The organism is Natronomonas sp. EA1, assembly GCF_051195035.1.
GTDB lineage: Archaea > Halobacteriota > Halobacteria > Halobacteriales > Haloarculaceae > JBNTJV01.
The window spans coordinates 158,887-212,870 of sequence record NZ_JBNTJV010000004.1; the positions used below are offsets into that span (position 1 = coordinate 158,887).

Sequence of the window (53,984 nt, forward strand, 5' to 3'; positions counted from 1 at the left end):
TAGCGCACATCGGAGGTGGGATGTGGGGGGGTGAGAAGGTTTCGGACCGGTGTGACGCGGTGACGTGATCGGCTCGTGGGCGTGGGCCAGTCCGGGCCGGCTCCCCCTCCCCGGCTCCCCATACCGGCATTCCCGGAACTGTCGGGATACCCGACAGAACCACCAGAACCACCGGAACCACGCGTTCGACGCGGAAACACTGCTGATTCGCCGCGAGAATCGGGCGAATCTTTAAATAACGTCACGACAGAGTGTCGCACATGGCCGCATACGGCCGGCCGGCACTTCGGGACCTGTTCGATGACTCCCCAACCCCCCACATCGCGCACCCGCCACGGACGCACCACCGTGATTTCTACGTCGCGACGGACGGCTCCTATCGAGACTCCGGAGCCGGGGGCTTAGGCGTCGTCATCGAGACACGCGACGGTGAGACCGTGGCACGGCTCTCCGTTCCGGACACCGCGCCCGACAACAACGTCGCGGAGTATCGGGCGCTCCATCTGGGGCTGGACGTGCTCGCCGCGCGAGCGCCGCCGACGGCCCGCGTGGGCGTGCTCGTCGACCACGACGTGCTCGCGGGGAACGTCAACCGCGCCTATCTGGCGACGCGCGGCCCCACGGCCCACACCGCCGACGCGTACACCGTCCCGGCGACCGCCGCCCGCCACTGGCGGGGGATCCGTGCCCGCATCGCGGGGTTCGCGGAGCTCCGGGCCGCACGGCTCGACTCACGCGAGAACCCGGCCCACCCGCTCGCGAACGCGCCGGGCGAGTACGCACACGTGAACCGCGAGCCGCAGCGCTGTGTGATTCCACAGGCAGCACCGACCACGGCGGACGAACAGATCCCGCCGCCGTCGCGCGCCGACCGGCACGCGGATTAACATCAGTCGGGAAAATCAGTCGTCGTCGGCCGCCAGCTGTTCTAACACCGCCGCGGGCATCTGGCCCTTCACGGCGTCGGGGATCTCGTCGACGGAGGCGTCCTCCAGATTGGGGGGCGCCCCGGATTTCGGGTCGAACAGCCGGATCGCCGTGTGAATCGTCGTCCAGTCGTCCTCCTCGGCGGCGTCACGGAGGCTCTGGGTCGGGGAGGCGAGCAGCTGTGAGACGAGCGCGTCGGCCATCGACTCCACGATGGCGCGCTGTTCGTCGGTCACGTCGCCCGCGCTCTCCAGTTTCGAGAGGGCCTTCTCCAGCTCGCGAGCCTTCATCCGCTCTGCACCCTCGTACATCCCGGCGATGACCTGGTCGGCCCGCTTGCGTTTGTACTGGGCCATCAGGTGCTCGAACTCGTCGTCGAGCATCGCTTCGACCTCCGCGGCGGCGGCCTCGCGCTGGGCGCGCGTCTCGTCGGTGACGGCCTGTAAGTCGTCGAGGTCGTGGGCGATGACACCGCGGAGGCCGCTCACGTCGGGGGCCACGTCGCGCGGCTGGCCCAGGTCGACGATATGCGTCTCGCCCGCGCCCGCGAGGACCTCGCGGTCGAGCACGTGCCCCTCGGCGCCGGTCGCGGTGACTACCACGTCGGCCTCCTCGACGGCGATGGGGAGGGCGTCGAGGCCGACCGCGGTGGCGTCGCCGTCGAGGTTCGTGGCGACGTGGTCCGCGGTCGAGCGCGTCCGGTTGGCGACGATGACCCGGGTGACGGCGGGGTCGAGGGCCTTCGCCGCGAGGGTCCCCATCTCGCCCGCGCCGACGACGAGCGCGGTGGCGTCATCGAGGTCGCGCTCGGTTTCGAGGAGCGCCACGGCAGCACTCCCGAGCGAGACGACGCCTTCGTTGATGGCGGTCTCCGCGCGGGCGCGCTCGCCGACGTGGAGCGCCTTCAGGATGGCGTCGTCGAGGACGGGGCCGAGCGCGCCGGCTTCCCGTGCGGCCTCGTAGGCGCGTCGGACCTGCCCGATGATCTGATCCTCGCCGAGGACGAGCGACTCCAGCCCCGCGGTGACCCGCATGAGATGGCGGAGGCTCCCCTCGTGGTCGAACCGTTCCGTCGTCTCGTCGGGCGCGGACTCCGCGTACGTCGCGAGCGCCTCGCGCCCGGTGCGTTCCGTCTCGGTGACGACGTACGCCTCCGCACGGTTGCACGTCTGGAGGACGAACGCCTCCGTGACACCCGGGGTGTCGAGCAGGCGTTCGACGGCGGTTGCGGCGTCCGTCCGACAGACCGCCTCGATGGTATCGACGGAGGCGCGCCTGTGGGAGACGCTGATGCCGGAGATGATTCCTGTTCCTGTCGTCACGTGTGTTCACCCAACGTCTCGAGGACGACCGCGTCGGCTACTCGACGGGTGTTAGCCCTTCCGCTACCTAAAAGCTTCCAAACCCGGTCACTTTCGACGACGGCCCGGATCGCGGCACGGCGACGGGCCGGCTCGATCTCCTCCCGCTGGAGCTGGTCGCGGATGTCGGCCGTCACCGCGGCGAGCTCGCCGACTCCCTCGATATCCTCCTCGAGGCGTTCTCTGAGCACTTTCGTCAGCGCCGGCGACCCCGTCGAGATGGAGACCACCACGTCCCCGTCGCGCACGGTCGCGGGGACGACGACGCTCCCCGGCTCCCGCTCCCCGTGGATATCCGTGCGGTTGACGAGCACCCCACGCTCGCGGGCGGCCGTCTCGATGGCCGCGTTCAGCGCCTCCACGTCCGTCGCGGCGACGACGAGCGCGGGCTCGAACCGGTCGAGCCACTCGCCGACCTCGTCGGGGGCGGGCGCGGCTCGGACCTGCTCGCAGCCCGGGAACTCACCGTCGAACGCGGGGGAGACGACGACTACGCGCGCCTCCTGGGCGAACCGTCGGGCCTTGCGTGCCCCGACGGCCCCGCCGCCGAAGACGAGCACCGTCGTGCCGGTGAAGTCGTGGACGAGCGGTATCATCGACTCACGCGGTGTTGGCGTCCGCGCGTTCGGCGAGGCGGATACCCGTCTTCTTCAGGATGCGGGTCGAAAACAGCGTGTCCCAGTCGTCGTCGCCGACGTCCCAGTACTCCTCCATCAGCGCCTTCACCTGCTTTACGCGCTCGTCCGACTCCTCCTTGGAGCGACCGTGGGTCATCGCGAAGAAGTTGTACGGCCAGACGCCCTCGTGGCGCGGGCGCTCGTAGCAGTGGGTGACGAACGGGAGTGCGGCGACGGCCGGGCCCACCTCCTCGAGCAGCTCGTCGGGGACGTTCCAGACCGTCATCCCGTTCTCCGAATACCCCAGCGCGTAGTGGTTCGGGATGACGCCCACTCTCCTGATCTTCCCCTCCGCGGTGAACCGCTTGATGGTCTCGATCACCCAGTCGACGGGCTGGTCGATGGCCGCGGCCACGTCCGCGTAGGGGGTCGGGGTGAGCGGGAGCCCACCCTGGATCTCGAGCACCAGATCGCGCTCCTCGGGGGAGAGGGTCGTCCGGTCCGTGGCCTCGATGGCGGGCCCGAGCGCCGAGAGGTCCACGTCCCCCTCCCCGATGGGTCCGTCGAGGAGGAACTTCGCCTCCACGCGGAACTCCTGCTGTTTGGGGAGGTTGTACGTCGGCTGGCCCGTCGTCTCCTCGATCTCGCGCAGGACGCGCTCCACGTCGTCGGGGTCCGCCACGGAGACAACGAACCACATGTTGAGATGGGGATGCTCGCGCTCGTAGTTGTGCGCCACCTCGCGGAAGGAGTTGACCTGCTCTGCGACCTCGTCGAACCGCTCCGGTGGGGCGTGCATCGCGACGAGGGTCGCGGCCCCGCCGATGGCCTCGGCGTTGACGAGCGCGCCGAACCGGGAGAGGACGCCGGCGTCGTCCATGCGCTTGATGCGCTCTAACAGCTCCACGGCGGTGATGTCGATTCCCCGCTCGCGGAGCGCGGCCGCGGCGGGTTCGAAGGGGTGATCGACGACCGGGAACCCACCTTGAAAGGCGTTGATGATGGCGGTGTCCACCCGGTCGAGCTCGTAATCGACGTCCCCTCTTGGCATATCCAGTACTCGGGTTCGCCTGGGTATAAGGGCCTCGGAGGAGGTCGGATTACAGAGTTTCGAGTCGAAAGCCCACGACTTAAGTCGTGGGATGAAGCCGACAACCGGCGAACCGTTGATTGTGTCGCCGTTCGTCGGTTGTGGTGCCGAGTCCGAGGTAAGGATACGCACGCCACCGTGGCGGTAGATGAAGCCCGCTATCTCGGTCGGGGGCCGTACTGGCACGGCCCACAACCCCACCATCGGTGAGTGGGGAACCTCTCCGTCGTGGGTACGGTCTGTGACCGTGGAACCCCACGACTTCAGTCGTGGGAGGATGTCAGCCTTCGACGCTGACGACGCGGAGGTCGAAGTCCATGGCCTCGACGGCCGCGACGATGCCGTCCTGGTCCGCGTGCGCCTCGTAGTAGAACACCACGTCGTAGCTGCCGTCGCGGAGGAGCTGCTGGCACTCCCAGACGAACTCGTCGCCGTCGATGGTGAGCCCCTGATGCTGGTTCACGCCGAAGCGGTCGTCGTCGTTGCCGGAGTAGACGTAGGTGTCCGTCGGCGCGACGCCCGCGTGTTCGGCGATGATGTCGCCGATCTCGACCGTCGCGGCGTGGAGCTGAGCTTCCGAATCCGTCCCCATGTCGGTGTGGACGATGATGCCGTTGAGCTCGATCTCGCCGGGCTCGAGAAGCGCCTTCGCCCGCTGGTACAGGTCCTCGTCGATGACGTCGCTCATACTCGAGCGGAGGTACAGGGGGGATAAACGGATGGCGATTCACGGAGCGTTCGCTCTCCGTGCGTACCGACGACCGTAGAAACCACCGCCGTCGAAGTTATGACCGATTCCTCAGTGTCTCGGGTGCCTTACAGGCGCTCGAGGTTCTTTGCGCGCGGGCCCTTGTCGGCCTGCACGATCTCGAACTCGACTTCCTGCCCTTCCTCTAAGTCCGGGCCACCGACGTCCTCCATGTGGAAGAACACGTCCTCGTCGGAGTCGTCAGTTTTGATGAAGCCGTAGCCGCCTGTATCGTTGAAGAAATCAACAACGCCTTTCGCCATTGCGTGTGAGTAGATGCCACCACGACGTAAAAAGCCACCGCCCGTTCCTCCCGGGCAGCCACAAAGGTCTTTTCTTCCGGGGGACTGGTCACGGACAGATGCGTCGACGCCTCCGTCGTGTGGCACTGCGGCTCTACGAGCGCCTCTTGGAGCGGGAGCTCTCCGGCGCGCCCGCCCACGTCGCCGTCATCCAGGACGGCAACCGACGGTACGCCGAATCGAAGGGGAGACCCCGCACGGACGGCCACGAGGCGGGCGCGGAGACCACCGAGGCCATGCTCCGGTGGTGTCGCGACCTGGGGGTCGAGGAGCTCACCCTCTACGCCTTCTCCACGGAGAACTTCGACCGGCCCGCCGACGAGCGTGAGGCGCTGTTCGACCTCATCGAGGAGAAGCTCTACGCGTTCGCCGATAGAGACGAAATCCACGACCACGAGGTCCGTATCCGCGCCATCGGCGAGGTGGAACGGCTCCCCGAGCGCGTGCGCGAGGCCGTCGCCTACGCCGAGTCGCGGACACGGGGGTACGACTCGCTGCACCTGAACATCGCGCTCGCGTACGGCGGCCGCGCGGAGCTCCTGAACGTGGCCCGCGAGGCCGCACGGGACGTCCGCGAAGGGGAGCTCGCGCCCGCGGAGATCACCCCGGAGGAGCTCGACGGGCGGCTCACCGAGCAGGCGACCCGCGACGTGGACCTCATCATCCGCACCGGAGGGGACGAGCGCACCTCGAACTTCCTCCCGTGGCACGCCAACGGGAACGAGGCCGCGGTGTTCTTCTGCTCGCCCTACTGGCCCGAGTTCCGTCGCGTCGATTTCCTCCGCGCCATCCGCACCTACGAGTCGAGACAGGCCTCGTGGCGACGCACCCGCGCCGAGCGGGCCCGCGCGCTCGTCGGCACGCTCACGGACGTGGACCTCCCCGAAGCGAGGGCAGTGCTCGGGCGGTTCCGGGAGTCGCTCCCCGAGGACGCCGACGGGGAGTACGAGCCGGCGGACTGAGCGCTTCTGCGGCTACGCTGTCGCCGACCCGTGAGCGACCGCGTTCTTCGGCCTGCTTGCTGTGGTTCGACCGGCGGCTCTCGCCAGGGGCAACACTCGGTTGTACTACCAAGTGGTAACACTTATCTGGTTGCCTCGAAGAACGTGAGAGTATGCCAGAGACGGAGCGGTCAGTCGACGTATCGGCGGTGTGGGATGGGAACTGGCGAGGGTATCTCCCGGAGATGGGACCCTCGTGGGTCGCGGGGGCCATCGCGGCCGGCCCGGCGACGATGGCGAGTCTCGTCACCGCGGGGGCGACCTTCGGCTACGCGCTGCTGTGGGTCGTGGTGCTCTCGGCGGTCCTCGGCGCGACCGCGCAGTACCTCTCGATGCGGCTCGGGCTGCTCACCGAGGCGGGGCTCGTCACCGTCGTCGAGCGACACCTGGGCGAGTCGTGGGCGTGGGTCCTCGTCGTCGACGCCGTGTTAGCCGCCGGGCTCGCACAGCTCGTCATCATGAAGGGCGTCGCGGACATCAGCGCGACCGTCACCGGTATCGACGCCCGGCTCTGGGGCGTCGCCTGGGCCGTCGTGCTCGCCGTCGGGCTGGCCGGGCGAGGCTATCGGTTCCTCGAACGGCTCGCCAAACTCCTCGTCTTCGGCGTGGTCGTCGCTTTCCTCCTCTCGCTGATCGTCGTCCCGATCGACCCGGCCGCCGCCGCGTCGGGGCTCGTCCCCCGGGTCCCCGCGGGCGTCGACGGCGCGCTCGTCGCGGCCGGCATCCTCGGCGGCGCGGTCCACATCACGCTCATCACGATGCACTCCTACACGATGCGCGCCCGGGGGTGGACGACCCGCGAGTACGGCCTCGCGACGTTCGACGTGGGGGCCTCGATGCTCGTCGCCTTCGGGCTCTACAGCCTCGCCATCTTCTTCGTCGCCGCGGGGGTGCTCCACTCGCCGAGCGTCACCGCGAGCGACCTTACGGCGGTGTCGGCTGCACAGGCACTCGGCCCCCTCGTCGGGGCCAACGCGAAGTGGCTCTTCCTGCTCGGGCTGTGGGGCGCCGCCGTCTCCACCCTCGGGGGGAACACCATCGTCCCGCCGTATCTCCTCGCCGACAAACTCGGGTGGGAGACGGACGTCTCCGACACCCGCTACCGGCTGCTGGTCGCCGCCGTCGCCCTGCTCTCCGGAGCGGGCGCCTTCGTCGGCGGTGCGTTCTTCCCATTGCTGGTGCTCGTGTTGGCGTTCGGACTCGTCGGCACTCCCTTCGCCATCGCCATCGTGCTCTATCTCCTCAACGGCGACGCGGTGAGCGAACCCACCTCCCCCCTCGCGAACTTCGGCGGCGGCGTCCTCTTCGTCGTCACGACGGTCCTCGCCGTGAACTTCGTCCGGACCCGGGTCGTCGGCTCCATCGGCGACCCGCTGCCCACGTTCGTTTTGCTGTTCGCCGTGGCGCTCGGACTCGTCACTCTGGGGCTGTTCGGCAAGGGGGTCTACGAGGCCGTGGGGTCCGGGTCGGCGGGGTGAGACGCTCCTGAGGCAGGATTCGGGCTAGCGCCCGAACTTCTGTGTGACTCACGCGGTTCGTCACACAGCGTTTGGCCTAGCGGCCAAACCAATTCCTGACTCGCGGTGCTCGTCAGGCAGGGTTCGGGCTATCGCCCGAACCGACGCTGCCGCTCCTGAAAATCCCGCAACGCCCTGAGATAATCGCGCTTTCTGAAATCCCGCCAGTTCACGTCGGTGAAGTAGAGCTCTGAGTAGACGGACTGCCAGATCATGAAATCCGAGAGGCGTTCGGCCCCCGTTTTGATGACGAGGTCGGGCGCTTCCCGAAAGACGAGACTCTCCTCGACGTGTGACTCGTCGATCTCCTCGGGATCGAGCTCGCCCGCATCCACGCGTTCGGCGATGTCGCGGACGGCGTCGGCGAACTCCGCGCGCCCCCCGAGCCCGATGGCGACGTTGATGGGGGCGTCCGCCGGCTCGCTGTCGTCGGGGCCGCGGACGGCCATCTCGCGGGGGGCGTCGAGGTCCTCCATCGCACGCTGGAGGGTGGGGATCGCACCGGGGTCGAGGACGCTGACGGCGGCCGTGACTCGGTCGGCGCCGTACTCGAACGCCCAGCCGAAGAAGGACTGGAGGGTGTCGTAGGCGCCCGGCTCCAGGAGGTCGCGCTCGGTGATGACGAGGGCGACGTGGGTCGGGAGGCTCGCCTCGGAGAGACGGAGGCGAGCGGCGAGATACCGGTCGTAGAGTGCCACGGCGTGCATCTCGCCTGCAGGGGTGGTAAGCCCGGCGTTTTCCGCACCGGGACGGTTAAGTGCGTCTCGGCGGAACCACCGGGCGTGACTGGGAACGTACGGCGGGCGAGCGTCTTCGCGGTCGTCGGGCTGCTGGCGCTCGTCTCGCCCGCGGTGGTCGGCCGGCTCGCGACGCTGCCGGCGACCGCGGTCGCCAGTCTCCCCTTCGTCGCCGTCGCCGCCGCCGCGCTCTACGGGGTCTCCGAGGGCCGCGTCTTCGAACTGCTCGCGCGCCCCGGCGACTACGAGGACGGCAAGCTCTACGGGCTCGCGGGGTTCGCGCTCGCGGCCGCGGCACTCGCCATCCTCGCCGGCGGGTTCGGCCTCCCGACGAGCGCCTACGTCGGCGCGGTGTTCGTCCTCGGGGGCGGGAACCTCGCCAGCGAGCTCGCGAAGACCCGCTGGACGGACGACGTGGTCGCCACCTCGGCGTTCGCGGTCGGGGGTGCCCTCGCGGGTATCGCGGGACAGGCCGCCGCCCTCACGCTGCTCTCGCAGCCGCTCGCGCTCGCACCGCTCACCTTCCTCGCGACGGTCGGCGCGCTCACCGGCGGGCTCCTCCGGGCCGTCCTCTACGAGCGGGACGACCCGCTCGTGATGATCTCCATCGCGCTCTTGCTCTGGCTGTTCGTCTCGCTGGAGGTCACCCCGAGCCCCACGCGGATGGCCGTCGGGCTCGCCGTCACGGTCCTCTTGGGCTACGTCGCCTACGCCCTCGGGACGGCCTCCGTCGCGGGGATGGTCACCGGGGTGCTGCTGGCGCTGCTCGCCATCGTGCTCGGAGGATACGGCTGGTTCGCCCTCCTCATCACCTTCTTCGGGCTCGGGGGGCTCGCCTCGAAGTTCCGCTACGAGGAGAAGGAGACCCGAGGGATCGCCGAGGCGAACGAGGGGGCTCGCGGGAGCGGGAACGTCCTCGCGAACAGCGCCGTCGCGCTGTTCGCCGTCATCGGCTTCGCCGCCTCGGACCACGTCGGCCTCCCGGGGGCGGTGTTCCGGTTCGCCTTCGCGGGCGCGGTCGCCACCGCCCTCGCGGACACCTTCTCCTCGGAGTTCGGCGGCCTCTACGACAATCCGCGGCTCATCACGACGTTCGAGCGCGTCTCCCCCGGCACGGACGGCGCGGTGACGTGGCAGGGCGAACTCGCCGGGCTCGTCGGCGCGGGGCTCATCGCCGGTATCGCCGCGGTGTTCTTCGCGCTCACGGCCGTCGAGACGGCCGCGGTCCTCGCCGGCGGCTTCGTCGGCATGACCGCCGACAGCCTGCTCGGGGCGACGGTTGAGGGGGACCTCGTGGACAATCAGGGCGTCAACTTCCTCGCCACGCTCGCGGGTGCGCTCGCGTGTGCGGCGGTCGTCCTCCTGTGAGTTCCATGATCCGGCCCGCGACCGACTCGGACCGGCCACGCATCAGAACGCTCCAGCAGCTGCTGCGCTCGCCCGCCCCGGACCTGCTCGAACTCGCGCTGGACGGGGCGGGGACGGTCCTCGTCGCGGAGGACGAGGGGGAGGTCATCGCCTACGCGCTGGCGATGCCCGGCGACGGCGACTCCGAGCCGAGCGTCGTCTACCTCGCGGAGATCGTCGTCGCCCCCGGCGTCCGTCGCGAGGGCCACGGCTCGCGGCTACTCGACGCTCTCTGTGACCGGTTCCCGGCGTACGACCAGCTCCGGCTCACTGCCCGGGCGGACGACGCGGATGCCCTCTCCTTCTACCGGGGCGTGGGGTTCTGGGTGCTCTCGGAGCTGCCGGACCACTACGCGGACGGCGACGGCGTCCTGCTCGGAAAAGAGCTACAGGCTTAGCTGGTCGCGCGTCCGGACGCGGACGCTCGTCGGGCGCTTCACGAACTCGCCTTCGGACGCGGCGACGATCTGCTCGACGCCGCGCTGGGCGGCCACGTCGAGGACGCGCTGGCTGAGCTCCCCGTCGAGGACGACGGCCGCCGGCGTCTCCTCGGCGTCGCGCAGGAGGTCGAACGCCTCCTCGGCGTCGCCCGTCGCGAGGGTCGCGTACTCTTCCGAGAGCAGGCGCACGGTTCCGCTCCCGAAGACGGCCTTCGCGTGGCCGCGGACGGTCTCCGGGTCGCTGGTCCCTTCGCCGGCCTCTTTGCCGGTCTCCTCGCCGGCCTCTTTGCCGGTCTCCTCGCCGACTTCGTCTCCGGGGTCCTGCTCCGCCGCCGCGGAACTCGGCTCCGCGGTCGAGCCGTCGTCCGTCGTCGTGTCGTCGGCCTCCTCCGGCTCCGCGACCGGCTCGACGGCCGGCTCCGCGACGGTCGTTTCGGGCGCCTCCGTGCTCGTGATCGCCTGTGCGGTGCGTTCGGTCTCGGGGGCGGGCGCGGCGCTCCCGTCCGTCGCCGCGACGACCGACTGGGGCGTGTTCGCGTCGGCGACGAGGTCGTACGGCACCTTATCGCGCAGCGCGGCCATCACCTCGTGGCGGTCGAGGTCCTCCACCGAGCGGTCGGGCGGGGCGAAGGCGACGTAGTCGACCTCGCCGACCTGCGCGAGCTCCTTCAGGATGAGGTCGCCCCCTCTATCCCCGTCGAGGAACGCGGTGACGGTGCGCTCGCGGGTGAGTTCGGCGACCGAGTCGGGGACGTTCGTCCCCTCGACGGCGACGGCGTTCTTGATGCCGTACTGGAGCAGCCGCAGGACGTCGGCACGCCCCTCGACGACGATGATGGCGTCGGAGTCCTCGACGCGCGGCCCGGCGGGGAACCCCTCGTAGTCGGTGATGTCCTCGACGCGGATCGATCTCCGGACCTCGTCGATGAGCTCCTGTGAGGAGAGGAACTCCCCGTCGAACGACTCCGAGAGGAGCCGTTTCGCCCGGTCGACGACGGCGCGGCGCTTCGCGGCCCGGACGTCTTCGATCTTCGAGACCTCCAGCGAGGAGCGACAGGGGCCGACCCGGTCGATGGTCTCGAGTGCGGCGGCGAGGATGGCCGTCTCGACCTTGTCGAGCGAGGTGGCGATGGTGACGGTGCCGAACGATTGGCCGTTCTCCGAGTCGATATCGACGTCGATACGCCCCACTTTCGAGGCGTCCTGCAGGTCGCGGAGGTCGAGGTCGTCGCCGAGGAGGCCCTCGGTCTGCCCGAAGATGGCCCCCACGACGTCGCTGCGCTCGACCACCCCGTCGGCAGTGATGTTCGCGTGGATGAGGTATTTTGCGGTGTCGTGCATGAGTGGTGAAAGTGCCCGAATGGGCGGTGATTCGTGATAGCTGCGGCGCGGCCGCAGATCCAATTTAAATAGACACGCTTGGCTCTTTAAAACGTACCGGCCGGACGAGTACCTGCCGACTTCTCAGTCTCTCGAACGGTACGTCGGCGCGCGGCAACGCTTTTGCGCCCCCGAAGCGACGCCCGGCCATGGGAATCGAGGAAGACGACATCGACCCGGCACGCTTTTTCGACGACGTGGAGATGCGCATCGGCACCATCACCTCGGTGGAGCCGTTCCCGGAGGCCCGCAAGGACGTGTACAAACTCCGGGTGGACTTCGGGAGCGAGGAGCGGCAGTCCGCGGCGGGGCTCACGAGATACGACAAGGAGGAGCTCCTGGGACGGCAGGTCGTCGCCGTCGTGAACCTCGGAACGGTGAACATCGCGGGGTTCGAATCGAACTGTCTCGTCACCGGTGTCGACGCGAAAGACGGTGACGGCGTCGTCTTCCTCACCCCCGAGGACGACGCGGAGAACGGCACCCGCGTGTACTGAAGAACTTTTTTCTTCGATACTCCACCTTGTTGAGCGAACAGCAATCTTTAGGTGTGTATGAACAGTAGTGAGTGCAACGATGGTCTCATCGACTGAAAAAATCCTGTGGATCGTGGTGTTGTTCGCCGTGGTCGCACTCGCCGTGCCGTGGTTCCTCTGGCGCTCGGCCGAGGTCGCATACGGATTGCCCGTCTGGCTCTGGTGGCACATCGGCTGGATGGCGCTCGCCAGCATCGTCTTCTACGCCTTCGCGGACCGCGCGTGGGGGATCGGCATCGAGGAGGGGGTCTGAATGCTCGCGGTCCAGCTGGGCATCATCGGTGCCTACCTAGTCGTCGCGCTCGCCATCGGCCTCGTCGCGTATCGGGTCGCCGACCGGGGTGCGGAGGACTACTACCTCGCGGGTCGCACCCTCGGGACGGTCGTGCTGCTCTTTACGACCTTCGCTACCCTGCTGTCGGCGTACACGTTCTTCGGCGGGCCCGACACCGCGTTCGCGCTCGGCCCCGAGTGGATCCTCGTGATGGGCCTGATGGACGGGGTGGTCTTCGCCGTCCTCTGGTACGTCGTCGGCTACAAACAGTGGCTCGTCGGGCGGAAGGAGGGGTACGTCACCCTCGGTGAGATGCTCGGGGACCGCTTCGGCTCGTCGGGGCTCAGAGTGCTCGTCGCCACCGTCTCGGTCTTCTGGCTGTTCCCGTACGTGATGCTCCAGCAGCGCGGCGCGGGGCTCGCCGTCTCGGGGCTCACCGACGGCGCGGTTCCGCTGTGGGTCGGCGCGGGGGGTATCACCCTGTTCATGATCGCCTACGTCGTCATCAGCGGGATGCGCGGCGTCGCGTGGACGGACACGCTGCAGGGCATCTTCATGCTCGGGCTCGTCTGGGCCGCCTTCGCGTGGATCCTCTCCGCAGTTGGCGGTGTCGGCGCGGCCACCAGCGCCCTCGCGGAGGCCGACCCCGAATTCCTCGCGCTCGGCGGCGGCGCCTACTCCATGCAGTTCGTGCTGGGCACCGCCCTCTACATCGCCTTCGGCGTCACGATGTTCCCCCAGATCAACCAGCGCTTCTTCGCCGCGCGGTCGAAAGCCGTCCTGAAGAAGACGTTCTCGCTGTGGCCGATTCTCGTCCTGCTGCTGTTCGTCCCCGCCTTCCTGCTGGGCGCGTGGGCGAAAGGGCTCGGCGTGGTCGTCGCGGAGGGCGAGAGCGTCCTCCCCGTCCTCCTTCGAGAATATACGCCCGCGTGGTTCGCCGCGCTCGTCATCGCCGGCGCGCTCGCCGCGATGATGTCCTCCTCCGACTCGATGCTGCTGTCGGGGTCGTCGTATCTCACCCGCGACATCTACCGCCCGATCCGCGCGATGCGCGGTGCGGTCGGTGAGGGGAGAGAGGCGCTCGTCGCCCGCGTCGGCGTCGCCGTGTTCGCCATCCTCTCCTTCGGCGCGTCGCTCGTCGCGGAGGGCACCCTCGTCACCATCGGCAACACCGCGTTCGGCGGGTTCGCCCAGCTCGCGCTGCCCGTGCTCGTCGCGCTCTATTGGCCCCGCACGACGAAGTGGGGAATGTACGCCGGGGTCGGGATTACCCAAGGATTCTACGTCGCCTCGGTGTTCCTCGCCCAGGTGCCCGGCACGTATCTCGGCTGGCCCGCCGCCGTCGTCGGGATGGTGCTCGGGCTGGTGCTCACCGTGGGTGTCTCGGCCGTGACGACTGCTTCCCCCGACGAGGATACGGCGGTGTACTTCGAGGGAATTCGGGCGGACTGACTACTGACGAACTGAACCCTTTTCCCGCACTCGGTCGAATCCCGGGTATGCAGACCCACATCGTCCCGGTCGGGTTCGATTACGACCGGCTCATCGCCCCCCTGGTCCGGGACCGGCTCACCGTCGATCGGGTGGTCCTCCTCGAAGGCGCGGTGGGGAGCGAGGCGAACGTCGAGTACTCCCGGAATCTGGGTGCGAAACTGGAGAAGGACTTCCAGAACCTGCTGGGAGCCGAGACGGAGCGGTTCACCCTCCCCGACGTCTACGACTACGACGCGGCGTTCGAGCAGGCGTACGACCTCATCAACGCCGAATTAGATTCGGGAAACGAGGTCTGGGTGAACGTCTCCTCGATGCCCCGGCCCGTCTCCTTCGCCTTCGCCACGGCGGCCCACTCCATCGGCGTGGAGCGCGAGGCCGACCGGGAGGCCATCCACACCTACTACACGGCCCCGGAGAAGTACCTGGAGACCGAACTCGCGGAGGAGTTGCGGGCCGGCACGGACCTCATGGCCGACCTCCTCGCGGAGACGGACGACGACCGCGCGCGCGAGTGGCTCGATTCGGCGGAGAGCCTGCTCGCGGAGTTCGACGAGCGCGGGACCACCATCGGCGCGAAGGAGATCGGCGAGGGCCACATCGTCGAACTCCCCGTGGCCTCGTTCTCCAACGTGAAGCCCTTCGAGGAGCTGATTCTCTTCACCCTCGGCGAGCACGGCGTCTTCGAGTCCGTCTCCGAGTTGGCGCAGACGCTCGCCCGCGAACTCGGAGAGGAGTACACCGACGCGTTCCGGTCGAAGGTCATCTACAACGTGGATCGATTAGGACCGGGCGGGAAGGGCTACATCGAGCAGGAGGAACACGGGAAGTCCTACCGGACGCGCCTCTCGCGAATCGGGGAGCTGTGGGTGCGGTCGCATGCAGAGGACGAGGAGTGACCGACCGCGAGGAGTAATCCCTAAACCCTCCGCGCCCGCCCGTGTAGATATGAACGACCGCAGCGGCCCGCTGGCCCTCCCGACCGGGAGCGTCAGCCCCGTCACGTCGGTCGTATCGGTGTTCGTAGGCCCCTCCTAGGGCCCACTTCATTCTCCACTCCGTTCCGAACCGCCTAAGCGACCACCCCAACACCAACACAGCAATGAGCAACCACCAGCGACCAGAGGGGGAGTACGACCCCGATGCAGTCGAACCCAAGTGGCAGGACCACTGGGTCGATGAGGAAACGTACGCCTACCAGGGCGAGAACCCCGACACCGCCTTCAGCATCGACACCCCACCGCCGACGGTCTCGGGCGACCTGCACATGGGCCACCTCTATGGATTTACGCTGCAGGACCTCGTCGCCCGGTTCCGCCGGATGCGTGAGGGGGACGTCTTCTTCCCCTTCGGGTACGACGACAACGGCATCGCCAGCGAACGCCTGACGGAGTCCGAACTCGGTGTGCGGCATCAGGACTACAGCCGCCGGGAGTTCCAGGAGCTCTGCCGTGAGGTCTGTGCCGAGTACGAGGCGCAGTTCACGGAGAACGTCCAGTCGCTCGCCATCTCCGTCGACTGGAACCACACCTACAAGACGATCGAACCCCGCGTCCAGCGGCTCTCACAGCTCTCGTTCATCGACCTCTACGAGCAGGGTCGGGAGTACCGCCAGCGCGGCCCGGCCATCTGGTGTCCGGAGTGTGAGACGGCCATCTCGCAGGTCGAGACGGAGGACGCCGAGCGCGACTCGCACTTCAACGACATCACGTTCGAGTTGGTGGACCACCCGGAGCGCGAGGACGTGACCATCGCCACCACGCGTCCCGAACTCCTCCCCGCCTGCGTCGCGATGTTCGTCCACCCGGACGACGAGCGTACGGACGACCTGCCGGGCTCCACCGCGAAGGTCCCCCTCTTCGGCCACGAGGTCCCGGTCTACGAGGACGAGCGCGTGGACATGGAGAAGGGAACTGGTGTCGTCATGTGCTGTACCTTCGGTGACCAGACGGACATCGAGTGGTACCAGGCCCACGACCTTCCACTCCGCGTGGCCATCGACGAATCGGGGACGATGACCGAGGAGGCCGGTGAGTACGCGGGACTCTCGACGGAGGAGGCCCGCGCGGCAATCATCGAGGACCTCGACGCCGAGGGCCACCTCGTCGAACAGCGCCCCATCGAGCACGTCGTGCAGGTCCACGAGCGGTGTGAGACGGACATCGAGTTCCGCGTCACCGACCAGTGGTTCGTGAAAGTGCTCGACAAGCGCGAGGAGTACCTGGAGGCGGGCCGCGAGATGGACTGGTACCCCGAGAAGATGTTCACCCGGTACAAACACTGGGTGGAGGGGCTCGAATGGGACTGGTGTATCTCCCGGCAGCGCGACTCGGGGATCCCGTTCCCGGTCTGGTACTGCGAAGCGTGTAACGAGCCGATTCTCGCCCGGAAGGAGGACCTGCCGGTCGACCCGCTCTCGGACGACCCGCCGGTCGACGCCTGCCCCGAGTGTGGTCACGACGCGTTCGAGGCCGAGGAGGACGTCTTCGACACCTGGGCCACCTCCAGCCTCACCCCGCTCATCAACGCCGGCTGGGACTGGGACGGCGACGGGTTCTCCTTCGAGCATCCCGAGCTCTACCAGTTCGACCTCCGGCCGCAGGGCCACGACATCATCTCCTTCTGGCTCTTTCATACCGTCATCAAGTGCTACGAGCACACCGGCGAGGTGCCGTTCGACTCCGTGATGATCAACGGCCACGTCCTCGACGAAAATCGAAAGAAGATGTCCAAGTCGAAGGGGAACGTCGTCGCGCCCGCCGAAGTCCTCGAAGACTTCCCCGTGGACGCCGCGCGCTACTGGGCCGCCGGCGCCGCCGTGGGCGACGACTTCCCGTTCAAGGAGAACGACCTCGTCACCGGCGAGAAGCTGCTCCAGAAGCTCTGGAACGCCTCCAAGCTGGTGTTCTCGCTCGCCGAGGACGCCGACGACCCCGACGAACTCGACCCCATCGACGAGTGGCTGCTCGCCGAGTTGGACGACGTGGTCGCGGACGTGACGGAGCACTTCGAGGCCTACGAGTTCCTCAAAGCGCGCGACCGGCTCCGGTCGTTCTTCTGGCACACGTTCTGTGATGACTACCTCGAGATCGCCAAGCAGCTGGAGACGGACTCCTCCGCCTACGCGCTCGCGCAGGCCCACGAGACGTTCCTGAAGCTGTTCGCCCCGTTCCTCCCGCACATCACGGAGGAGCTGTGGGAGATGCGCCACGAGGGGAGCGTCCACCTCCAGGACTGGCCCGAGCCGCAGGGGTACGACGCCGACCGGGAGGCGGGTGAGACCGCCCTGGAGATCATCGGCGCGCTCCGCGGCTACAAGACCGACAACGGGCTGGCGATGAACGCCCCGCTCTCGAAAGTCTCTATCTACGGCCCCGTCGCGGGGTTCGAGGAGGCCATCGCCGGGGCGATGCATGTCGACGAGGTGGAGACGCTCGAGGAGCCGCCCGAGACGACCACCGAAATCACCGACATCTCGCTGGATTACGCCACCGTCGGCCCGCAGTTCGGCTCGAAGGTCGGCGAGATCGACGCCGCGCTCGATGCGGGTGAGTACGACATCGAGGACGGCGAGCTCCACGTCGCGGGCGAGGTCCTCGGCGCAGAGCTGTTCGAGGTGACCGAGGAGCGGACCTACACGGGCGACGGGGAGCTCCGGCAGACGGAGCGCGCCGTGCTCATCATCGAGTAGGCCCGCTCAGTCCCGAAGACCGTCGGGTTGATGTCATTCGGGTTTGATGAGAAACTATGGACGGCGATTCGACCACCGACCGGCTACAGACTGCGGGCATCACCGCGTGGCGCGCGGGCGTCCTCGGAATCGCGGCGGTCTTCGTCCTCGTTCTTTATTTAGGAATGGCGTATCTCGTCTCCCGCGGCCAGGTCTCCGATGGGCCACTCATTCTCTTTACTGGCGTCATCCTCGGCTACGTTCTTCGGTCCGTCCGCGGGCTGGTGTAGCCCGCGTTCTCGAACGCTCGTCGAACCCCACGTCGCGGGCGAAGTCCTCGGCGAAGAGCTGTTCGAGGTGACCGAGGAACGCACCTACTCGGGGGAGGGCGAGCTTCGGGGGACGGAGGGTGCCGTGTTGATTATCGAGTAGCGACGATATCCAACGTCGCACCCGTATGTTTATAAATATTTGAGCATCAGCAACAGGAGATCACAATAGCTTTTCGTTATCTTATAATCGACAAACCGCAGGTATCTCTCCGTCGTGCCACTCAATCTCCAACTCCGAATCGAGTTTCTCTGCATTTGCAGACGTTATTGTGATACTTTTTTGGTTCCAATCTATTTCTTTGAAAGTCTCTTTCGAGAGCGAATGTTCATACCTAACATTTGGCTCCATAGCTGGTTTCCTGGATGGTGTTTCAACCCGAACTGGGTTTGAAAACAGCTGACCCTTCTCTTCTACTTCTTCCTTTGATAAATTTGAACCAAACCGTATCTGCGTGTGCGTATTCGGTCCTACCGTCTCTGTAGTCACTGTGAACAGTGGGAGTCTCACCCGTTCATGTCGATTTATATCAATTCGCCTGCTTGGCTCACTATCCATCCATTCTGGAACTATTTCAATTTTATAACGTTCTGTAACATCGACTTCAACATCTTCGAATCCATCTTCGGTCATGAATGGTTCTTTTATCGATGTATCGTGGGTTCCTTCAAACAGGATTTGCGGCTTACAGTTCATCGCTACAGAACGACCGTGATTCTCAATTTGAACATTGAAATCTGCTGTCGCGGCCGGTTCGTCAGCTGGTGACGAGGCCCGTTTATTGACATTCGCAGCAAATTTTAGTTTCGGTCGTTTAAATCGTTGAACAAGAATTGTTCCCGTCGTTGTTGCCAAAATTCCACCAACTGCTCCCGAGATTATTGACGCGATTACTGTACCAAAAGTTTCCATTCACTCTGTATAATATTTGCCAGTATTATTAAATATCCCCTCGCAGGGGTGTGAATATCAACAAAACAGCTATCCCAACTCCTGACTAAATCATCTGCCAGTTCCGTTTGTTATTACTCCTCGCCGAGGCCCCACTTCCGCTGTTCGGTGGGGCGTTCGGAGAGCGCCAGCACGTCGAGCGGTTCGTCCTTCGTCTCGATGGCCTCCAGCGCGGCGCGGGCGGACGGCACCGTCGAGAAGTAGGTGATCTCCTCCTCGACGGCGACCTCGAGCAGGTCACGGTTGCGCGAGCAGATGAGGTCGATGTCGCCGGAGCGGACCGCACCGATGAGGTCGTCGAACTCGTCGGGGGTCTTCACGTCGAAGTGGCGGTGGAGTCCCGCCTCGATGTCGGAGAGGTCCTCGTTGCGCTCCGAGAGCCCGCGGAGGGTCTCGAGGTCCATGACGGCCGTCCCCTCGGTGGGGATGGCCTTTCCGGTCGCGGACTGGGCCTTGAGGTAGGCCTTCCCGAAGGAGCGGGCCGTCCCCATGACCTCACCCGTGGACTTCATCTCCGGGCCGAGCCGCGGGTCCGAGCCGGGGAGGCGGTCGAACGGGAGGACGACCTCCTTCACGCTGATGTGCTCGGGCACCTGCTCGTCCGCGTGGAGCGACTCCAGCGAGGCCCCGGCCATCACCTTCGCCGCGAGCTTCGCGATGGGGACGCCGGTCGCCTTCGAGACGAACGGGACGGTGCGCGAGGAGCGCGGGTTCGCCTCGAGCACGTACACCTCGCCGTCCTTCACGGCGAGCTGGACGTTCAGCAGCCCCACCGTATCCAGCGCGCGGGCGATGTCGAGGGTGACCTCACGCACCCGTTCGAGGGTCTCCTTCGAGAGCGAGCGCGGCGGGATGAGACACGCCGAGTCGCCGGAGTGGACACCCGCGCTCTCGACGTGCTCCATGATGCCGCCGATGAGGACGTCCTCGCCATCGGAGACGGCGTCCACGTCCAGCTCCACCGCGTCCGCGAGGAACTGGTCCACGAGGATGGGCTTGTCGGGGGAGACCCGGACGGCCTCCTCGATGTACGTCTCCAGCTCCTTGTCGGAGTGGACCACGTCCATCGCGCGGCCGCCGAGCACGTACGAGGGACGCACGAGCACCGGGTAGCCGAGTTCGCGGGCGAGTGCGAGGGCTTCCTGCTTCGACGTTGCCGTGCCGCCCTCCGGCTGCGAGATGCCCATCTCGTCCATGAGGACGTTGAAGCGGTCGCGGTCCTCCGCGAGGTCCATCGCCTCGACGGAGGTGCCCATGATCTCACAGTCGAGTCCGCGGCGCGCGAGCTCGTCCTCGAGCGGTTCGCCGATGTTCACCGACGTTTGGCCACCGAACTGGACCATCACGCCGTCCGCACCGGTCTCCTCGACCACGTCCGCGACCTCCTCGGCCGTGATGGGCTCGAAGAACAGCCCGTCTGAGGTGTCGTAGTCGGTGGAGACGGTCTCCGGGTTGTTGTTCACGACGTGGGCCTCGATACCCGACTCGCGGAGCGCGCGGACGGCGTGGACCGCACAGTAGTCGAACTCCACGCCCTGCCCGATGCGGATGGGGCCGCCGCCGACCACCACGACCGACTCCTTCTCGCGGTCGACCTGTACCTCGTTGCGGGAGATATCCGAGAAGCGCTCGCGGGCGGAGTAGTAGTACGGCGTCGTCGCCTCGAACTCGCCGGCGCAGGTGTCCACCTGCTTGAACCGCCGGGGGACGGAGTCCTCCTCGATGGTCTCGACGGGCTCGTCGGCGATCTCCGCGACGTCGCTGTTCGTGTATCCCAACTCGGTGGCGCCGGTGAAATCGCCCTCGCTCGCGGCTGCCGCGGCGTCCGCGATGCGCTTGAACCGCTCGACGTACCACTCCTTGATGCCGGTGAGGTCGATGATCTCCTCGACCGAGTAGCCGCGGTGGAACGCCTCGAAGATGGCGTACGGACGGTCCGGGGTCGGAGCCTCGAGATAGCTCGCCTCCAACTCCTCGTCGTCCACGTCGGCCCAGTCGACGGCGGGGTCGTACTCCGAGGAGCGCAACGCCTTCAGCATCGACTCCTCGAAGGTGCGGCCGATGGCCATCGCCTCGCCGGTGGACTTCATCGCCGTCCCGAGCGTGAAGTCCACGTCGCCGAACTTGTCCTTCGGCCAGCGCGGCACCTTCGTCACGACGTAGTCGATGGCCGGCTCGAAGGCGGCGGTGGTCTCGCCCGTGATCTCGTTGGTGATCTCGTGGAGGCGCTTGCCGAGTGCCACCTTCGCGGTGACGCGGGCGATGGGGTAGCCCGTCGCCTTCGAGGCCAGCGCGGAGGAGCGCGAGACGCGCGGGTTCACCTCCACCACCCGATATTCCCCACCCGGCGTGCCATCGTCGCGCCAGGCGTGCTGGATGTTACACCCACCCTGGATGCCGAGCTCGCGGATGACCTTCAGCGCGGAGTCGCGCATCGCCTGGTGCCCCTCGTCGGGGATGACCTGCGAGGGCGTGACGACCGTGGACTCGCCCGTGTGGATCCCCATCGGGTCGATGTTCTCCATGTTGCAGATGATGATACACGAGTCGTCGGCGTCGCGCATCACCTCGTACTCCAGCTCGACCCACCCGGAGATGGACTCCGTGATGAGCACCTCGGAGTTCCGCGAGAGGCGAAGCCCCTTGCGGACGCGCTCGACGAGCTCGTCCATCTCCTCCACGACCCCCGACCCGCTCCCCCCGAGGGTGTAGGTCGTCCGGGAGATGACGGGGAGCCCCCCGACCTCCTCGACGGCGTCCTCGACTTTCCGTCTAAACGACTCCTCGTCGAAGTCCGTCACGGACTCCCCCTCGTCGAGCGAGATGGTGGTGGAGGCCGGGACGGGCTCGTTGATCTTCTCCATCCGCTGGCGGAACAGGTCGCGGTCCTCCGTGGCGTAGATGGTGTCCAGCGGCGTGCCCATGATCTCCACGTCGAACTCGTCTAAGACGCCCTCCTCCGCGAGCTCCGCGGTGACGTTCAGCCCGGTCTGGCCCCCCAGCCCGGCGATGACGCCGTCCGGGCGCTCCTTCTCGATGATCTCCGAGATGGCGTCGACGGTGATGGGCTCGACGTACACCTTGTCGGCCATCTCCGGGTCGGTCATGATCGTCGCGGGGTTCGAGTTGACGAGGACCACTCGGGCCCCCTCCTCCTGCAGTGCCCGGCACGCCTGCGCGCCGGAGTAGTCGAACTCGGCGGCCTGCCCGATCTGGATCGGGCCGGAGCCGATGAGCAGAATGGTGCGGTTCTCGGGGTTGGTCCGAGCCGTCGGCGAGGTTGCCTCGTCGCTCATTACAACGGGCTGGTTCGCACATCGTAATAAGTTCGGCGAAAGATTACGAGATGCGAAACGAGATTTCGAATATCGAATCCGGCAGCGTTTGCGAGACGTGTGATACACTCACGTGCGCCCGCGGACGACTACGACCGGAGGGCAGCAGCCGGGATGCGGCCGCTCGGGCGCATCCGCTACTCGAACAGTCGCTGTAGAAACGCGCCGTCGTGGCTGGGCCCGTCTCAGTTCCGGTCGCCGAGGCGATAGCGATACGGCTGGTCCTGGATGACCTCCACGTCGCCGCTCTCGGCCCGCCGGCCGAGGACGGTCGCGACGCGGTGGGCGCTGTCGAACTCCTCACCGTGCTCCTCGAGAACGGTGAGGATCTCGCGCGCCGTCAGCGGTTCGTCCAGCTCCGCCTCGGAGAGGACTGCGCGGATCCGCTCGAACTCACCCCGGCGTAAGCGCATGTGCATACACACCACCCCGAACATCATAATCACCCGTCAGACAGCCGTCGGACGGCGTTTCGGCCGAAATCACCGGACGACGTTCGGATGGGGGTGTCAGACAGCAACAGGGAGTCGGGAGACGGGCGTGTCTCCCGGGGCGCGGTGCGGCTCAGACGGGCGTGGAGTACTCGTCGTCGAAGTCGCGTTTCGCGCGGTACTCCTCGACGAAGGCGTCGATGTCGAACTCCAGCATCTGCTCCTCGAACTGACCCATCGCGCCGTCGTCGCTCGCGTGGCTGATGGCGTGTTCCATGAGCTCGACGATGAGTTCGACCGCGATGGCGTGGAGCCGGCGGGTATCGAAATCCGTCAGCCAGAGCATCGAGTAGCCGACGTGGCCGTTCTCGCTCACGTCCTTCGAGACGACCTGCTCCGGGAACTCCTCTAAGACGATGCCCATCAGATGCGGCATCGAGAACTCCCCGAAGTCGTCCGCGGTGTCGACGGTCTCACGGAGGACCTCGACGAGGAACTCCGGGACGAACCGGGAGAGGGGATGCACGTCGGTGACGACGGCGTGGCTCGCCCCGCAGTCGCACTCGTACGTTCGCATCCCGAGGTCGATGTCGTGGACGTGGACCGACTCGCCACAGGGGAGCTCCAGCCGGCCATCGTCCGTGCCCGGCACGCGCGGCTCTACCATTGGCGGTCCTTGTGAGCGCGAACGTAAAACGTCGTCTGATTCGGGCTCAGGGCTCCGGCAGGTCGTCGGCCCCGAGCGGCTGGTTCCAGTAGTCCTCCTCGTCCTCGTCGTCCTCGTCGGTTTCCTCCGCCGGCTCCTCGGGCGCCACGGGCGCGTCGCGCAGCGCGACGTACGCCCGGGCGACGACGCCAGACGAGAGGAGCAGGACCGGCGCCCGCACCACGGCCGCCACGAGGAGGCCGGTCTCCTGTGTGGGGAGGAAGCTCCCCACGACCTGCGGGACCAGGTACAGAGAGAGCAGCAGGGCGACCACGCCGAGCACCGAGAGCCGGTGGCCCTCCGTCAGCCGATAGGAGCCGCGCAGGGCGGCGAAGACGTTCTCGTCCTCGATGGCGACGCGGGCGTGGGCGAACAGGAAGACGATGGCGAAGAAGATCCCCGGAATCACGAAGGCGACCAGCCCGGCGACGACGAGCCCCCTGACCATGATGCCGACGAGGAACCCGGAGGAGGTCGCGCCGATGACCCGGCGGCGCGCCGCGTCGCCGAGCGACTCGCCGGCGTACACCCGGAGGGTGACGACGGTGAGGTACTCCGAGACGAGCGCGAGCGCGAACGCCCCGAGTACGGCGACGGAGTAGCCCACGGGGAGCGCCAGTGGGATCGGGCGCAGCTCCTCCGGCGGGACCGGGAGGGTGGCCGGGTCCCCGCCCGCGGCGAGGAACTGCGTGAGGGAGGCGTCGAGGAGGGTCTGGCGGGCCACCGCGGTCGCGAGGCTGACGAGCAGAAATCCCACCAGCAGGGGGAGGACCTGTCGGTCACGCAGCCGCGAGCCGGCCTCGCGGAGGACGGTGGTCGTATCCATCTACGGCCAGTCGTCGCGCTCCTCGGCGGCTCGTTCCTTCGCCGCAGCCTCGGGGTCGCCGAGCTCCCACTCCGCCGCTTCGGCGGCCTGCTCGACGGGGAGGAACTCCCAGCCCACTTCCTGTGCTACCGCTTCATCGGCCTCGCCCGTCCCGATGAAGACGTGGCGGTCGGTGTCGAACTGCCGTTTCACGTTCTCCAGCGACTCCGCTTTTCCGCGGGGGCCGGAGAAGAAGTCCTGCCGGATGCGGTTCTTGCGCGTGAAGTTCGTCACGACGTAGGTGGGCTTGTCGCTCACCACGCCGACGTACTTGCTCCACGAGCGGGCGTCCGTGAACACCTCACCCGGCCGTGCGAGCCGCTTCAATGCCTCCAACTCGAAAGCCAGCGTCATATCGCTGGAGCCGCCGCCGTTCATGTACAGAAAAGAAACGCCGTGAGAGAAAATCCTTTGGAAGCTTACGCGTCGATGAAGTCGTCGATCTCGATGGTCTCCTTCAGGAGGAGGTCCTCCTTGCCGGAGATGTCGATCTGCTCACGCGCGAGCTTCTTCAACTTCGACTGCGGGGCCAGATCGCCGATGAGGACGCCCCCGACGACCTTTCCGTCCTTGATCGCGACGCGGCGCCACTCCGTGTCGGAGTACTTCTTCTCCACGTCGCCGTTGCCGAGCGTCGGGTGGCCAAAGGAGAGGAACGGGAAGTCGAAGTGCGTGATCGAATAGGAGGAGACCCAGCGGAACTCCTCCGTCTCCTCGCCGGAGACCATGTTCGCACCGGCGATGGAGCCCTGTTCCTTCGCGGAGCCCCACGCCCCGTTCTGGGCCATCTCGCCGAGGATGAGGTCGTGGAACCGGGTGATGTCCCCCGCGGCGTACACGTCCTCGAGGTTGGTCTGCATGTACTCGTCCGTGACGATGCCGTCGTCGAGTTCGAGCCCGGTGTCGCGGAGGAACTCCGTGTTGAAGTTCAGGCCGATGGCGACGCCGGCGAAGTCGGCCTCGAAGCGCTCGCCGTTCGGGTCGACGGCAGCGACGACCTCGCCGTCCTCGTCCGTCTCGAAGTGGTCGACACCCGAGCCGAAGACCGGGGTGACGTTGCGCTCGCGGAGCGCGTCGTGGATGATCTCGGCCCCCTCCACGGAGAGCGCGTAGCGCCACCACGCGTCACCGCGCATGAGGTAGTTCCCCTCGATACCCTGCGCCGCGCAGATGGCCGCGAGGTCGATGCCGAGCAGCCCCGCCCCGACGACGACGCCCTTCTCGGCCTGCTCGGCGTGCTCCTTGATGTTGCGCGCGTCCTGGAACGTCCAGAAGTGGTGGACGCCCTCGGCGTCGGAGCCCTCGACGGGGAGCTGGGTCGGCGTCCCGCCCGTCGCGATGAGCAGTTTGTCGTAGTCGATGGTCTCGCCCTCGTGGGTGTACACCTCGTGGGCGTCGGCGTCGAAGCCCGTGACGTGCGTGTTCAGCTTGAGGTCGATATCGCGCTCCTCGTACCAGCCCTCGTCGTGGATGGAGATGGGCGCCTCGGGGAGCTTCCCCTTGGCGAACTCCTTGATGAGGATCCGGTTATAGAGCGCCTCCCCCTCGTCTGTGATGACGGTCACGGAGGCGTCCGGGTCCGCTTCCCGGATGGTCTCCGCGGCGGACGAGCCCGCGATCCCGTCGCCGATGATGACGTGCGACGTAGCCATGACGCGGGGTAGGAAACGGGGATTAATGTGAATTGCTATGTCCGGATCTCGTTCGAAACCACCGGCTCCGGGACGTTGAAGGTCCTCGCGGCCCCAACTCGGGTATGAAGATCCGCCAGAACGTCCGCCACTGGGCCGCGAAGCAGGCGCTCACCGCGCCCGTCATCGGCGACATCGCCACGGAGAAGCTGGTCGACATGCACACGAAGATCTTCCTCAAGAAGGCCGACGAGGGGCGCCGGGCGGAACGGCGGGCGCATCTCGACGACTTCTTCGACGCGACGATGGACACGTACGTCGCCGCACTCGAGGCGGGCTACACGGAGGCCGAGGCCCGGGAGATCACCCACATCCAGGCCAACTTCGACTTCTTCAACCACGGCTGGGCCGAGATGATGGAGTTCCCCGGCGACGAACTCGACACCCACTACGACCGCTACGTCGAGTTCTTCCGCGCCCACGACATCACCATCGACGACCCGCTCGGCGACTTCCGACCCGCGGGCGGGATCGCCGACGCGCCGGCGACCCCCGAGAAGATGGCGGACGGCGAGTTCGAGAACGCCGTCGCCGGCTTCGCGGACGACGTGTACGTGGAGACCCCGGAGGGAATGCAGAAGGGCGGTGACGCCGAGGAGCCGGGGGACGTGGACGTCTCGGCCGCGCCCGGCCTCGACGACGAGGACGCGAACGCCTAAGATATCCGCTCGGCGGCCTCGAACCCCGCGACGATGGCCCCGTTCAGCGAGCGTTCGGGGTACTGCGCCCGCGAGGCCATCCCTGCGTAGTAGAGCCCCTCCGTGACCTCGCTCAGCTCGTAGGGGACTACCTTCTCCAGATAGCCGCGCTCGTAGACCGGGGCCGTTCTGGGGTTGCGCGCGATCTTCATCCAGTTCACCGACTCACGAGAGAAGTCGGGGAACATGTCCTCGATACCGGAGAGCCAGTGTTCTTCGACCTCCGCGTCGCTCATCTTCCAGAGCGCTTCATCGAGGTCCTGGACGTACGACGCACAGTAAAGCAGGTGTTCCCCGCCGTAGCGCTCCGGCGGGACGAAGTTCGTGTGCTCGATGAGTGCGCCGAAGGGGGCGTCGTCGGCGATGTTGAGCCAGTACGTGTCGGTGAGGGAGTCCTCCAGTCCGACGACGGCACAGACGGAGCCCTGAAAGTCGATATCGCAGGCGTAGCCCGTCCACTCCTCTAAGAGATTGGGCATCGTGGTGACGACGACCGACTCGACCGCGTGTTCCTCGACACTCCCGTCGTGTTCGACGGTGAGCGAGTTCACTTCGTCGTCGAACCCGATGTCCTGTACGCGCGCGTCCGTGGTGATGTGCTCACGGCCGACGCCCTCCACGAGCGCGTCGAGGAACACCCCGAACCCGCCGTCGAAGTAGCCCAGGATCTCCCCGCGCATGAGGTCGCGCTCCCCTCTGAACTTGATGCGCCCGAGGAGCCACGCCGCGCTCACGTCCTCCTTCCGGGAGCCGAACTTCGCGTCGAGCAGCGGCTCGAAAAAGTAGTCGTAGACGCCCCGCGTGGTGTGCTCCACGAGGAACTCCTTGATGGGGACGTCCTCGAACGCCTCCAGCGAGTCGTAGGTGTCGAAGGGGGGGACCCCACCACGCACATCGATCTCGAGGGTTAACATCCCCAGTCTGAATTTGTCGTACACGGAGAGATACGGGTAGGCGAGGATCTCCCACGGGGTGTCGAGCGGGTGGACCGTCCCCTCCACGTAGTAGGCGTTCTTGCCGAGTCGCCATTCGACCTTCTCGCCGACGCCGAGCTCCTCGGCGAGTTCGACGATGGTCTCCTCGGATTTCGAGAGGTGGTGGTAGTACGCCTCGATGCGGTCGCCGGCGGTCTCGTAGGTGGCGGCGAGCCCGCCCACCTGGTCCGACGCCTCGAACACCCGGACCTCGTGGCCGGCCTGCTGCAGTCGGTAGGCGGCCGCGAGCCCCGCGACTCCACCGCCGACGACGCCGATCATACCGGAGGCTACCCGCGCCGCTGTAAGGGCGTTTCGGAACCCGCGTCGGAACTGCCGATGAGGTCCCACCCCCCGACGAGTCGGGTCGCAACCGCGTGCCCGACGACCGGACTCGTCCTGTGCTAGCGTGGCACACGGTATGAGTCTATGGGTTGCTGGGGTCGCCGGCCGTTCGGGTAGCTTTATCCGGCCGGTCGAAATAGGAGACGGTATGCTGACCGTCCGGGCCCCGGCGACGAGCGCGAACCTCGGCAGTGGCTTCGACGTGTTCGGGGTCGCCCTGGAGCGGCCGGCCGATATCGTCCGCGTGGAGAAGGCCGACCGGACCACCATCGAGGTGACGGGTGCGGGGAGCCAGTTCATCCCCGAGGACCCGAAGAAGAACACCGTCGGTGCCGTCGCCGAGGCGCTCGACGCCCCCGCGCACATCCACATCGACAAGGGGATTCGCCCCGCGTCGGGACTGGGCTCCTCGGCCGCGAGCGCCGCGGCCGCCGCCGTCGCGCTCAATCTGCTGTACGACCGGGGGTACACCCGCGAGGAACTCGTCCCCATCGCCGCGAAGGGTGAGGCCGTCGTCTCGGGTGAGGCTCACTCGGACAACGTCGCCCCCGCCATCCTCGGGGGGTTCACCATCGCCCGCGACGACGGCGTCACGCGACTGAACGCCGACGTGCCGCTCGTCGCCTGTCTCCCCGAGATCGTCGTCTCGACGCGCGACGCCCGCCGCGTGGTCCCCGACGGCGCGTCGATGAGTCAGGTCGTGGAGACGGTGCGCAACGCCTCCACGCTCACCGCGGGGATGGCCCGCGGCGACCCCGAACTCGTCGGGCGAGGGATGGACGACCCCGTCGTCACCCCCGCCCGTGCGAAGCTCATCGAGGGGTACGATGACGTGCGGGAGGCCGCCTTCGACGCCGGTGCCACCGGCGTCACCATCTCGGGGGCCGGCCCCGCCATCCTCGCGGCTTGCTACGAGGACGACCGTCACGAGATCGCCTCGGCGATGCTCGACGCGTTCGACGACAACGGCGTCACCTCCCGCGCGTTCAAGACGCGCGTGGGGCGTGGAGCCGAACGCCTCTAGAACTCGTAGTCGGTCTCGATACCGTGGGAGGTCTCGGTCATCGCCACCGCCGCCTGCGAGTACTGGAGCACCTTCTGCATGTCCCCCTCGATGTCGAAAACGCCGGACATCATCCCGTCGACGGCGCCGACCTCGCCCTCGTTCAGACGGATCCAGTCGCTGTAGTCGCCCCGGATGGTGAAGCCGGCGTCCACCTCGTCGGGTGACTCGATCTCACGGCAGTCGTACACGTCGCCGTCCTCGAGCCCGAGGAAGAAGAAGCGGTCCTCCGGGAGCCGGTCGTCCGCCTGCACGTGGAAGATGAAATCGCCGTTGAAGCCGACGCCCCAGCCGTCGGCGGCCTCCTGGTAGGTCTCGTTCTCGTTTAGCCGGGTCTGGTACTCCTTTATCCACGCATCGGATGGGAACGGAATCGCCATGCCAGTACTACTGGCGAGAACGATAAAACTGTTTGTCGTTTAGACCCCGCGGCCCTGGAGCTTCTCCTCCTCGGGCATCGTCTCGTTCGCCTGCCCTTTCATCCCCTTGCCGAGGTTGGAGGCGATCTCGACGAGCTTGTCGGGGTTGTCCCAGTTGTTGACGGCCTCGACGATGGCCTCGCCCATCGCGGTCGGGTCCTCGGCGCCGAAGATGCCGGAGCCGACGAAGATGCCGTCGCAGCCGAGCTGCATCATCAGCGCGGCGTCCGCGGGCGTGGCGATGCCGCCGGCCGCGAAGTTGACGACCGGGAGCCGGCCCATGTCGGCCGTCTCGTGGACCAGCTCGGCGGGCGCTTCGTTTTTCCGAGCCCACTCCTCGCGCTCCTCGTAGTTCATCCCGGAGAGCTTGCGAATCGAGCGCTGGATGGCGCGCTGGTGCTTGACGGCCTGGTTCACGTCACCCGTGCCGGCCTCGCCCTTCGTGCGGATCATCGCCGCGCCCTCGTTGATGCGCCGGAGCGCCTCGCCGAGGTTGCGCGCGCCACAGACGAACGGGGCGGTGAACTCGCGTTTGTCGATGTGGTACTCGTCGTCCGCGGTGGTGAGGACCTCGCTTTCGTCGATCATGTCCGCGCCCGCGGCCTCGAGGATCTGGGCCTCGGCGGTGTGGCCGATACGGGCCTTCCCCATCACCGGGATGGAGACCTCGTCGATGATTCCTTCGAGGAGGCTCGGGTCCGCCATGCGGGCGACGCCGCCGCGCTTGCGGATGTCCGCGGGAACCGCTTCCAGCGACATGACCGCGACGGCGCCGGCGTCCTCGGCGACGCGGGCCTGCTCGCGCGTGACGACGTCCATGATGACGCCACCCTTCTGCATCTTCGCAAAGCCGCGCTTGACGAGCTCCGTACCGCGTCGGAGCTCCTCGATATCCGTTGCTTCAGGCATGTCTCCGGGTTGGGACGGCGGACACTTAACGCGTGTCCTTTGGGAAACGTGAGCGTAGCGAGCGTTTCCGAACAGTGAGCGGGGAACGGAGTGACCCGCGAGCAGGGCGATGTACACGAGGCCGAGCTACGCGAGGCCGAGTGTCCATCGCCAACATGCGAGCGGTGACCGCAGGGAGGGCGTTGGCCGTGAGTGGGACAACATGAACGAGAACCGACCACCGCCTCCGGGGTGTTTTTACCCTTTCACTCCGTTCCACAGCGCATGGCATCCGGGTACGCGGCGCGGTTCGGTGCGTGGCTGAACGCGCTCGTCGCGCCGTACACCGACGCGCCGCCCGAGCGCGCCGACCTCCCGTGGTACGTCGCCCCCCTCCCCGACTGGCTGGAGGAGTTCGGCCTGCGGGTCGCGTGGGCGGTCGTGCTCATCAACCTCGCCGGGACGGCGTTCGGGTTCTACTACTATGGATTCCAGTTCTCCGTCACGGACCCCGTGATGTGGCCGTTCGTCCCCGACTCGCCCGTCGCGACCCTGTTCATCGCGGGGTCGCTCGCGCTGTGGAAACTGGACAGACACTCCGAGGTCCTGTCGGCACTCGCCTTCTTCGGCTGTCTCAAACTCGGGGCGTGGACGCCGTACGTCCTCCTCGTCATCGAGGGGCAGGGCGACACGTTCTGGGCGATGTACCAGTTCCTCGTCTGGAGCCACGCCGCGATGGTGGTCCAGGCGTTCCTCATCTACCGCTACACGGAGTTCCGGGTGGGGGCCGTCGCCGTCGCGCTCGCGTGGTACGCGCTCAACGACGTGGTGGACTACTTCATCCCCATCGTGGGCGACCCCCACCACACGGTCCTCGTCGCGGAGCTCGTGGACGGTGAGTTCGTCCACACCGTCCCCGCCCACGACATGGCCGCCGCGGGGGCGGTGGTCCTGACGATGCTGGCGACGTTCCTCGCGCTCGCGACGCGGGTAGCGACGCTGAAGCGGCGAGCTGTGGGTAACGAGGGAACCGGCAGGTAACTTGATAATACAACATGAATGATTATTAATGTGCTCTCCTCAGCTACTGTGGTATGTCATCTACTGACACAGGGGAACCATCGGACGCGGAACCACTCTTCGAGCGACTCGGCGGCGTCTACGGCATCGCGGGCGCGGTCGACGTCCTCACCGACCGGCTGTTCCACAACGACACGGCGAACAAGAACCCCGTCACGGCGGAGTTCCACGAGACGCACGACCCGGCGGGGTTCAAGTACCTCGTAACGGCGTGGACCGTCACTCACGCGGGCGGTCCGGACGTCTACCCCGGGCGGGGGATGGAGGAGGCTCACGAGGAGCTCGAGGTCACCGAACTGGAGTTCGACCTCGTGCGCACGGAGATCAAAGCCACCCTGTATCACGTGGGCGTCCCGGAACCCGAGATCCGGGAGCTGATGTCCATCATCGACAGCTTCCGCGACGAGGTGGTCGCCGACAAACACCGCGACGAGGACTGGACCGCCCCGTAACAGGGCGTCGCCTGATTGATACGGCACCGCGGCGAACGCCACCCAGATGCATCTCACGGACCACTTCCCCGCCATCGAGACCATCGAGGACCCCACCCTCAGAACCCAGGTCACCGAGGCCTGGGCGACCGCCTGTGCCGACTTCGGCATCGACGACCTCTCCTCCGTCCCGTGGTTCCCGCCCGCACAGCGGGAACACGACATCGACGGCGAGACGCTCGTCGGCCACGTGAACGACGTGCACGCCTGTGCGCTCGGACTGGCGGACGCGCTCGACCGCTCGCGGGGGACCGACCTCGACCGGGACCTGCTCACCGCGGGCGTCCTCGTGCACGACCTCTCGAAGCTCGCGGAGTTCGACGGGATGACTGACACGAAGGTCGGTGACCTGCTCGGCCACCCGTTCTACGGCGTCCACCTCGTCGCCCGGGTGGGGCTCCCCGTCGAGTACGCCCACATCGTGCTCTCGCACACCTCGCGCACGCCCGTGGCCCCGGCGTTCCTCGAGGCCGCGCTCATCAAACGTGCCGACGAGGCCGCGGCGACGGCCATCCGGGCCACCGTCCTCGACGACCTGCGCGAGGCGTAGACGCGAAAGGGCTAACCCCGCGTCGGTTCTGGTCGGGCTATGGCAGACGAGACGCCCGCGGAACCGACCGAGGACGCGGAGGCAGCCCGACAGAAACGACAGCTCCGGCTGCTCGGTGGCGGCTTCGTCGCCTCCGGCGCCATCACCCTCCTGCTCGCCAACGGTGAGGACCCGGCAGGGACGCTCGTCTTCCTCCTCGGGTTCGTCGGCTTCGCGGGCATCGTCCTCGAACGGCTCCAGGGGGTCACCCCCGGCTTCTCCTTCGGGCTCGTCACCGGCGGTATCGCCGTCTGGGCGTGGCCGTTCCTCTCGCCGACCACGGCGACGGACTACGCGTATCTGGGGTCGTTGATGGTCGGCGTCGGGCTCGTGAACGTCGTGCTCGCCCCCATCGGGCTGTGGTTCCGGCGGCTCGGCGAGCGGCTCGGCGAGAAAACGAAGTAGGCTCTCAGTCCGCGGGCTGGACGGCCTCGTCCGCGAGGCCGAGCACGTCGTCGAAGAACCCGAGCGTGTCGTGCGGCCCGGGGTTGGCCTCGGGGTGGTACTGGCGCGTGATGATGTCGAGTTCCTCGCTCTCGAGCCCCTCGGGGGTGTCGTCGTTGACGTTGATCTGGGTGACCTCCAGGGGACCGGGCTCCGAGACGGTGTAGCCGTGGTTCTGCGTCGTCATCACGACCTTGTTCGTCCGGAGGTCCTTCACGGGCTGGTTGACGCCGCGGTGGCCGAACGTCATCTTCTCCGTGGCGCCGCCGAGCGCGTTGGCGATGACCTGCTGGCCGAGACAGATGCCCGCGAGGGGCATCTCCCCGACGAACTCCTCTACCAGGACGGCGGCCTGCTCGAAGTTCTTCGGGTCGCCGGGACCGTTGGAGACGAACAGGATGTCCGGGTCGACGGCCTCCACGTCCGCGACGGAGGCGTCGTAGGGCACCTGCTCCACGACGGCGTCGCGGGCGACGAGCGAGTCGGCGATAGAGCCCTTCGCCCCGCAGTCGACGAGCGCGACGGTAGGGCCCGAGCCATCGGTGTTGAACGTTTTCTGCTCCGAGATGGACACCTGCTTGCCGATGTCCGTGTGCTCGGACATCCCCTTACACTGGGCGAGCTCCTCCTTCGCGGCCTCGGGGGTGGCGTCGGGGCCGGCGGCGATGCCGCATTTCATCGCCCCCTCCTCACGCACGCTGACGACGAGGTCACGGGTGTCGAGGTGGTCGACGGCGGGGACGCCCTCCGCCGCGAGCCACTCGGCGACGTCCTCCGTGAGCTCCCGGGCGACGGCGGCCCGCGGGTGGACGCGGTCGGACTCGAAGCGCTCGGGTCGGACCCCGTAGTTCCCGATGAGGGGGTAGGAGAAGGTGAGCACCTGCTCCTCGTAGCTGGGGTCGGTGAGCGACTCCTCGTAGCCGGTGTACGCGGTCGTGAACACCAGTTCACCGCGCGTGCGACCCGGAGCACGGGAACGGGCTTCGACCACGCGGCCGTCTTCGAGCGCGAGGTACGCCTCTGTCATTACGTGATTCGTATGGACACCCCGTGCTTAATCGTTGTGTTCGAAGCCAGATTACGAATTTCGTAATCGTCAAGTGCCCCCCGAGGGTAGCGTCTCACCTCGATGGACGACCTGGACCACCGGATCCTCGGCATCCTCCGCCGTGACTCCCGAACCCCCTACACCGAAATCGCCGAACAGGTCGGGACCTCCGAGGGCACCGTCCGCAACCGCGTCGAGCGGCTCGTCGAGGACGGCGTCATCGAACGGTTCACCGTCGCCACCCGCACGGGGAACGTGAAGGCGATGGTCGAGGTGAGCGTCGCCGTCGACGTCGACACCTTCGCCGTGACCAACGAGATGGCCGACTGGCCGGACGTCGACTTCGTCTGGCAGGTCTCCGGTGAGGAGGACATCGTCATGGTCGTCGACGCGGCCGACACCACCGCGCTGAACGACCTCATCACCAGGGCGCGCGAGCTGGACGAGGTCGTCTCCACGAAGACGCGACTGATCCTGAACGAGGAGCTGGGTCGCTGAAGCGGCCCTCTCTCCCTACCGGGTCGACACCGTGTCCCGGCCCCGTGATGTCGATGGCCGGCCCGCGCTCCCGCTGGATAACGTCTGCGTCGAGCAACTGGTTCCCGTCGAGGTCGACGGCCGCGCGCGGGCCACCGGGGCCGGCGCTCACCTGATGTGGAGGCGGAAGCCCACGACTTAGTCGTGGGTAACTGACAGCGACCCCCGGACGGCCGCCAGCAACGTTTCGGGCCCGTCCTCGTGGTAGACGTTCGCGGCGGGGAGGTCGTAGCCGACGCTCGCGGGGTCGTCGGCCCACGTCGAGATGGCCGTGACGGTCGCCTCTGAGAGGGCCTCCACGAGTCGTCGCTCCTTCTCGACCCCGTCGACCGTGAAGCGGTCGAAATCCTCCCGCATCCGACGAGCGGGCTCGTCGACGAGCACCACCGAATCGGGCCACGCGCCGTGGAGCAGCGAGAGGGTCACCCCGGAGTACGCGCGGTGAGTGAGCGCGGCCTGCCCCTCGACGAAGACGATTTCGTGGGCCTCGGCCACGTCACAGACCATCTCCTCCACGACGCCCGCGGTGAAGTCCGCGGGGACGCGGTCGATGACGGTTCCCCGGTGGGCCCCGACCATGACGCCGGTCTGCCCGGTGGCGACCCAGCCGGCGTCGAGGCCGGCCTCCCTCGCGGCGCGGTAGAGCTCGAAGGTGGTGGTGCGCTTGCCGACCGCACAGTCCGTCCCGAGGGTGAGCACCACGTCGGCGTCGAGGTCGTCCACGCGCCCGTCGCCGACGCGGAGCCGGTCCGCGGCGGGGGGCTTTCGCACGTCGAACAGGCGCGCGCCGTGCGCCTCGGCCAGCGCCTGCCACTCGTCGTCCTCCGAGAGGAAGGTGTGGAGCCCCGAGACCACGTCGAGCCCGTTCTCGATCGCGGTCTCGATGTCGGCGACCCACGACTCGGGGAGCTGGCCGCCCGCGGGGGCGACGCCGATGACGAGGGCCGCGGCCTCCGGTGCCACCTCCAGCGCGCGGGCGGTGGACTCCACGACGGAAATCTCGGGTACGTCCGGGCGCTCGAGACAGTCGCTCGCGGTCCGGCCGGCCGTGGTCGAGTCGACGACGGCGCGGGCGTCGAACAGTTCGCTGTGCAGCACGACGCCGTTCGCCGTCTTGCCGTGCGGGGTGCCGAACTCCCCCTCGGCGAGGACGATGGCGGGTGCCGGTACGTCGAAGGCGCTACGGAGGTCCATGCGGCCCGTTCGCACACCGGCCCCGAAAGCCCCGTCCCTCTCATAGAAGGGGATGACTTTTGGTAACACATCTCGAAACCTCGGTATGGGCACACGAGGGCGCGGGGGACAGCGAACCGGGAACGGCGTCCGCGTCACACTCGACATCTGGCATCCCGACTGCTGGACGCTGGAGGTGACGGCGGAGACGGACGGGGGACTGCTCGGTCACGGTGTCCACACCGTCGACGGGCAGGCGACCGGGCGATTCACCGCCTACGGCCGGAGCCACGCCGTCGTCGACGACCTCATCGGGGCCATCGACGACTCCCCGCTGACCGACTCCGTCTGGGAGACGGACGGTCACGGTAGCACGCCGGAGCTCGCGGACGGGCACGCGACCCGCGGTATCGTGGTCGAGTACGACATCGAGAACAGCATCAACGACGCGCTCGTCTCCCGTGGCTTCATTCCGGACGAGCCGGTGCGGATGTACGACGGCCGGGAGTACTGGACCGTCCTCGTCAACGAGACACGCCGCACCGTCTACGAACGGGTCGAGGAGATCCGGGAGGAGATGGACGCCGAGATCCGGGTCGAACTCATCACCGCACCCTCCGCCGGCACGGGGCTGTTCAACACCGACGACCTCTCCGAACGCCAGCACGAGGCGTACGAACTCGCCCGGACGGAGGGGTACTACAGCTGGCCCCGCGAGACGAGCGCCGACGACCTCGCGGCCGAACTCGACATCTCGAAGGCCACGCTGCTCGAACATCTGCGGAAGGCCGAGGCGAAGCTCCTGGGCGAGTAGCGGGATCGCGGCCGTCCCGAACGGTCCCCTCTCATCCTAGGCAGGGGTCCTATGTGATAGAGAAACACACAAATGGGTATGTCTTCCACAGCACAGCGAGACAGCAACAGTCTCTCGCGGGACATCGGGCTGTTAGGCGCGATGAGCACCGTCGTCGCGGGGACGCTCGGGGCCGGGCTGTTCGTCACGCTCGGAACGGCGTCGTCGACCACCGGGCCGTCGGTCATCCTCGTCGTCGTGCTCTCCGGCATCCTCGCGATGAGCATCGCCGTGAACTACTCCTGGATGGCGACCATCTTCCCCGCGGCCGCGGGGTCGTACGCCTACATCTCCCGGACGTTCGGGAGTCGGCTCCCCGGGTTCATCGTCACGTGGTCGAAGTGGCTCGGATACATGGCCGCGGACGCCGTCCTCGCCATCGGCTTCGGGTCGTACCTGCAGGTGTTCTACCCGAGCGTGGACGCGAAGCTCGCCGGGTTCGGCCTGCTCACGGTCCTGTTCCTCGTGAACCTCATCGGTACCCGTGGGTACAGCGTCTCGCAGAACGCCATCTTCGGCATGCTGATGGCGGCGATCCTCGTGCTCGTCATCCCCGGGTCGTTCAGCATCGACCCCGCGAACTACCAGCCGTTCTTCACGGGCGGGTTCGACGGCTTCCTCGCCGCGGCCGTCCCGCTGTTCTACGCGTACATCGGCATCGCCGTCGCGGGACAGATGGGCGCGGAAGTGAAGAACCCCTCACGGAACCTCCCGCTGGCGATGGCCGGGGGGACCGCCATCCTCGTCGCGTTGTACGTGTGGACTTCCATCGTCATCTACGGCGTCGTCGGGGACTACACCGTGCTGGCGAACTCCGCCCGCCCGCTCGCCACCGCGGCCGAGGCGTTCCTCGGTGACATCGGGACGGCCATCGTCGCGTTCGGCGGCCTGCTCGCCACGGCATCGAGCGTCCACGCGGTGATGGCCGCGGGCATCAAGATGCCCTACTCGTGGGCGTGGGACGAGGTGTTCCCGAAGCAGTTCGTGAGCGTCAGCGAGCGGTTCGGGACGCCCCACTTCTCGCTTTTCACCCTCTATGCCGTCGCGGCGGCCCTCACCTTCTGGAGCACGGGGCTGAGCCAGGCGCTCGCCATCGCGACGTTCAGCTATCTCATCGCCTACCTCACCGTCTCCGCGACGGTGCTGTACGTCCTGTTCACCGATTCGGAACTGAGCGAGCGTGCCGGCTTCGACCTCGGACTCGGGCTCTACGCGACCGGGCTCGTCGCCGTCCTCGGCTCCGGGGCGCTGCTCACACAGGCGTATCAAGGGTCGCTCCAGGTGTACGTGCCGTGGATGGTCGTCGGCCTCGCCGTCTTCGGGCTCTACTGGTATCGCGGCCAGCAGCGCGAGAAGGACATCGAGGCCATCCTCGACACGCTGCCGGGCGTCCACTCGGACGACCACGACCCGAACGTGGGGCTGTTGAACGATGACTGAGGGCGTCGACCCGGAGGCGACCATCGGCCTCTTGCAGGAGCTCGTGCGCATCCCGAGCCCGTACTTCGAGGAACACGAATGCGCCGCGTTCGTCTACGACTGGCTCGACGCGCGGGGGCTCGACCCCGAGTACCACCACGTCTCCGAGCCGGACATCACCGCGTACGAGGGCGACAACGTCGTCGCGCGGCTGGAGGGGTCGGACCCGGACGCGCCGACGCTCCTGTTGAACGCCCACATGGACACCGTGAAGCTCGTCGAGGACTGGGAGGAGGACCCCTGCTCCGGCCGCATCGAGGACGGGAGACTGTACGGCCAGGGGGCCTGCGACATGAAAGGCGGGCTCGCGGCCGCGATGGTCGCGTTCGCGGCGCTCGCCGAGCGTGACCTGCGGGGCGACGTGCTGCTCACCGCGGTCGTCGACGAGGAGGGTCCCTACGGGCTGGGCACCGACCGACTCATCCGCGACGGTTACACCGACGACGTGGACATGGCCGTCGTCACGGAGCCGGGCCCCATCCTCGCACAGGAGGACCTCGAGAACCCCGCGCTCCTGCTCGGCGCGCGCGGCCGCTACCTCTACGATATCACGGTCAAGGGGGAGGCTGCCCACGGCTCACAGCCGTACAAGGGAACGAACGCCGTCGTCGACGCCGGCCGGCTCGCCGAAGCGCTCGACGGCATGGACGTGGGCTCGCACCCGAAACTGGGCGACGGCTCGGTCTGTCCGCTGTTGCTCGACGGGGGGAGCCAGACGCTCTCGGTCCCGGAACGCGCCCGGCTGATGGTGGACCGCCACGTCGTCATCGGCGAGACGGAAGAGGACGTCCGAAGCCAGGCGGAGACCATCATCGAGGAGCTGGCCCTCGACAGCGAGGTCGAGCTGGGTTTCCGCGAGGCTCCCGACCCCGGCATCAAATACGGGCCGTACGTCACCGACGAGGACCACCCGCTCGTGGGGGCGCTCCAGCGCGCCTCGGAGACCGTCACCGGTGAGTCGCCCGACCTCGGCTACTTCGCCAGCGTCGGCGACTTCAACTACCTCGGCGACCGGGCGGACCTCCCGACGGTCATCGTCGGCCCGGACGGCGAGAACATCCACGGGGCCGGCGAGTTCGTCTACACCGACGAGGTCGTCGAGGTCGCAGAACTGCTCGTCGCGGCGGGCGAGGACCTGCTCACGTAGCGCCCGTCCCTCCTCTTTTCAGCGGTGCCCACGCACCCGATGCACGACGTCGTAGAGCCGGTGCATCGTTCGCGCGCCCCGGCCGTCGTCGACGACTGCCCGCACCCGGCCCTCCCGCACTGCGTCGACCACGGCCTCGGCGGTCAGCTCCTCCGCTTCGATCTCCGTGTAGCCTCGTCCGACCTCGAAGGGGAAGTGGGCGTCCGACCCCCCGACCGTGGGACAGCCAAGTCGGTTCGCGAGCGCCCGGGCTCGCCCGTGGGTCTCCGGGTGTTTCCCGTTGCACTCCACCGCGTCGAACGGCGCGTCCGACCGGCGGACCGTGGAGTGACGGAACGGGTGGGGGATGATGGCGACGCAGTCGCGGTCGTGCGCGAGCGCGACGGCGTCCTCGGGGGTGAGCTCGCCCGGGGTCGTCCGTCTGGGTGGGTCGGGGCCGACGACGAGCAGGTGCCCGCGCGTGGTCGAGATCTCGATGCCCGGAATCACGAGTACTCCTTCCAGAAAGAACGGCTCGTAGTAGTCGTGGTTCGTGAGCGCGACGGCATCGAGCCCCCGTCTGCGGGCGTAGCGGGCCAGCAGACGGGCACCCACGGGGTCGAACGGCGTCGGCTCGCCGGCTCGCGCGTGGAAAAAGCGCGTGTGGCAGTGGAGGTCGACGGCGTACACACCGTCCCCTCTCGGGGGCAGGGCTTTGGTCTTGCCCCGTCTCTCTCCCCTATGCGCGTCATGGTGCGGAACCCCAACAGCGGGGACCGCGAGAAATCGAAACGGGCGAAGGCGATCGCCGAGCGCAAGGGGATCGAGGTGTGGGAGTCCACGAAGCGCGGCGAGACGCTCACGCTCGCGCGGGAGGCCGGCGAGGCCGGCGCCGAACTCGTCTACTCCTGTGGCGGCGACGGCACGCTCAACGAGGTGGGCCGGGGGCTCGACGAGGCCGACGCCCTCCCCGCGACCGACATCGCCGTCGTCCCCGCCGGGACGGGCAACAACTTCGCCGACAACATCGGCATCAAGGGCATCGACCACGCCTTTCGCATCGTGAACGAGACGGCCCCGCGACGGCTCGACCTGGGCACCGTCAAGGACAACGGGCACCGCGTGTTCATCAACTCCTGTGTCGGTGGGCTCACCGCCGAGTCCTCCGCGAAGACCACGCCCGCGATGAAGAAACGCCTCGGCGTCATGGCGTACGTCCTCCAGACGCTCGCCGAGACTCGGCGGTTCGACGGCCTGAAACTCGACGTCCGCGCGGGAGAGAAGGGTGAGCGAGTGTGGACGGGCGAGGCCATCATGTTGCTGGTCGGGAACGGCCGCCGGTTCCCCGGCGAGCGGATGAAGCAGGCGAACATGGAGGACGGCCTCATGAACGTCGTCATCATCGAACAGCGCCCCGCCCTCGACTACCTGTCGCGCGGGGCCGCGGACAAGCTCCTCCGGCGCGGCGCGTCACACCTCACCCGCGTGAAGGTGCCGCGCCTCGACGTGACCCACGACGGCGAGCCAGTCACCTTCTCGCTCGACGGCGAGCTCGTCGAGCGGAACACGCTCACGGCCCGCTCGCGGAAGGGGGCGATGTCCGTCTACGTCGGCGAGCGCTACGACCCCGAACCGGAGGAGTGGGGCAAGTCGAAGGCTCCTTAAGCCGGGTCGTCATTCTCCGAGCCATGAGCAGCGACGTTGACCCGGAGGGGGCCGTCGGCACGGCCGAACAGGACCACAAAAACGCCCTGCAGGACGTCATCGCCGTCGACAGCGACGACAACCCGCAGGGGACCGTGAACCGACTGGACGCCCACACCGGCGACGGCATCCTCCACCGCGCGTTCACCGCGCTCGTCTTCGACGAGGACGACAACATCCTGCTGGCCCAGCGCGCGTTCGACAAACGCCTGTGGGACACCTACTGGGACGGCACCGTCGCCTCCCACCCCGTCGAGGGCCAGACCCAGCAGGAGGCCACCCGCGAGCGTCTGGAGGAGGAGCTCGGTATCACCCCCGACCAGTACAGCGACCTGCGAGTCACGGACAAGTTCGAGTACAAGCGCTACTACGAGAACGAGGGGCTGGAGTGGGAGGTCTGCTCCGTCCTCAAGTGCACTCTCGAGGACACCTCCCTCGACCCCGACCCCGAGGAGGTCGCGGGCCTGCTGTGGGTCCCCTACGAGTACCTCCACGAGAACCCGAAGTTCTACCGGCAGCTGCGGCTCTGCCCGTGGTTCGAGATCGCGATGCGGCGCGACTTCGACTGACGCCGCCCCTTCGGTTCTCTTCCAGCGACCCACCGCCCGAACTTCAAATACCAGCACGCGACCAGCGACGGCCATGTCCTGACGCACGGGGCGGCCGGGTCACGGCGGGTGTGTGACTCGCCCGGTCGTCACCCTCGGAGTCCCACGAGTCGCCTGTTCGATTCCACCTCGCGTGTGCGTGCAGGTGTGTGGCCGGGCCCCACACAGCCGCGCGAGGACTCTGACGCGCTTTTGTGTCTCCTCTCCCAGAGGCGAGTATGGACGTTCCACTCCACGACGACCTCGGCGGGCAGGTCGCGCTCGTGACGGGCGCGAACCGCGGTATCGGTCGCGAGATCGCGACGAACCTCCGTGACCTCGGCGCGACGGTCTACGCGGGCGTGCGCTCGATGTCGAACGACGTGCCCGAGGGGACGGAACAGGTGTTCGTCGACGTGACGCAGGAGGGTGAGGTCTCCACCGCCATCGACGGCATCTACTCCGAAGTTGGCCGACTCGACATCCTCGTCAACAACGCCGGCGTCGGGGAGTTCGGCGACGATATCGTGAAAGAACCGGTCGAGCGCATCGACCGGACGCTCGCGACGAACCTCCGCGGGCCGATGCTCGTCTGTAAACACGCCGTTCCCCTGCTCATTCAGGATGGAGGGAGAGTCGTCAACGTCTCCTCGGGGATGGGCGCGCTCTCCGAGATGGGCGACGGCTCGCCGGCGTATCGCGTCTCCAAGGCGGGGCTCAACGGCCTGACGACCTACCTCGACGCGCAGTACGGCGAGAAGGGGCTCATCGCCAACTCGGTCTGCCCGGGGTGGGTTCGCACCGATATGGGTAGCGTGGAGCGAAGCTCCACGGACCGTGCGAGCGGGCGAAGCCCGCGAGCAGATGGTGAGGAGGCCGACCGCCCGGTCGAGAAGGGAGCCGAAACCCCGACGTGGCTCGCGCGGTTCGCCGAGGGCGCCCCCGCAGGAAAGTTCTGGCGCGACAAGGAGATCATCGACTGGTAGCGTCGTCAGGAGTAGCGCTCTTCCTCCCACGGGTTCGCGCTGGTCGAGTAGCCGCGGCGCTCCCAGTAGCCGCGTTCGGACTCGGTGAGGAACTCGACGCCCGTGACCCACTTCGCACCCTTGTAGGCGTAGCGGTGGGGCGTGACGACCCGCAGCGGTCCCCCGTGGTCGGCAGGCAGGGGTTCGCCGTCCAGCTCCCAGGTGAACAGCACCTCCTCGCGCATGCACTCGGAGAGGGGGAGGTCCGTGGTGTAGCCGTCCTGCGCGTGGAACATCACGTGCGTCGCGTCGTCGGTGACGCCGGCGTGTTCCGCGAGCGTGGGGAACGTGACGCCCGTCCACTCACAGTCGAACCGGGACCAGCCGGTGACGCAGTGGAAGTCCTGTCTCTGGGTCTCGTGGGGGAGCGCCTGGAACGCCTCGAAGGAGAGCGCCAGCTGCTCGTCGACGGCGCCCCACACCTCGAACGTCCAGTCGTCGGGGAACGAGGGGGTCCCGCCCTTCGAGAGCACCGGGAACCGCGTCGTCTCGCGCTGTCCCGGCGGGAGTCGGTCCTCGCCGAACTCCTGATAGAGGTCGGTGACATCCTTCATACCTCTCCTGTGGGCCCGCGGTAGGAGAGTGTAACGCCTCCGGGTTGGGTGAGTCGGAACTCCGCGGTCGGAACCGGAAACACGGGTTTCGAGAGTGCGAAACGATATTGTACGAAGCGCAAACCTCGACACCAGAATTAAATACTCGACTTGCGAACTTTCGAACAATCCGATGCCCAAAGTAGAGATCAACGTCCCGGATCACCTCGACGTGCAGATCGCGCAGCTGGTAGAGCAGGGGGAGTTCCTCAACCGTGAGGAGGCCATCGAGGAACTGCTCTCGACCGGTATCCGGGCGTACAAGACGAGCGGGCCGATGGACGAGGAGGAACCGGGCTACGAGGAGGACGGGATGATGGGCCACGAGGACGAGTACGTCTTCTGAGGTGTGTAACGGGGTTCCACGCAACCCTTATTGCGAACTGAACGTATCCACGAGTATGCACAAAGACGAGCTGCTCGAGCTTCACGGCCACATGGTAGAGATCATGGAGACGTTCCGCGAGATGGAGGACGTCGACTCTTCCGCCTTCGAGCCGTACGGGCAGCTCGACGTCTCCCCCGACGACGTCCACAAATCGAAGAGCGAGCACAAACACGCGGTGTTCGTGCTCGGCAACGCGCTCGCGGTCGTCATGAGCGACGACGAGTTCTCCGATGCGGGCCGGATCGGCAAGCGGATGGAGGAGCTCGCGAAGGACGCCGAGTCCAAACTGTAACCTGACCGCTCCGCTCGAACCTTCCCGCGATTTTCTCCCCCGGCCGCGCCCCCGTGAATCCCGTGGCCGGAACTTATTTCCTCTCGCTCCGGTTTCTCCGGGTATGGAGCGTTGGGTCGACGAGATCGAAGACTGGGACTCCCGTCGTGCGAGCGATGGCTATGCGGGCTTACACGCGCTCGCGGACGAGGGGTTCTCCGGTGCGGCCTCCGCCGGTGGGACGTGGGCGTTCCTCGTGAACGGCCGTGTCGTCGGCGTGTATCAGCACCGGCAGACCGCCGCCGGCAGCGAGATTTCTCCCGCCGATATCGAGCGGTTCGAGGACGCCGCCATCACCGCGTACGAAGCCCCCCACCCCGCCCTCCCGTTGCTCATCGCCATGCAGGCGAGCGACGGTGAGACGCGAGGGCGATACTACACCGGGAACACCCCGCTCTCGGAGGTCCACGAGACCCTCTCGGGTGGGTTCACTGGCTACGTCGAGCTCTCGGAGAACGTCCTCTCGGGGGACTACTACACCGTCTATCAGGGTGGGCGGGCGTCACACCTCGCGTTCATCGGGAACGCAAAGCGGCTGCTCACCGACGAGGAGGCACAGGAACGCGCCGAGGACGAGGTCGGCATCTACGAGGTCGTCGCGGTGGACATCGAGGTCACGGAGCTCCCCGAGGTCGATGACGAGGAGTCGGACACCGCGGCCGTCGTCGGTGGCGGTATCGACGAGTCGACTGAGGACCCGACCGAGGATGACCCCGAGGAGTCGACGACGGCGGAGCCGGAAGATACCGAGGAGAGCGACGAGGCCGCCGTCTCGGGGGAACCGGCCACTGAGGACGAACGTGAGGGTCGGAGCACCCCTGAAGAAGCGGCTGAGGAACTGACGGAGCCCGAGTCAGAGCCCGAGCCCGAGTCAGAGGACGCTGCGGACGACGAGCCCGCCCCCGAGCCGGCCACGGAGCCTGCCGCGGCCGACGACACCGACGCGACGGACGAGCCGCGGGACGAACAGCCGGAGCCGGAGTCGGCGGTCACGGCCGTCGAGGAGTCCGACTCGCAGGCGGCGACGGGAGACTCCCACACGGCGACGGCTGCGTCGTCCCCGGTGGACGCGGCGACGGCCGCCAGCGCCCTCGCGACGCACACCATCCCCTCCCTCGACCCCGAACGGAGCGGGACCGGTGATGGGGGGTCGGCGTCGGCCGCCACGGCAAGCCGGACGGTCGACGGCCGTTCATCGTCTCCGGATTCGAGCAGCGGGACGGAGGAGCCGGCGGCCAGCGCGGAGCTGGAGGAGCTCCGGAACGAGCTCGAACGAACGCGGTCGGAGGCGGAGTCGGCCCAGGCCGCGCTGTCGGAGGCCGAGGCTGACCTCGAATCCACGCGCGAGGAGCTGCAGCAGGTGCGGGCCGAGCGTGACGAACTGGCCCAGCGCGTCGAGGAGCTGGAGACGCAGCTGGCGCGACTGGAGGAGGCCGGGGCGGCCATCGCGACCGAGGGCCCCGCACTCTCGCGAGCCGAGGCGCTCGCCGGCACGAACCTCTTCATCCGCTACGAGTCGAAGGGGAAGGCGACGCTTGAGAAGGCCCACGACGGCGAATCGGATGCGGAGGCGCTCGCGGAGAACCTCTCGCTCGAACACCACACGCAGTTCGAGGACGAGGGGGCGACCGTCGAGGGGCGGCCGTTCGACGAGTGGCTGGCCGAGAGCCAGGAGTTCCAGTTCGCCCGCTGGCTCGTCACGAAGCTCCTGTTCGAGATCCGGGAGACGCGCTCCGTCGAGGGGATGCGTGGCCTCTACGACGCGCTTCCCCGCATCGACCGCATCCAGTTCGCGGGGAGCGTCACCTTCCGCGACGAGGAGGAGGGGGAACGCGAAGTGCGCTACGACTGCGTCGCCCGCGACAAGATGGGCGAGCCGCTCGTCGTCGCGAACCTGGAGGCGGGTCGCGACCCCGTCACCGAGTCGGCGATGGCGTCGCTCGTCACGGACACGGAGGCAGTCGTGACGGCCGAACCGACCGTCGCCTCGGGGATGCTCGTCACGGCGTCGTTCTTCGACCCGGCGGCGCTGGAGACGGCCCAGCAGGCGACGAGCGGGAGTCTCCTGAGTCGAGACAAACGGCGGAGTTTCGTGAAGCTCTCGAGAAAACGCGGCTTCCATCTCTGTCTCGTCGAATCACGCGACGAGACGTTCCATCTCTCGATTCCGGATCTCTAGTTAGCCTTCGACTTCCGCGATGGAGTCGATCTTCATGCCGTCGAGCTTCTCGACGATGTCGTCGATCTTGTCGTCGAGGTCGTCGACGAACTCGTGGGTGGTCTCCGTCGTGATGGCACCCTGACTGGAGGGCTCGATGAGGTTCTCCTCTTCGAGGACACGAAGCGAGTAGCGGACCTTGTGGTGTGGGTAGCCCGTCTCGTTGGACATCTTCACGATGCCGATGGGCTCGTTCTCGATGACCATCTTCAGGACCTGCAGATGGCGTTCAAGCATATCGACTTCCTTCTCAAGGCGGTCTATCATGGCATTTGTTAACTTGTGTTTAGTGCTTTTAAAGGTTGCCCTCCAGGACGGTGGTTTCGCCGGAAAATCGCCGCCACACTGTGACGCTCTGAACGTTTCCCACACGGCATAATATGTCTTGTGACTTTGCGAACCGTCCCCAAGGATCGTTCGTGTGGGTCCACCTCTCCCGGGCGCTGTGGCAATCGAAATCTCCTTACCGCGGCCTCCGAAACACTCGGCGTAAAAATGACTGTCACCATCGTCGGTTCGCAACTCGGCGACGAGGGGAAAGGCGGCATCGTCGACGTCTACGGCGAGGCTGCCGACGTCGTCGTGCGGTACCAGGGCGGCGACAACGCCGGCCACACCGTCGTCCACGAAGGCGAGAAGTACAAGCTCTCTCTGGTCCCCTCGGGGGCCGTCCGCGGGAAGGTGGGGGTGCTCGGCAACGGCTGTGTCGTCAACCCCGAGACGCTGTTCTCGGAACTCGACACGCTCCGCGAGCAGGGGCTCACCCCCGACGTGCGCGTCGCGGAACGCGCCCACGCCATCCTCCCGTACCACCGCGTGCTGGACGGGATCGAGGAGGCGGAGAAGGAGGACCTCGCCGCGGGGACCACGGGTCGCGGTATCGGCCCCACCTACGAGGACAAGGCCGGCCGCCGTGGCGTCCGTATCGGCGACCTGCTCGACCCCGAGGTGCTGCGCGAACGCCTGGAGTACGTCGTCCCGCAGAAGCGCGCGCTCGTCGAGAACGTCTTCGGCCACGACCCCGACGACGAGCAGTTCGAGGGCGCGTTCGACATCGACGCCCTCTACGAGCAGTACCGCGAGTACGGCGAGCGACTCGCCGACAACGGGATGGCCGTCAACGCCAGCGCCTTCCTCGCGGCCCAGCGCGAGGCGGGGAAGAACGTCATGTTCGAGGGTGCCCAGGGCACCTCGCTCGACATCGACCACGGGAGCTACCCGTACGTCACCTCCTCGAACCCGACCGCTGGCGGCGCGGCCGTCGGTGGCGGCGTCGGTCCTACCGTCGTCGGACAGGGGGAGATCGTCGGCATCGTGAAGGGCTACCTTTCGAGAGTCGGCACGGGCCCGATGCCCACCGAACTCGGCTTCGTCGAGGGGCAGACCCCCGAGGACGGTGGTGACACCTCCGACGAGGCGGAGGAGCTGGCGAAATTCATCCGCGACGAGGGTGGCGAGTACGGCACCGTCACCGGCCGCCCCCGCCGCGTCGGGTGGCTCGACATGCCGATGCTCCGTCACGCCGCGAACGTCAACGGTTTTACTGGGCTTGCGGTGAACCATCTCGACGTGCTCGCGGGGCTCGACGAGGTGCAGGTCGGTCACTCCTACACGCTCGACACCACCGAGCAAAGCTCGGCGAGCAATCAGAACGCGACGCGTTCTGATGATGGAGAGGAGATCCTCACGATGCCCGCGACGACGGAGAAGTGGGCGCGCTGTGAGGCGAACCTCCGCACCTTCGACGGCTGGGCCGACCCGGACTGGACCGAGGTCGCCGCCGAGGGGTACGACGCCCTCCCGGAGAACGCGAAGGCCTACCTCGAGTACATCGCCGACGAGTTGGAGACGCCCATCTACGTCGTCGGTGTCGGCCCCGGCCGCGAGGACACCGTCATCGTCGAATCGGTCTGGGACTGAACAGCTCCGGGTACGACTCGATCTCCGCCCATCCCTCCCCCTCTTTCACGCGCTCGACCCGGATGTCAGTGAAGTAGTCGTCCAGCACCGCGGCCCGCTCCTGTCTGAGCGGCGGGGTGCAGTAGTCCTCCTCCTCCCAGACGGCCTCACCCGTCTCCGGGTCGACCCGCGCGTCACGCAGTGAACTCGCGAGCGCGTTGCCGAACGGCCGCATCCGGTCGATTTCGTCGGTTTCGAGCCACGCCGCGAGGTCGTCGAGTTCGTCGGTCGGGGTCGCCCGCACGAGATAGAACGCCATGGGGGGAGTAGGCGCTCGCCGGGAATAAGTCCCGCCCGCGGGGCGGGGCGACCCGCCTCCGGCACCCTTTTGATACGCCCACCCGGAGACGGTGACATGAAGGAGTCGCTGATGGACATCATCTGCTGTCCGCTCGACAAACACGACCTCGACCTCGATGTCGTGCGCCGGGACGACGAGGAGATCATGGAGGGGACGCTCACCTGCACCGAGTGTGGCGAGACGTTCCCCATCGAGGAGGGCATCCCGAACCTCCTGCCGCCGGACATGCGCGAGTAACGCGAACGCTTTTCTTCCGCGGCCCCGACACCCTGTCCGTGACTGACATGCTCGTCGCGGTGGTGAACCGCACCGGCCCGCGCTCGCTCGAGGTTCCGGCGTCGTTCGACACCGCCGACTCGTTCATCGTCGAACTCCGCAACGAGGGCGAGCCCACCCACGTCCACCTCCGACCGGACGACGCGCTCTCCCGCGCGGCGAGCCTGGACGCGACCAACTACTACCTCGACCGGGGTGACAGACGACGGCTGACCGTCCACGTCGCGGAGGGGCTGGACGAACGGGTGACCGGGGGGCTGCGCATCGTCATCGCGTACGGTGCCGAGGAGCGGACCGTCGAGGTGACCGTCGGCCCCGAGACGGAGCGCCAGGTGACCGTCGACCCCGCGCTGTCGAAACCGAAGGCGGAGCCGGAGCCCTCGCCGCTCGAACGGCTGGCCGAGCGCGGACTGATCCCCGTGGTCGTGCTGTTCGCCGTGGGGCTGTTCTTCCTCCTCCTGGGCGTGTTCGCCCCCGCGGGGCTGGGGCTGCTGTTCTACTCCATCGCCAGTGTCGCCGTGGTGCTCGGGCTGGGGGCGCTCGTGGTCCGCTGAGGGGCCGCTACTCCTCGTGCGCCTCGCCCGTCTCGTGGTGCGCCGCGTGCTCGTGGACCGGTAGCTCCCCGTCGTGCATCCGCTTCGCCCGGAGGTAGCGGGCGCGGTAGCGGTTCGCGCCCTCGTAGACGTCCGCCTCGCGAATCTCGTCGATGCGGCCGTCGGCCACCGCGTTGACGAGGTCGTCCAGCTGTGCCTTCTCGGAGGGGGTGAGTTCGAGGGTGTACTCGTGGGTCTCCTCCTCCTCGAGTTTCGTCCACTTGCGCGAGGCGGCGACGACGAGCGAACAGGGCTCACGGCAGGGGAACTCCCCCTCGCCGCGCGGTGCGTCGAGCGGGGTGTCCCCGTCCTCGTCCCACATCCGGCGTTTGAGACACTGCGAGTCGTCACAGCAGGCGTGGGCGACCCAGTTCACGGCCTCCTCGGGGAGCTCCTCGATGAGCCCATAAATCCCGGTCTGGCGTTCCGCGGTCTCACGGAAGTGGCTGATATCCAGCTCCCCCTCGCGCTCGCGGTACCAGTTCGCCACCGTCGCGGGGTAGACGTACTCGACCGTCTGCACGCAGTCCCGGGCGTCGAGCGGCGCGAACGCCCACCCGGTCGGCAGCGAGGGCGCGGTCTTCAGCGGGCGGTAGCGCCCCTTCTCGTCGTACTTCACCAGCTCTCGCGCGTCGAGCGGGTCATCGTGGCGGTCGAGATCGCCGAGGGCGTGATCACTGTCTCTGACGTGGCGCACGTCGTACACCCGGTCGTCGCCGTCGAGCTGGACGGTGACGTGGAGCTCCCCCCACTCCTTCCCGGTCCCTTCGGCGAGCGCCGCGTACCGCTCGGGAACGGCGTGTTCCTCGGCGCCTTCGACCCACCGGAGGAACGCGCGGTTCGCATCGCTCGGGATGGAATGAAAGAAGAACCAGTTGTGGACGAAATCGTGGTTCTCGGCGGCGCGGTCACGGAACTCCCCCTCCGAGAGGCCGGTCCACGTCTCCCCCGGCGTCCCGAACGTGTAGCCGTCCGCGTCGTGGGTGGCGTGCAGGCCGTCGTACTCGACCCCATCGGGTGCCACCTCCACGAGCGCGTCGACTGGCGAGTCGGTCATACCCTGTATTCACACGACGGCGTAAAGAAGCCTCCCGAACCGGAATCCCGTCTACACGCGCTGACGGGTCCGACCGGTCTGCCGGTCGACGGTCCGCTCCGCGGCGTCCGCGACGCGCTCGGCGGCCAACCCAGCCGCCTCGTCCTCACCCAGCAGGTCGAGGGCGCGTTCGCGCTCGCCGTGGACGACGGCGGTCCGGTAGCCCAGCGCAAGCGCGTTGTCGAGCGCCTCGATAGCGGGCTCGGGGAGCGCGCGCTCGTTGTAGAGGAAGCCGAGCGTGTACCAGGCCTCCGGGAGCCGGGGGTCCAGCTCGACGGCGCGCTCGGCGTGTTCGAGCGGCTCCGAGGAGTCGCCCGACTCCCACAGCGCGTACGCGAGGTTCGTCTCGGCGATGGCGGCGAACGCCCCTTTCGGGTCGATGGCCAGCGCCTCGAAGTAGGCGCCGATTGCCTCGTCGTACTCCTCGAGCTGGGCGAACGCCACGCCACGATTCACCCACGCCTCGGCGGCGAGCGTCTCGTCGTCGGTGTACCGCGCGGCCCGGGTGAACGCGTCGATCGCCTGCTCGTACTGCTCGATGGCGACGTACTCCAGCCCCACGTCGATGAGCGCGGAGGCGTCAACGTCGTCGGGAACGAGCTGTTCGTCGGCGAGCAGGTCCGCGAGCACGGCGTCGTCCGCGGGGTCGACGAGATGCCGCTCCATCCCGTCCTCGAGCGTGAACCCCGCGTAGGGGTCGCCGAACCCCTGTCCCTCCGAATAGCGGTGGCTGGGAGTCATGCCGTCGTACAGGTCGCGAGGAGAGATAAGCCGTTGGAGTGCTCAGTCGGCCGTCGGCGCCGTCTTCCGAGTGAGCTCTTTGACCTGCTCGGCAACATCTCCCACGTTCGCCCCCGCGTCGCGCGCCCGTTCGAGGATCACGTCGGCCATGAGCGCCTCCGTCCCGACCGCGCCGGCGTACCAGATGCGGTGGCCGTCCACCTCGCCCGGCACGGGGTACCCCGTCCGGTAGTCGTCGGTGAGCCCCATGTCCTCGGGGATGTCCTCCTGGGTGTGGAAGCCGTCGGCGATGAAGAGGGGAACGACGACGATGTCGTCGGTCGAGAACAGCTCGGCCACGTCGTCGACCTCCGGCTCCTCGTCCATGTACACCGCCATCACCTCGTCGAAGCGGTCCATCGCGCGGAGGCGCTCGACGTGGTACTCGATGGCCTTCGCCGAGTTCTCGTTGCGCTCGGTGCCGTGACCGACGACGGCGAGGCCGAACCCCGGCCCCACCTCGGGGTCCTCCGTCACCGTCTCCGCCCGCCGGACGATCACGTCCGTCATCGAGTCGTGCGTGCCCACGGGGCCGCAGTAGTGGACCGTCTTCCCCGCCACGTCCGTCGCGGTGAGCGTCGTGGACGAGGCCGAGGTCCCGTCCGACTCCCACTGCGAGACGTCCCACGCCTCCAGTCTGAGCTCGCGGGGGATGACCTGCTCCGTGAAGTACCCCTCCGAGATGAACAGCGGCACGACGAACACCTCCTCGGATTCGACCGTGCGCAGGACCTCCCGGAAGGAGGGCTCCTCCTTCCAGAACGCCTCCCTCACCTCGTCGAAGATCCCCAGCTCGCGGATGGTGTCCGCGTGGTCGTACGTCGGCGTCGACGAATCCGGGTTGAGATGCGACCCGTGCGCGACGATGACGAGCGCTTGTGACATCTTGATCCGTATATTGTCTCTTGGAGTCTTAGATGCTTCCTCTCCGGCTTTCTGGGTGGTGTTTTTGATGGGTGTGTTCCTGATTTTGGTTCGTTTATCATGGTGCTGGTGCGCTGGGGTCTGCGAACGCCTGCAAAGCCCTCACGCTCTCGACTCGGTTCGCCCGCTGCGCTCCTCGTCACTCGCTTACGCTCGTTCCTGCGGTGCTTGTCGGTGCGAGCCGTCGCCGAGACCGCTCGCCCTTTGCGATTCCGCCAGGACAGCAACCGCGCCAGCCTTTCCCCGGCTCGCGCTCGCGCTCACGAGTGTTCGCGCCACGCGCGACCGGCCACGCGGCTGTGTGTGCGTACCCGTGAGCGAAACGCGAACGGGTCGCACCACAAGGGAAAGGTAGGTGCTGTGCGGGGCGGACCTGGTGGACTCGCAAAGGGCGAGGGCTTTGCATGTGTTTGCGGTTCCGAACTCCTCGAACGAGTAAACTCCAAAAATCCGGACCAATGAGAGTTAAGCGACCACGGCCCACCACTCACACCACGATGACCGTCGCTTCGGACACTCGCCAGGCCGTTAGGGCCCACCCGTTTCTCTACGACGCGCTCCGTGCAGGCGTCGTCAACTACACCGCAGCGGCGCGGTTCCTCGATGTGGGAGAAGAAGAGGCCGTCGCCGCGGCGCTCAGGCGCTATGCGGCGGACCTCACGTCGTACGAATCCCCCGAGACGGACGCACGGGTGAACATGCAGTCGGGGCTCGGCCCGACCGACGATCCCGAGGAGGCCCTCCTTCGGGTGAGCGACATCGCGCTCGCCCCTGGAGCGGGCGACCTCACGGCCATCACGGCCACCGGGGACGGGGTGGACCCGCACGCGCTCGGGCACGCGCTCGGCTGTCTCCACGCGGCGGGCGTGGCGGTGGGGGCGGCCGGGGCCGTCGACGGCGTGCTCCTCGTCGTGGTCACCCGGCGTGACGGGGTCGACGCGCTGCGCGTGGTGGAGGACGCGCTGTCGTAGCGTTCCGACGACTTGAATTGGGGGCACCGAGAACGCGAGTACATGCTCCGCGTGCACAACACGCTCTCCGGCGAGCGCGAACCGTTCGAGCCACAGGACCCCGACTCCGTACTGCTCTACTACTGTGGCCTGACGGTCTCGGATTTCGCGCACCTCGGGCACGCACGCGGCTGGGTCCACGTCGACGTGATGCACCGCTTCCTCGAACACGCGGGCTACGACGTCCGGCACGTGGAGAACTTCACGGACGTGAACGAGAAGATCGCGGCCCGCGCGGGCGAGGAGGGCCTCGGCGACACCGAGAGCGAGGTGGCGGAACACTTCGTCGCCCGGACCATCGACGACATGCGCGCGTTGAACCTCCTGCGCGCGGAGGTGTACCCCCGCGTCTCCGAGCACATCCCCGAGATCATCGGGCTCATCGAGACGCTCATCGACCGCGGCTACGCCTACGAGTCGAACGGCTCCGTCTACTTCGACGTGACCGCCTTCGACGACTACGGGAAGCTCTCCAATCAGCGCGTCGAGGAGCTGGAGGCGCAGGGCGACGAGGCCGAGCGAAGCGAGAAACGCCACCCGCAGGACTTCGCGCTCTGGAAGGCCGGGGGCGTCTCGCCGGAGGACATCCGCGCCCATGCAAAGCACGACCACGGCGACGACGTGCCCACGGGCGAGACGTGGGAGTCGCCGTGGAGCGAGGGGCGGCCCGGCTGGCACATCGAGTGCTCCGCGATGTCGATGACGCATCTCGACGAGACCATCGACGTCCACGTGGGCGGGCAGGATCTGGTCTTCCCGCACCACGAGAACGAGGTGGCCCAGAGCGAGGCCGCCACTGGGCAACGGTTCGCGAACTACTGGCTCCACGTCGGGCTGCTCGACACCGGGGGCGAGAAGATGTCCTCCTCGCTGGGGAACTTCTTCACCGTCCGGGACGCCGTCGCCGAGCTGGGGACGAACGTCGTCCGGATGTTCCTGCTCTCCACGCAGTACGGCCAGCGCCAGACCTACTCGGAGGAAACGATAGAAGAGGCCCGACAGCGCTGGGACCGGCTCGCGACGGGCTACGAGCGCGCGGTCGACGCGCTCGACTCTCCCGAGGCGCACACGAAGGTCGAGGACGACGACCTCCGCGAGGCGGTCGAACTCGCGGGAACGAGCATCGACGAGGCGATGGCGGACGATTTCAACACCCGCGAGGCGCTCGCCGCGCTGCTCGATCTC

The 53,984-nt window shown here is 67.4% G+C and carries 58 protein-coding genes (1 of these 58 running past the window's edge); 32 read left to right on the forward strand and 26 right to left on the reverse strand.

Annotated features, from left to right (window positions below):
- Positions 1 to 260: 260 nt before the first annotated feature.
- On the forward strand, positions 261 to 887 hold the full coding sequence (locus tag ACQUQR_RS14265; protein ID WP_435197174.1) for a ribonuclease HI: 627 nt from the start codon (positions 261 to 263) through the stop codon (positions 885 to 887).
- Between the two features lie 15 nt (positions 888 to 902).
- Here the strand turns inward: ACQUQR_RS14265 and hemA are convergent, their stop codons facing one another.
- The 5 genes from hemA to ACQUQR_RS14290 form a co-directional block, all read right to left on the reverse strand.
- The gene (hemA, locus tag ACQUQR_RS14270; protein ID WP_435197175.1) at positions 903 to 2,249 is read right to left on the reverse strand and encodes a glutamyl-tRNA reductase; all 1,347 of its coding nucleotides are present in this window, start codon (positions 2,247 to 2,249) and stop codon (positions 903 to 905) included.
- On the reverse strand, positions 2,246 to 2,884 hold the full coding sequence (locus ACQUQR_RS14275) for a precorrin-2 dehydrogenase/sirohydrochlorin ferrochelatase family protein (protein WP_435197176.1): 639 nt from the start codon (positions 2,882 to 2,884) through the stop codon (positions 2,246 to 2,248). The genes hemA and ACQUQR_RS14275 overlap by 4 nt, the downstream gene beginning before the upstream one ends.
- 4 nt (positions 2,885 to 2,888) lie before the next feature.
- Positions 2,889 to 3,956 carry a siroheme decarboxylase subunit beta gene (gene ahbB / locus ACQUQR_RS14280; RefSeq protein ID WP_435197177.1) on the reverse strand — a complete coding sequence of 356 codons (1,068 nt, stop codon included), beginning with the start codon at positions 3,954 to 3,956 and terminating at the stop codon, positions 2,889 to 2,891.
- 319 nt (positions 3,957 to 4,275) lie between these two features.
- Complete coding sequence (locus ACQUQR_RS14285) at positions 4,276 to 4,683, reverse strand: DUF5778 family protein (protein ID WP_435197178.1); 408 nt, start codon at positions 4,681 to 4,683, stop codon at positions 4,276 to 4,278.
- Positions 4,684 to 4,811: 128 nt separating this feature from the next.
- Positions 4,812 to 5,006, reverse strand: coding sequence for a cold-shock protein (locus ACQUQR_RS14290; RefSeq protein ID WP_435197179.1), 195 nt, complete (start codon positions 5,004 to 5,006; stop codon positions 4,812 to 4,814).
- A 98-nt stretch (positions 5,007 to 5,104) separates the two neighbouring features.
- Here ACQUQR_RS14290 and uppS point away from each other — a divergent pair, with 98 nt between their 5' ends.
- A complete protein-coding gene (gene uppS / locus ACQUQR_RS14295; RefSeq protein WP_435197180.1) occupies positions 5,105 to 6,007 on the forward strand; it encodes a polyprenyl diphosphate synthase in 903 nt (300 codons plus the stop codon).
- 152 nt (positions 6,008 to 6,159) lie between these two features.
- The gene (locus ACQUQR_RS14300; RefSeq protein ID WP_435197181.1) at positions 6,160 to 7,524 is read left to right on the forward strand and encodes an NRAMP family divalent metal transporter; all 1,365 of its coding nucleotides are present in this window, start codon (positions 6,160 to 6,162) and stop codon (positions 7,522 to 7,524) included.
- Positions 7,525 to 7,652: 128 nt separating this feature from the next.
- Here the strand turns inward: ACQUQR_RS14300 and ACQUQR_RS14305 are convergent, their stop codons facing one another.
- Positions 7,653 to 8,261 (reverse strand): undecaprenyl diphosphate synthase family protein, encoded by a 609-nt coding sequence (locus ACQUQR_RS14305; protein ID WP_435197182.1) that lies wholly within the window; start codon positions 8,259 to 8,261, stop codon positions 7,653 to 7,655.
- Positions 8,262 to 8,345: 84 nt separating this feature from the next.
- On the opposite strand from ACQUQR_RS14305, the gene ACQUQR_RS14310 reads away from it, so the two are divergent.
- Both ACQUQR_RS14310 and ACQUQR_RS14315 read left to right on the forward strand, forming a co-directional pair.
- Positions 8,346 to 9,668, forward strand: coding sequence for a DUF92 domain-containing protein (locus ACQUQR_RS14310; protein ID WP_435197183.1), 1,323 nt, complete (start codon positions 8,346 to 8,348; stop codon positions 9,666 to 9,668).
- A 5-nt stretch (positions 9,669 to 9,673) separates the two neighbouring features.
- Positions 9,674 to 10,105 (forward strand): GNAT family N-acetyltransferase, encoded by a 432-nt coding sequence (locus tag ACQUQR_RS14315; RefSeq protein ID WP_435197295.1) that lies wholly within the window; start codon positions 9,674 to 9,676, stop codon positions 10,103 to 10,105.
- Here the strand turns inward: ACQUQR_RS14315 and dnaG are convergent.
- Positions 10,094 to 11,488 carry a DNA primase DnaG gene (gene dnaG / locus ACQUQR_RS14320; RefSeq protein WP_435197184.1) on the reverse strand — a complete coding sequence of 465 codons (1,395 nt, stop codon included), beginning with the start codon at positions 11,486 to 11,488 and terminating at the stop codon, positions 10,094 to 10,096. The two genes, ACQUQR_RS14315 and dnaG, sit on opposite strands and share 12 nt — an antisense overlap.
- Before the next feature lie 188 nt (positions 11,489 to 11,676).
- Here dnaG and ACQUQR_RS14325 point away from each other — a divergent pair, with 188 nt between their 5' ends.
- From ACQUQR_RS14325 to ACQUQR_RS14350, 6 genes are all read left to right on the forward strand, one after another.
- Positions 11,677 to 12,024, forward strand: coding sequence for a tRNA-binding protein (locus ACQUQR_RS14325; protein ID WP_435197185.1), 348 nt, complete (start codon positions 11,677 to 11,679; stop codon positions 12,022 to 12,024).
- A 79-nt stretch (positions 12,025 to 12,103) separates the two neighbouring features.
- A complete protein-coding gene (locus tag ACQUQR_RS14330; RefSeq protein ID WP_435197186.1) occupies positions 12,104 to 12,316 on the forward strand; it encodes a DUF3311 domain-containing protein in 213 nt (70 codons plus the stop codon).
- Positions 12,317 to 13,789: a sodium:solute symporter family protein gene (locus ACQUQR_RS14335; RefSeq protein WP_435197187.1), complete on the forward strand. Its 1,473-nt coding sequence runs from the start codon at positions 12,317 to 12,319 to the stop codon at positions 13,787 to 13,789.
- Positions 13,790 to 13,836: 47 nt separating this feature from the next.
- Positions 13,837 to 14,727, forward strand: a complete 891-nt coding sequence (locus ACQUQR_RS14340) for an HFX_2341 family transcriptional regulator (protein WP_435197188.1) — start codon at positions 13,837 to 13,839, stop codon at positions 14,725 to 14,727.
- Positions 14,728 to 14,930: 203 nt separating this feature from the next.
- On the forward strand, positions 14,931 to 17,519 hold the full coding sequence (locus ACQUQR_RS14345) for a valine--tRNA ligase (protein WP_435197189.1): 2,589 nt from the start codon (positions 14,931 to 14,933) through the stop codon (positions 17,517 to 17,519).
- A 56-nt stretch (positions 17,520 to 17,575) separates the two neighbouring features.
- The gene (locus ACQUQR_RS14350) at positions 17,576 to 17,788 is read left to right on the forward strand and encodes a hypothetical protein (RefSeq protein WP_435197190.1); all 213 of its coding nucleotides are present in this window, start codon (positions 17,576 to 17,578) and stop codon (positions 17,786 to 17,788) included.
- Between the two features lie 223 nt (positions 17,789 to 18,011).
- On the opposite strand, the gene ACQUQR_RS14355 is transcribed toward ACQUQR_RS14350, so the two are convergent.
- The 7 genes from ACQUQR_RS14355 to ACQUQR_RS14385 all read right to left on the reverse strand — a co-directional run bounded on the left by ACQUQR_RS14355 (position 18,012) and on the right by ACQUQR_RS14385 (position 25,768).
- A complete protein-coding gene (locus tag ACQUQR_RS14355; RefSeq protein ID WP_435197192.1) occupies positions 18,012 to 18,524 on the reverse strand; it encodes a hypothetical protein in 513 nt (170 codons plus the stop codon).
- A gap of 329 nt (positions 18,525 to 18,853) precedes the next feature.
- Positions 18,854 to 22,075, reverse strand: a complete 3,222-nt coding sequence (gene carB / locus ACQUQR_RS14360) for a carbamoyl-phosphate synthase large subunit (protein ID WP_435197193.1) — start codon at positions 22,073 to 22,075, stop codon at positions 18,854 to 18,856.
- Positions 22,076 to 22,299: 224 nt separating this feature from the next.
- A complete protein-coding gene (locus ACQUQR_RS14365; protein ID WP_435197194.1) occupies positions 22,300 to 22,527 on the reverse strand; it encodes a hypothetical protein in 228 nt (75 codons plus the stop codon).
- Positions 22,528 to 22,678: 151 nt separating this feature from the next.
- A complete protein-coding gene (locus tag ACQUQR_RS14370; RefSeq protein ID WP_435197195.1) occupies positions 22,679 to 23,212 on the reverse strand; it encodes a DUF5815 family protein in 534 nt (177 codons plus the stop codon).
- A gap of 46 nt (positions 23,213 to 23,258) precedes the next feature.
- Positions 23,259 to 24,077, reverse strand: coding sequence for a hypothetical protein (locus ACQUQR_RS14375; RefSeq protein WP_435197196.1), 819 nt, complete (start codon positions 24,075 to 24,077; stop codon positions 23,259 to 23,261).
- Positions 24,078 to 24,470, reverse strand: coding sequence for a DUF7124 domain-containing protein (locus ACQUQR_RS14380; RefSeq protein ID WP_435197296.1), 393 nt, complete (start codon positions 24,468 to 24,470; stop codon positions 24,078 to 24,080).
- Between the two features lie 65 nt (positions 24,471 to 24,535).
- The gene (locus ACQUQR_RS14385) at positions 24,536 to 25,768 is read right to left on the reverse strand and encodes an NAD(P)/FAD-dependent oxidoreductase (protein WP_435197197.1); all 1,233 of its coding nucleotides are present in this window, start codon (positions 25,766 to 25,768) and stop codon (positions 24,536 to 24,538) included.
- Between the two features lie 104 nt (positions 25,769 to 25,872).
- On the opposite strand from ACQUQR_RS14385, the gene ACQUQR_RS14390 reads away from it, so the two are divergent.
- The gene (locus tag ACQUQR_RS14390; RefSeq protein ID WP_435197198.1) at positions 25,873 to 26,466 is read left to right on the forward strand and encodes a DUF6149 family protein; all 594 of its coding nucleotides are present in this window, start codon (positions 25,873 to 25,875) and stop codon (positions 26,464 to 26,466) included.
- Here the strand turns inward: ACQUQR_RS14390 and ACQUQR_RS14395 are convergent.
- Complete coding sequence (locus ACQUQR_RS14395) at positions 26,463 to 27,761, reverse strand: NAD(P)/FAD-dependent oxidoreductase (protein WP_435197200.1); 1,299 nt, start codon at positions 27,759 to 27,761, stop codon at positions 26,463 to 26,465. The two genes, ACQUQR_RS14390 and ACQUQR_RS14395, sit on opposite strands and share 4 nt — an antisense overlap.
- Positions 27,762 to 27,972: 211 nt before the next feature.
- Between ACQUQR_RS14395 and ACQUQR_RS14400 the strand changes: the two genes are divergently transcribed.
- Positions 27,973 to 28,848, forward strand: a complete 876-nt coding sequence (locus ACQUQR_RS14400) for a homoserine kinase (protein ID WP_435197201.1) — start codon at positions 27,973 to 27,975, stop codon at positions 28,846 to 28,848.
- Here ACQUQR_RS14400 and ACQUQR_RS14405 read toward each other — a convergent pair.
- Both ACQUQR_RS14405 and pdxS read right to left on the reverse strand, forming a co-directional pair.
- Positions 28,845 to 29,267, reverse strand: coding sequence for an SCP2 sterol-binding domain-containing protein (locus ACQUQR_RS14405; protein ID WP_435197202.1), 423 nt, complete (start codon positions 29,265 to 29,267; stop codon positions 28,845 to 28,847). The genes ACQUQR_RS14400 and ACQUQR_RS14405 overlap by 4 nt on opposite strands.
- A 39-nt stretch (positions 29,268 to 29,306) precedes the next feature.
- A complete protein-coding gene (pdxS, locus tag ACQUQR_RS14410) occupies positions 29,307 to 30,215 on the reverse strand; it encodes a pyridoxal 5'-phosphate synthase lyase subunit PdxS (RefSeq protein ID WP_435197203.1) in 909 nt (302 codons plus the stop codon).
- Between the two features lie 264 nt (positions 30,216 to 30,479).
- Between pdxS and ACQUQR_RS14415 the strand changes: the two genes are divergently transcribed.
- Genes ACQUQR_RS14415 through ACQUQR_RS14430 form a run of 4 tightly spaced genes read left to right on the forward strand, consistent with a single transcriptional unit; the run spans position 30,480 to position 32,759 of the window.
- Positions 30,480 to 31,235: a DUF1405 domain-containing protein gene (locus ACQUQR_RS14415; RefSeq protein WP_435197204.1), complete on the forward strand. Its 756-nt coding sequence runs from the start codon at positions 30,480 to 30,482 to the stop codon at positions 31,233 to 31,235.
- A gap of 53 nt (positions 31,236 to 31,288) precedes the next feature.
- Positions 31,289 to 31,726, forward strand: a complete 438-nt coding sequence (locus tag ACQUQR_RS14420) for a group I truncated hemoglobin (RefSeq protein ID WP_435197205.1) — start codon at positions 31,289 to 31,291, stop codon at positions 31,724 to 31,726.
- Between the two features lie 46 nt (positions 31,727 to 31,772).
- Positions 31,773 to 32,315 (forward strand): HD domain-containing protein, encoded by a 543-nt coding sequence (locus ACQUQR_RS14425; RefSeq protein WP_435197206.1) that lies wholly within the window; start codon positions 31,773 to 31,775, stop codon positions 32,313 to 32,315.
- A 39-nt stretch (positions 32,316 to 32,354) separates the two neighbouring features.
- Positions 32,355 to 32,759, forward strand: a complete 405-nt coding sequence (locus tag ACQUQR_RS14430) for a hypothetical protein (protein ID WP_435197207.1) — start codon at positions 32,355 to 32,357, stop codon at positions 32,757 to 32,759.
- 4 nt (positions 32,760 to 32,763) lie between these two features.
- Here the strand turns inward: ACQUQR_RS14430 and carA are convergent, their stop codons facing one another.
- A complete protein-coding gene (gene carA, locus ACQUQR_RS14435) occupies positions 32,764 to 33,825 on the reverse strand; it encodes a glutamine-hydrolyzing carbamoyl-phosphate synthase small subunit (RefSeq protein ID WP_435197208.1) in 1,062 nt (353 codons plus the stop codon).
- Positions 33,826 to 33,927: 102 nt separating this feature from the next.
- Between carA and ACQUQR_RS14440 the strand changes: the two genes are divergently transcribed.
- Positions 33,928 to 34,344: an Lrp/AsnC family transcriptional regulator gene (locus ACQUQR_RS14440; RefSeq protein ID WP_435197209.1), complete on the forward strand. Its 417-nt coding sequence runs from the start codon at positions 33,928 to 33,930 to the stop codon at positions 34,342 to 34,344.
- A 177-nt stretch (positions 34,345 to 34,521) separates the two neighbouring features.
- Here the strand turns inward: ACQUQR_RS14440 and ACQUQR_RS14445 are convergent, their stop codons facing one another.
- Entirely contained in the window at positions 34,522 to 35,577 is a 1,056-nt protein-coding gene (locus tag ACQUQR_RS14445) for a DUF1611 domain-containing protein (RefSeq protein WP_435197210.1), read from the reverse strand.
- Between the two features lie 85 nt (positions 35,578 to 35,662).
- On the opposite strand from ACQUQR_RS14445, the gene ACQUQR_RS14450 reads away from it, so the two are divergent.
- From ACQUQR_RS14450 to ACQUQR_RS14460, 3 genes are all read left to right on the forward strand, one after another.
- Entirely contained in the window at positions 35,663 to 36,370 is a 708-nt protein-coding gene (locus tag ACQUQR_RS14450) for a helix-turn-helix domain-containing protein (RefSeq protein ID WP_435197211.1), read from the forward strand.
- A 78-nt stretch (positions 36,371 to 36,448) separates the two neighbouring features.
- A complete protein-coding gene (locus ACQUQR_RS14455) occupies positions 36,449 to 37,849 on the forward strand; it encodes an APC family permease (protein ID WP_435197212.1) in 1,401 nt (466 codons plus the stop codon).
- Entirely contained in the window at positions 37,842 to 39,035 is a 1,194-nt protein-coding gene (locus ACQUQR_RS14460; protein ID WP_435197213.1) for a M20 family metallopeptidase, read from the forward strand. The genes ACQUQR_RS14455 and ACQUQR_RS14460 overlap by 8 nt, the downstream gene beginning before the upstream one ends.
- A gap of 18 nt (positions 39,036 to 39,053) precedes the next feature.
- Here ACQUQR_RS14460 and ACQUQR_RS14465 read toward each other — a convergent pair whose 3' ends face one another.
- Positions 39,054 to 39,704, reverse strand: coding sequence for a PHP domain-containing protein (locus ACQUQR_RS14465; protein ID WP_435197214.1), 651 nt, complete (start codon positions 39,702 to 39,704; stop codon positions 39,054 to 39,056).
- 51 nt (positions 39,705 to 39,755) lie between these two features.
- Here ACQUQR_RS14465 and ACQUQR_RS14470 point away from each other — a divergent pair, with 51 nt between their 5' ends.
- The 3 genes from ACQUQR_RS14470 (at position 39,756) to ACQUQR_RS14480 (ending at position 42,291) form a co-directional block, all read left to right on the forward strand.
- A complete protein-coding gene (locus ACQUQR_RS14470) occupies positions 39,756 to 40,679 on the forward strand; it encodes a diacylglycerol/lipid kinase family protein (RefSeq protein WP_435197215.1) in 924 nt (307 codons plus the stop codon).
- A gap of 23 nt (positions 40,680 to 40,702) precedes the next feature.
- Positions 40,703 to 41,287, forward strand: coding sequence for an NUDIX hydrolase (locus tag ACQUQR_RS14475; RefSeq protein ID WP_435197216.1), 585 nt, complete (start codon positions 40,703 to 40,705; stop codon positions 41,285 to 41,287).
- A gap of 257 nt (positions 41,288 to 41,544) precedes the next feature.
- Complete coding sequence (locus tag ACQUQR_RS14480; protein ID WP_435197218.1) at positions 41,545 to 42,291, forward strand: SDR family NAD(P)-dependent oxidoreductase; 747 nt, start codon at positions 41,545 to 41,547, stop codon at positions 42,289 to 42,291.
- Positions 42,292 to 42,296: 5 nt separating this feature from the next.
- On the opposite strand, the gene ACQUQR_RS14485 is transcribed toward ACQUQR_RS14480, so the two are convergent.
- Entirely contained in the window at positions 42,297 to 42,884 is a 588-nt protein-coding gene (locus ACQUQR_RS14485; RefSeq protein WP_435197219.1) for a sulfite oxidase-like oxidoreductase, read from the reverse strand.
- A gap of 172 nt (positions 42,885 to 43,056) precedes the next feature.
- On the opposite strand from ACQUQR_RS14485, the gene ACQUQR_RS14490 reads away from it, so the two are divergent.
- The 3 genes from ACQUQR_RS14490 to ACQUQR_RS14500 all read left to right on the forward strand — a co-directional run bounded on the left by ACQUQR_RS14490 (position 43,057) and on the right by ACQUQR_RS14500 (position 45,821).
- Entirely contained in the window at positions 43,057 to 43,269 is a 213-nt protein-coding gene (locus ACQUQR_RS14490; RefSeq protein ID WP_435197220.1) for a DUF7120 family protein, read from the forward strand.
- A 55-nt stretch (positions 43,270 to 43,324) separates the two neighbouring features.
- Positions 43,325 to 43,603 carry a UPF0058 family protein gene (locus ACQUQR_RS14495; RefSeq protein WP_435197221.1) on the forward strand — a complete coding sequence of 93 codons (279 nt, stop codon included), beginning with the start codon at positions 43,325 to 43,327 and terminating at the stop codon, positions 43,601 to 43,603.
- A 103-nt stretch (positions 43,604 to 43,706) separates the two neighbouring features.
- Positions 43,707 to 45,821 carry a DUF7527 domain-containing protein gene (locus tag ACQUQR_RS14500; RefSeq protein ID WP_435197222.1) on the forward strand — a complete coding sequence of 705 codons (2,115 nt, stop codon included), beginning with the start codon at positions 43,707 to 43,709 and terminating at the stop codon, positions 45,819 to 45,821.
- On the opposite strand, the gene ACQUQR_RS14505 is transcribed toward ACQUQR_RS14500, so the two are convergent.
- Entirely contained in the window at positions 45,822 to 46,127 is a 306-nt protein-coding gene (locus ACQUQR_RS14505; protein WP_435197223.1) for a hypothetical protein, read from the reverse strand.
- Positions 46,128 to 46,355: 228 nt separating this feature from the next.
- Between ACQUQR_RS14505 and ACQUQR_RS14510 the strand changes: the two genes are divergently transcribed.
- Complete coding sequence (locus ACQUQR_RS14510) at positions 46,356 to 47,780, forward strand: adenylosuccinate synthase (protein ID WP_435197224.1); 1,425 nt, start codon at positions 46,356 to 46,358, stop codon at positions 47,778 to 47,780.
- Here the strand turns inward: ACQUQR_RS14510 and ACQUQR_RS14515 are convergent.
- Positions 47,755 to 48,078, reverse strand: a complete 324-nt coding sequence (locus ACQUQR_RS14515; RefSeq protein WP_435197225.1) for a hypothetical protein — start codon at positions 48,076 to 48,078, stop codon at positions 47,755 to 47,757. The two genes, ACQUQR_RS14510 and ACQUQR_RS14515, sit on opposite strands and share 26 nt — an antisense overlap.
- Before the next feature lie 96 nt (positions 48,079 to 48,174).
- Here ACQUQR_RS14515 and ACQUQR_RS14520 point away from each other — a divergent pair, with 96 nt between their 5' ends.
- Both ACQUQR_RS14520 and ACQUQR_RS14525 read left to right on the forward strand, forming a co-directional pair.
- A complete protein-coding gene (locus ACQUQR_RS14520) occupies positions 48,175 to 48,357 on the forward strand; it encodes a methytransferase partner Trm112 (protein ID WP_435197226.1) in 183 nt (60 codons plus the stop codon).
- A 47-nt stretch (positions 48,358 to 48,404) separates the two neighbouring features.
- Entirely contained in the window at positions 48,405 to 48,950 is a 546-nt protein-coding gene (locus ACQUQR_RS14525) for a DUF7524 family protein (RefSeq protein WP_435197297.1), read from the forward strand.
- A 7-nt stretch (positions 48,951 to 48,957) separates the two neighbouring features.
- On the opposite strand, the gene ACQUQR_RS14530 is transcribed toward ACQUQR_RS14525, so the two are convergent.
- The 3 genes from ACQUQR_RS14530 to ACQUQR_RS14540 are packed head-to-tail and all read right to left on the reverse strand — an operon-like array spanning position 48,958 to position 51,750.
- On the reverse strand, positions 48,958 to 50,046 hold the full coding sequence (locus ACQUQR_RS14530) for a DR2241 family protein (RefSeq protein WP_435197227.1): 1,089 nt from the start codon (positions 50,044 to 50,046) through the stop codon (positions 48,958 to 48,960).
- A 51-nt stretch (positions 50,047 to 50,097) separates the two neighbouring features.
- Positions 50,098 to 50,826 carry a tetratricopeptide repeat protein gene (locus ACQUQR_RS14535; RefSeq protein ID WP_435197228.1) on the reverse strand — a complete coding sequence of 243 codons (729 nt, stop codon included), beginning with the start codon at positions 50,824 to 50,826 and terminating at the stop codon, positions 50,098 to 50,100.
- Positions 50,827 to 50,868: 42 nt separating this feature from the next.
- On the reverse strand, positions 50,869 to 51,750 hold the full coding sequence (locus tag ACQUQR_RS14540; RefSeq protein ID WP_435197229.1) for a CbiX/SirB N-terminal domain-containing protein: 882 nt from the start codon (positions 51,748 to 51,750) through the stop codon (positions 50,869 to 50,871).
- A 536-nt stretch (positions 51,751 to 52,286) separates the two neighbouring features.
- Here ACQUQR_RS14540 and ACQUQR_RS14545 point away from each other — a divergent pair.
- Both ACQUQR_RS14545 and cysS read left to right on the forward strand, forming a co-directional pair.
- On the forward strand, positions 52,287 to 52,760 hold the full coding sequence (locus ACQUQR_RS14545) for a DUF7523 family protein (protein ID WP_435197230.1): 474 nt from the start codon (positions 52,287 to 52,289) through the stop codon (positions 52,758 to 52,760).
- A 42-nt stretch (positions 52,761 to 52,802) separates the two neighbouring features.
- Positions 52,803 to 53,984: the 5' portion of a cysteine--tRNA ligase gene (cysS, locus tag ACQUQR_RS14550; protein WP_435197231.1), read on the forward strand. Its footprint extends 291 nt past the window's final position; 1,182 of the gene's 1,473 nt are visible here — the first part of the coding sequence; the start codon lies at positions 52,803 to 52,805; its stop codon lies beyond the right edge, outside the window.

Bases quoted from the DNA above. Each gene is read 5' to 3' on its own strand.
- ACQUQR_RS14535 (WP_435197228.1), bottom strand. From the start codon at position 50,826: ATGACTCCCAGCCACCGCTATTCGGAGGGACAGGGGTTCGGCGACCCC.
- ACQUQR_RS14525 (WP_435197297.1), top strand. From the start codon at position 48,405: ATGCTCGTCGCGGTGGTGAACCGCACCGGCCCGCGCTCGCTCGAGGTT.
- ACQUQR_RS14545 (WP_435197230.1), top strand. From the start codon at position 52,287: ATGACCGTCGCTTCGGACACTCGCCAGGCCGTTAGGGCCCACCCGTTT.
- ACQUQR_RS14445 (WP_435197210.1), bottom strand. From the start codon at position 35,577: ATGGACCTCCGTAGCGCCTTCGACGTACCGGCACCCGCCATCGTCCTC.
- ACQUQR_RS14385 (WP_435197197.1), bottom strand. From the start codon at position 25,768: ATGGCTACGTCGCACGTCATCATCGGCGACGGGATCGCGGGCTCGTCC.
- ACQUQR_RS14490 (WP_435197220.1), top strand. From the start codon at position 43,057: ATGCCCAAAGTAGAGATCAACGTCCCGGATCACCTCGACGTGCAGATC.
- ACQUQR_RS14290 (WP_435197179.1), bottom strand. From the start codon at position 5,006: ATGGCGAAAGGCGTTGTTGATTTCTTCAACGATACAGGCGGCTACGGC.
- ACQUQR_RS14300 (WP_435197181.1), top strand. From the start codon at position 6,160: ATGCCAGAGACGGAGCGGTCAGTCGACGTATCGGCGGTGTGGGATGGG.
- ACQUQR_RS14335 (WP_435197187.1), top strand. From the start codon at position 12,317: ATGCTCGCGGTCCAGCTGGGCATCATCGGTGCCTACCTAGTCGTCGCG.
- ACQUQR_RS14540 (WP_435197229.1), bottom strand. From the start codon at position 51,750: ATGTCACAAGCGCTCGTCATCGTCGCGCACGGGTCGCATCTCAACCCG.
- ACQUQR_RS14285 (WP_435197178.1), bottom strand. From the start codon at position 4,683: ATGAGCGACGTCATCGACGAGGACCTGTACCAGCGGGCGAAGGCGCTT.
- ACQUQR_RS14420 (WP_435197205.1), top strand. From the start codon at position 31,289: ATGTCATCTACTGACACAGGGGAACCATCGGACGCGGAACCACTCTTC.
- ACQUQR_RS14520 (WP_435197226.1), top strand. From the start codon at position 48,175: ATGAAGGAGTCGCTGATGGACATCATCTGCTGTCCGCTCGACAAACAC.
- pdxS (WP_435197203.1), bottom strand. From the start codon at position 30,215: ATGCCTGAAGCAACGGATATCGAGGAGCTCCGACGCGGTACGGAGCTC.
- ACQUQR_RS14430 (WP_435197207.1), top strand. From the start codon at position 32,355: ATGGCAGACGAGACGCCCGCGGAACCGACCGAGGACGCGGAGGCAGCC.
- ACQUQR_RS14390 (WP_435197198.1), top strand. From the start codon at position 25,873: ATGAAGATCCGCCAGAACGTCCGCCACTGGGCCGCGAAGCAGGCGCTC.
- ACQUQR_RS14415 (WP_435197204.1), top strand. From the start codon at position 30,480: ATGGCATCCGGGTACGCGGCGCGGTTCGGTGCGTGGCTGAACGCGCTC.
- ACQUQR_RS14455 (WP_435197212.1), top strand. From the start codon at position 36,449: ATGTCTTCCACAGCACAGCGAGACAGCAACAGTCTCTCGCGGGACATC.
- dnaG (WP_435197184.1), bottom strand. From the start codon at position 11,488: ATGCACGACACCGCAAAATACCTCATCCACGCGAACATCACTGCCGAC.
- uppS (WP_435197180.1), top strand. From the start codon at position 5,105: ATGCGTCGACGCCTCCGTCGTGTGGCACTGCGGCTCTACGAGCGCCTC.
- ACQUQR_RS14405 (WP_435197202.1), bottom strand. From the start codon at position 29,267: ATGGCGATTCCGTTCCCATCCGATGCGTGGATAAAGGAGTACCAGACC.
- ACQUQR_RS14395 (WP_435197200.1), bottom strand. From the start codon at position 27,761: ATGATCGGCGTCGTCGGCGGTGGAGTCGCGGGGCTCGCGGCCGCCTAC.
- ACQUQR_RS14480 (WP_435197218.1), top strand. From the start codon at position 41,545: ATGGACGTTCCACTCCACGACGACCTCGGCGGGCAGGTCGCGCTCGTG.
- ACQUQR_RS14350 (WP_435197190.1), top strand. From the start codon at position 17,576: ATGGACGGCGATTCGACCACCGACCGGCTACAGACTGCGGGCATCACC.
- carA (WP_435197208.1), bottom strand. From the start codon at position 33,825: ATGACAGAGGCGTACCTCGCGCTCGAAGACGGCCGCGTGGTCGAAGCC.
- ACQUQR_RS14530 (WP_435197227.1), bottom strand. From the start codon at position 50,046: ATGACCGACTCGCCAGTCGACGCGCTCGTGGAGGTGGCACCCGATGGG.
- ACQUQR_RS14370 (WP_435197195.1), bottom strand. From the start codon at position 23,212: ATGGTAGAGCCGCGCGTGCCGGGCACGGACGATGGCCGGCTGGAGCTC.
- ACQUQR_RS14365 (WP_435197194.1), bottom strand. From the start codon at position 22,527: ATGCGCTTACGCCGGGGTGAGTTCGAGCGGATCCGCGCAGTCCTCTCC.
- ACQUQR_RS14330 (WP_435197186.1), top strand. From the start codon at position 12,104: ATGGTCTCATCGACTGAAAAAATCCTGTGGATCGTGGTGTTGTTCGCC.
- ahbB (WP_435197177.1), bottom strand. From the start codon at position 3,956: ATGCCAAGAGGGGACGTCGATTACGAGCTCGACCGGGTGGACACCGCC.
- ACQUQR_RS14515 (WP_435197225.1), bottom strand. From the start codon at position 48,078: ATGGCGTTCTATCTCGTGCGGGCGACCCCGACCGACGAACTCGACGAC.
- ACQUQR_RS14375 (WP_435197196.1), bottom strand. From the start codon at position 24,077: ATGGATACGACCACCGTCCTCCGCGAGGCCGGCTCGCGGCTGCGTGAC.
- ACQUQR_RS14275 (WP_435197176.1), bottom strand. From the start codon at position 2,884: ATGATACCGCTCGTCCACGACTTCACCGGCACGACGGTGCTCGTCTTC.
- ACQUQR_RS14345 (WP_435197189.1), top strand. From the start codon at position 14,931: ATGAGCAACCACCAGCGACCAGAGGGGGAGTACGACCCCGATGCAGTC.
- ACQUQR_RS14505 (WP_435197223.1), bottom strand. From the start codon at position 46,127: ATGATAGACCGCCTTGAGAAGGAAGTCGATATGCTTGAACGCCATCTG.
- ACQUQR_RS14325 (WP_435197185.1), top strand. From the start codon at position 11,677: ATGGGAATCGAGGAAGACGACATCGACCCGGCACGCTTTTTCGACGAC.
- ACQUQR_RS14470 (WP_435197215.1), top strand. From the start codon at position 39,756: ATGCGCGTCATGGTGCGGAACCCCAACAGCGGGGACCGCGAGAAATCG.
- ACQUQR_RS14450 (WP_435197211.1), top strand. From the start codon at position 35,663: ATGGGCACACGAGGGCGCGGGGGACAGCGAACCGGGAACGGCGTCCGC.
- ACQUQR_RS14355 (WP_435197192.1), bottom strand. From the start codon at position 18,524: ATGAACTGTAAGCCGCAAATCCTGTTTGAAGGAACCCACGATACATCG.
- ACQUQR_RS14380 (WP_435197296.1), bottom strand. From the start codon at position 24,470: ATGACGCTGGCTTTCGAGTTGGAGGCATTGAAGCGGCTCGCACGGCCG.
- ACQUQR_RS14460 (WP_435197213.1), top strand. From the start codon at position 37,842: ATGACTGAGGGCGTCGACCCGGAGGCGACCATCGGCCTCTTGCAGGAG.
- ACQUQR_RS14425 (WP_435197206.1), top strand. From the start codon at position 31,773: ATGCATCTCACGGACCACTTCCCCGCCATCGAGACCATCGAGGACCCC.
- ACQUQR_RS14340 (WP_435197188.1), top strand. From the start codon at position 13,837: ATGCAGACCCACATCGTCCCGGTCGGGTTCGATTACGACCGGCTCATC.
- ACQUQR_RS14265 (WP_435197174.1), top strand. From the start codon at position 261: ATGGCCGCATACGGCCGGCCGGCACTTCGGGACCTGTTCGATGACTCC.
- ACQUQR_RS14315 (WP_435197295.1), top strand. From the start codon at position 9,674: ATGATCCGGCCCGCGACCGACTCGGACCGGCCACGCATCAGAACGCTC.
- ACQUQR_RS14400 (WP_435197201.1), top strand. From the start codon at position 27,973: ATGCTGACCGTCCGGGCCCCGGCGACGAGCGCGAACCTCGGCAGTGGC.
- ACQUQR_RS14440 (WP_435197209.1), top strand. From the start codon at position 33,928: ATGGACGACCTGGACCACCGGATCCTCGGCATCCTCCGCCGTGACTCC.
- ACQUQR_RS14475 (WP_435197216.1), top strand. From the start codon at position 40,703: ATGAGCAGCGACGTTGACCCGGAGGGGGCCGTCGGCACGGCCGAACAG.
- ACQUQR_RS14500 (WP_435197222.1), top strand. From the start codon at position 43,707: ATGGAGCGTTGGGTCGACGAGATCGAAGACTGGGACTCCCGTCGTGCG.
- ACQUQR_RS14495 (WP_435197221.1), top strand. From the start codon at position 43,325: ATGCACAAAGACGAGCTGCTCGAGCTTCACGGCCACATGGTAGAGATC.
- carB (WP_435197193.1), bottom strand. From the start codon at position 22,075: ATGAGCGACGAGGCAACCTCGCCGACGGCTCGGACCAACCCCGAGAAC.
- ACQUQR_RS14485 (WP_435197219.1), bottom strand. From the start codon at position 42,884: ATGAAGGATGTCACCGACCTCTATCAGGAGTTCGGCGAGGACCGACTC.
- ACQUQR_RS14510 (WP_435197224.1), top strand. From the start codon at position 46,356: ATGACTGTCACCATCGTCGGTTCGCAACTCGGCGACGAGGGGAAAGGC.